Genomic DNA, 57,671 nt, shown 5'->3' with positions numbered 1-57,671 from the left:
AGGTATGGCGATTTTTATGTTTTTCTTCAGAAGAAGATTTGCCAGGAAATTCGATGATCGTAACAAAAAACAGTAAAAAATGGAAATTAGTATTATAATACTATGTTTAATACTATCGGCATTTTTTTCAGGAATGGAAATAGCTTTTGTTTCCTCGAATAAAATTTATCTTGAAATAGAAAAAAAACAAGATAATTTTTTATCACAAATCTTAACGAAACTTACTGAGAATCCTTCAAAGTTTATTGCTGCAATGCTTATTGGCAACAATGTAGCATTGGTAGTTTATGGCTTTTATATGGGGGATTTAATTCTAAAATGTATTGTCAATTTAGGATTTCATTTTTCTGATCTGACCAGTTTGTTAGTTCAGACCGTAATTTCAACTTTTATAGTTTTAATAACAGCAGAGTTTTTTCCAAAAGTCTTTTTTCAGATTTATGCCAATTCATTAATTAAGTTTTTTGCAATTCCGGCCTATCTGTTTTATAGGCTGTTTTATTATATCTCTACTTTTTTTATCTGGATTTCGGATTTTGTCCTGCAGAAATTTTTCAAGACAGAAGGCGATCAGGTACAGTTGTATTTTAGTAAAATAGAACTCGGAAATTATATTACCGAGCAAATGAATTCTGTCGAAGACGATGAAGAAGTCGATTCGGAAATTCAGATCTTTCAGAATGCGTTAGAATTCTCAGGTGTAAAAGCCCGCGATATCATGACGCCGCGTACGGAAATTGTCGATATTGATTTGTTTGACAGTATCACGGATCTTAAAGAATTATTCATCGAAACAGGTTATTCGAAAATCATAGTAAGTCAGAACTCAGTTGATGATATTGTGGGTTATGTGCATTCGTTTGATTTGTTTAAAAAACCAAAAACGATAAAATCAGTTTTAATGACTGTAGAGTTTGTTCCGCAGACTATTTTGATAAAAGATGCGCTTAATTTATTGATTAAGAAAAGAAAAAACGTGGCGGTTGTTTTAGATGAATACGGAGGGACCTCAGGAATCATTACGATAGAAGATATAGTAGAAGAGCTTTTTGGAGAGATTGAAGACGAGCACGATTCTGATGAAGAAGAGCTGATCGAAAAAGAATTGGGTGAAGGCAGGTATTTGTTTTCTGCCAGATTAGATGTCGAATACCTGAATGAAACTTATAAGCTGGATATTCCTGAAGAAGATTCTTACGGAACCTTAGGCGGTTTTATTGTTAATTCTACCAAAGAAATTCCTCAAAAAGGCGACGAAATAGTGATAGACAGCTATCATTTTGTAATTGAAGAAGCTTCAAATAAGAAAATTGAATTGGTTAAATTGACAATAAAAGAGTGATTTTTTAAATTAATGAAAAAAATTGTGTAAAATAAAACCCTAGTTGTATTGTTATTAACTAGATAATTGTATTTTCGCAAACTGAATATAAAATTAACGATAATAAAAATGGCAGTTTTAGCAAAAATTAGACAGCGTTCCGCTTTATTGATAGGAGTTATTGCACTTGCATTATTTGCATTTATAATACAAGATCTTTTCACTAGAGGAAGTTTCGGTCAAAGTTCAAAAGATGTAGGAAGCATCGACGGAAAAGATATTTCATTTGAAGACTTTAGAGTTAAAGTGAGTAATGTTGAAAAAAGTGGTCAAGGAATTACTTCCACTGAAGCTGCAAACAGAGTTTGGGATCAAGAGGTTTCGATCGCATTATTATCTTCTCAGTTTGATAAATTAGGATTAAGAGTAGGTGAAAAACATTTACTTGAAGTTTTAAAATCAGATCCGAATATTGGTAAAAACCCAATGTTTTTAAATGCAGCCGGTGCTTTTGACGTAGCTAAATTTAAAGAATACTTTAAAGCTAATCCTGAGGCAGCACAATATATTTCTGAAAAAGAAAAAGATGCTGAGTTAAATGCAAAATTCCAAATCTACAGCACATTAGTAAAAGCAGGTCTTTATACTACAGCCAGTGAAGGAAAATTGAAATATGAAATGGAAGCGAACAAAGTAAACTTTGCTTATGCTGCTGCATTATATTCTTCTATAAAAGACAGCGATGTAAAAATTTCTGATTCAGAAATTGTAGATTATATGAAGAAAAACGAGAAAAAATTCAAAGCGGATGCAACTCGTGAAATTCAATATGTTTTAGTAGAAGACAAAGCTTCAAAAGAAGACGAAGCTGAAATCAAAGCTAAAATCACTGCTTTATTAAACGGAAGAGTAGAGTACAATGCAAAAACAGGTAAAAATGATACTTTGCCAGGTTTTAGAAACGCAACAAATATTGCTGAATTCGTAAACTCAAATTCTGATGTTCCTTACGATTCAACTTATGTACCTAAAAATGCTTTACCGGCTATCGATGCTGATAAATTATTCAGTTTACCTGCAGGAGCAATATACGGACCGTACGTTTTTGGAAGATACTATGCAATTTCTAAGTCTTTAGGATTTAAAGCCGGTGTTAATGCAAAAGCAAGTCATATCTTAATTGGTTACGAAGGATCTCAGACTCCAAACCAAAAAGAAAAAAGAACGAAAGAAGAAGCTAAAGCCAAAGCAGAAGAAATTTTAGCTCAGGTTCAGGCAAATCCGGATAGTTTCATGATGTTAGCTTTTACAAGCTCTGATGATTCATCTGCACAACAAGGTGGTGATTTAGGTTATTTTGGTCCAAACCAAATGGTAAAACCATTCAATGATTTTGTATTCAATAACGGAATTGGAAAAGTTGGTTTAGTAGAAACTCCTTTTGGATTTCACATTATCAAAATTACAGATAAACAAGACGGAATTCGTTTAGCTACAATTGCTCAGAAAATCGAGCCATCTGAAGCTACTTCTGATAAAGTATTTACATTGGCAACTAAATTTGAAATGGATGCTGAGAAAAAAGATTTCAATGCTACAGCAAAAGAATTAGGTTTAAAAATTGCACCTCCTGTAACTGCAAAAGCTATGGATGAAGCATTTGGTCCTTTAGGAAACCAACGTAACATCATTAGATGGGCTTACGATAAAGAAACTAGCGTTGGAGACGTAAAACGTTTTGAAATCGCTAACATCGGACACGTAATTGCTCAATACAAAAGCGAAAACAAATCAGGTTTAGTTTCTGTTACGGTAGCAAGACCTTATGTTGAGTCAATTTTGAAAAATAAGAAAAAAGCTGAAATGCTAAAAGCTAAAATGACAGGTTCTACAATAGAAGCTGTTGCTAAGAGCGCTGGTGTTGCAGTTCAGCAAGCTGCTGACGTTACTATGGATAACCCGGTTTTACCTGGTGGAGTTGGACAAGAGCCTAAAGTTGTTGGTAATGCATTCGCATTGACTGCAAATAAAATCTCTGCTCCAATTGAAGGAAATACCGGAGTTTATGTAGTAAAAAATATTAGTACAGTAAAAGCGCCTGCTCTTGCAAATCATGCTGAGTATGTTGCTAAAGTAAAAGCTCAAAGCGCAAATGACGCAAGCAGAATTTTACCAGCTTTAAAAAGCAATGCTAAAATCGAAGATAACAGATTACAATTTAATTACTAGTTTTTAGTAAATAAAGGTTTAAATATAAAACCCGAAACGTTCAGATGAATGTTTCGGGTTTTTTTATGGATTACATTTTTTTGACTTAAAGCTTTTCTCGGTTTTGAAAATTTGAAAAGACAGATAATAGTATTGAGTTGTTGAGTGTGTTGTTTTTAAAACAATCTTTCTAAATCAATATCATTTCATTGTAAGTAAGAATCGTTTCGTATCCTTTTGAGGCAAAATAGGCTGTTGGGTTCCCTTTTGAAATTACCATTACAAAATCGCCTCCCCATGCTCCCAGACTTTTTACAACACCATTAAAATCAGGAAAAGCAGCCTCTTTAATAGTTCGTATTTCCAGAATATTGCTCAGATGGATCTCATGTTTTTCTACTGCAAAAGCAAATTCTTTCAGTGTTTTTGCGTTGAGGATGGCAGCTGTGATTTTATTGTTGTCAATAATATTGTGCGCTAAGTTTTGATTTTTGTTGTTGTAATAAGCGCTAATGGCTGTTTTGCTATTCTGTTTTTTATTAAGGTAAACGAAAAAGATACTGGATGTAAAATCCGGATTGAAATTAACCGTTTCTACTACAGGCAAATTTTGTTCCAGTCGATACACAATTGGCGTGTCGTTTTGAGCGCAGGCAATATCATAACCACTGCCTCCGAAACTATTTTTTAAGAGGGTAAACGCATCTATATTCGTCCACTGAGCAATATTGTTCAATAAAGTTGATGATGTGCCTAATCCCCAATTTTTAGGAAATGTAAGTTGTGTGCTGATATTATATCCTTCTGAGTTGTTTATAAAACCAGGATTTAGAAGATATGCTTCGTGCAAAATATTGATTAAAGTCGTTTTTACAGTTTCGATTTTGCTTTCGGTATTATTAATTATTTCAGCAAAAGAAATAGTGTCTTCGTACCAAAGCTGTTCGTCGTAATTATAGCTCTTCCATTGAATTTCCTGGTTTGAGCTGTTTTCGATAACTAAGTCTTGTCCAAATTTTGTGGGTAATGCAAAAGCTCTTGCGCCGTCTAAGACTAAATATTCGCCCGTAATTAAAAGTTTTCCGTTGCTGTAAAAAGTTGTTTTCATGCTGTGTTTTTTAGCCCCGATAGTAGTGAAAATCCTTTTGTTTTTTTCTTTAGAAAAACAAAAGATTGTAACGGATAGCGGGAATAGCTCCTTATCCTTCAACTAGTTTCAGAGCGAATAATTATTTGCGTATAGTTTCGATAAACTCAACAACCGCGCTATGTGAAACGGCATTTTTCTTAAAGTGAGATTTAATCAAATGACGTTCTTCATCTGTTGCTTCAAATTGGTTGATGATGTTGTTCAGGTGCATTTTCATGTGGCCTTCCTGAATTCCGGTTGTGGTTAATGAGCGCAATGCGGCAAAGTTTTGTGCCAAACCGGCAACAGCAACAATTTCCATTAACTCTTTGGCTGAAGGCTTTTCGAGTATTTCAAAACACAATTTTACTAAAGGATGCAAAGATGTTAATCCGCCAACAGTTCCTAATGCTAAAGGAATTTCAAGCCAGAAAGTAAAAATTCCGTTCTCGATTTTTGCATGAGATAAACTGGCATATTGACCATTTTTTGAAGCATAAGCATGAACTCCCGCTTCAACTGCCCTAAAATCATTTCCGGTTGCCAGAATGACAGCGTCAACTCCGTTCATGATGCCTTTATTGTGGGTTACGGCTCTAAAAGGTTCGACTTCGGCAATCTGAACAGCCTGTAGAAAACGTTCTGCAAATTCTTGTGGATTGGGAATGTGTTTCTCTGATAAGTCTTCAATAGGGCACGAAACCTCGGCTCTAACGATGCAATTAGGAACATAATTAGACAAAATACTCATCACTACTTTTAGTGTTTCATCTTCTGAAAATAAATCAGAATGTTGAAATTCATCTTTCAAAGTCGTTGCAAATTGCTCTAAGCAAGAATTGATAAAATTCGCTCCCATACTATCCTTAGTCTTGAAAGTAGCGTGAAGCTGAAAGTAATTTTCCAGTAGGCTTCTTTTGTCTTTTAGCTTAATGTCTACAATTCCGCCACCGCGTTGCTGCATGTTTTTGGTAATGCTTTGTGTGTCAGAGAAAAATTTTGGTTTTATTTGATCAAAGAAAGCCTGTAGTTTTTCTGCATCACCATTAAAAGTAAAATGCACCTGACCAATTTTTTCAGTGTCGATTACCGTTGCTTTAAAACCGCCGCGTGTAGACCAGTATTTTGCTGCTTTTGATGCTGCGGCAACCACTGAGCTCTCCTCAATGGCCATTGGAATGGTTTTGTATTTTCCGTTGATTAAAAAATTAGGCGCAACTCCAAGCGGAATATATAAATTTGAAATCGTGTTTTCTATAAATTCATCATGCAATTGTTGTAGCTTTTCGTCTGAATTCCAGTAATTTCTTATAATATTTAGTGCTTCTTCAGGCTTTGAAAAGTAAGTATTGGCGATCCAGTTTGTTTTTTCTTTTTTGGATAATTTAGAAAATCCGGCAACAGCGTTGTTCATTCTCAGTATTTTAAATAATAAAGTTGCGGCAAAGATACCATTTTAAGAGTTTTGTTTGCAATGTATTTGAAATTTGGAAAATACGCAAACGTTATTTTTTTTAACATTTAACACTTAAAATGTGTATTATGTTCATTTTTTTTACTAAAATTGGGCTCTTTTTTATATTTAAAATAATTCTAATGAAATCAGGTAAAATTACTGTAATACTTTTATTTTTAGTTGCTACCGTTTTTGGTCAACAGAAAATTACTGTCGAGAATATTTATAGTGGTGCATTTAGGGCAAAAGGAATGGATGAGCTGCAATCCCTAAAAAATACAGATCAATATACTGTTCTAAATGTAGATCAGGCCAGTAGAAGTATGCAGATTGATTTATACGACTTTGCAACCCTGAAAAAAGTGTCGAATTTAATTGATACTAAAAACCATAAAGCGCTTGCAGACGGAATCGACAGCTATACTTTTGATGCTTCTGAAAAAAAGATCCTGATTGCCTGCAATTCAAATAAGATTTTTCGTCACTCCTTTACAGCAGATTATTTTTTATACGATATAACTTCTAAATCCCTGACAAAGCTTTTTGATTTTCAGGTTCAGGAGCCAACGTTCTCCCCTGACGGAACTAAGATCGCATATGCAAGAGAAAATAATCTTTATGTATATGATGTAGCTTCTAAAAAATCGGCTGCCGTTACAACTGACGGAAAGAAAAATGCCATTATTAATGGTATTACGGATTGGGTTTATGAAGAAGAATTTGCTTTTGTCCGGGCTTTTGACTGGAGTAAAGACAGTAAAAAACTGGCTTATATTCGTTTTGATGAAAGTCAGGTTCCTGAATTTTCGATGTCAATGTTTCATAAAGATCTATATCCAACAGTTGAGACATTTAAATATCCAAAAGCGGGAGAAAAAAACTCAGCAGTTTCATTACATATATATGATGTAGCGAGCAATGCGGCTAAAAAAGTTAATTTAGGAAACTACAATGATTTTTATATAGCAAGATTACAATGGACAAATGATAATAATGTATTGTCGGCTCAGGTTTTAAACCGCCACCAGGACAATCTGGATTTGTTATTTGTAGACGGAACTACAGCAAATGCTAAAGTAGTTTTGAATGAAAAAGATAAAGCCTATGTCGATGTTACAGACAATTTGACTTTCTTAAAAGATAATAGCTTTATCTGGACAAGCGAAAAAGACGGTTTTAATCATATTTATGTATATGACAAAAACGGAAAGCTTAAAAATCAGGTGACAAAAGGAAACTGGGAAGTAGTGTCTTACTACGGTTTCGATGAAAAAAACAAAACGATTTTCTACCAATCTACAGAAAATGGTTCTATCAACAGAGATATCTACAGAATTGCTTTAGACGGAAAAAATAAAGTACGTTTAACTTCAAAAACCGGAACAAGTGCGGCAACTTTTAGCCCTAACTTCCAATTCTTTATTACTACTTTCTCAAGTGCGTCTCAGCCTACTACTTATACTTTAAATGAGTCTAAAGCAGGTAAAGAGATTCAGGTAATCGAAAACAATCAGGCTCTTGCGGCTAAATTGAAAGATTATAATTTGCCAACAAAAGAATTCTTTGTGTTGAAAACGGCTAAAGGAAACGAATTGAATGCATGGATTTTGAAACCAAAAGATTTCGATCCTTCTAAAAAATATCCTGTTTTTATGTACCAATATTCTGGTCCGGGATCTCAACAGGTAAACAATGACTGGAACAATACTGATGATTACTGGTTTGCTTCGCTAACACAGCAAGGTTATATTGTAGCTTGTGTAGATGGTAGAGGAACAGGTTTTAAAGGAGCTGATTTCAAAAAAGTGACCCAAAAAGAATTAGGAAAATACGAAGTAGAAGATCAAATTGATGCTGCAAAAGTAATTGGGGCTTATCCTTATGTGGATGCATCAAGAATTGGAATCTTTGGATGGAGTTATGGCGGTTTTATGGCTTCGAACTGTATTTTTCAGGGCAACGATGTGTTCAAAATGGCAATTGCAGTTGCTCCGGTAACCAACTGGCGTTTTTATGACAGCGTTTATACAGAAAGATACATGCAGACTCCGCAGGAAAATGCAAGCGGGTATGATCAGAATTCTCCAATAAACCATGTAAGTAAACTAAAAGGTAAATTTTTACTGATTCACGGATCAGGTGATGATAACGTGCATGTGCAGAACTCAATGCAAATGATGGAAGCGTTGATTCAGGCAAACAAACAATTTGATTCTCAGATATATCCGGATAAAAACCACGGTATTTATGGTGGTGCAACCAGAATTCAGCTTTATAATAAAATGACTAACTTTATCAAAGAAAATTTATAATCTAAAACTTTAAACCTTAAACAAATAATGAATAAAATGGGAGAAACTCAAGTAAAAACTGCGCATCCAAAAGGGCTTTGGGTATTGTTTGGAACAGAGATGTGGGAGCGATTCAATTTCTATGGAATGCGAGCTTTATTAACTTTATTTCTTGTGAATTCATTAATGATGAAAGAAGAAGAAGCGTCTTTAATTTATGGAGGTTTCCTTGGACTTTGTTACCTGACACCAATGTTGGGAGGTTTTGTAGCCGATCGTTTTCTTGGTAACAGAAACTGTATTTTATTAGGCGGATTGTTGATGGCAATAGGACAATTGTTATTGTTTACCAGTGGAAGTGTTTTTGAAGCAAATCTGCCTTTGGCAAAAATCATTATGTACTCTGCATTAGGGGTTATTGTTTTTGGTAACGGATTCTTCAAACCAAACATTTCAAGTATGGTGGGGAGTTTGTATCCTAAACAGGAAAAAACAAAATTAGATAGTGCCTTCACTATTTTCTATATGGGAATTAACATCGGAGCTTTTTTAGGTCAGTCAATCTGTCCTTTATTAGGAGATGTAAAAGATGGTGGCGGAATTAGAGATATCCACGCTTTTAGATGGGGATTCATGGCGGCTTCTGCTGCAATGTTTTTAGGAACTATTCTTTTTTACTTCCTGAAAAATAAATATGTGGTTTCTCCTGAAGGAAAACCATTAGGAGGCTTGCCTTCTAAAAACGATGCTTCGGATTTCGAAGAAGGGGAAGCACAAAAAGCAAATTTTTCTAATAAAGCCTTGACGATTGCAGGAATTGCATTTATCGCTTTAGGATTCTTTTTTCATTATGTTGTAGGTCAGAACCTAATTTATACATTGATTTACTCCAGTGGTTTGTCATTAGCAGGATTAATTATTTCTGATACTTCTTTGACTAAAATTGAAAGAGACAGAATTATTGTAATTTACATAGTTTCGTTCTTTATTATTTTCTTCTGGGCAGCCTTTGAACAAGCAGGTTCGTCGTTAACTTTTATAGCAGACAATCAAACTGACAGGAATTTCTTTGGCTGGTTAATGCCGCCGTCAATGGTTCAGATTTTTAATGGATTATTTGTAGTTATTCTTGCTGTGCCTTTCAGTATGCTTTGGGATACTTTGAGAGCGAAAGATAAAGAGCCTATTTCTCCGGTAAAATTAGCCGTGGGTTTAGTAGTGATTTCTATTAGTTTCTTTATGATTGCTACTCAGGTTTCGTATATCGGAACTTCAGGATTGTTATTGGTAAAATGGCTTATTTTATTGTATTTCCTAAATACATGTGCAGAGCTGTGTTTGTCGCCAATTGGTTTGTCATTAGTAGGTAAGCTTTCTCCAAAACGTTTTTCTTCGTTATTATATGGTGTATTCTTCTTGTCGAATGCATCAGGTTATGCTTTAGGAGGAACTTTAGGTTCTATCTTGCCGGCAACTGGTGAAAAATTTGCAAAAGCAAAAGAATTAGGAATAGATCTTCAGGCAGTTTTAGATAATAAAGTGGTGCCAACTGCAGAGCAATTAGCTTTGTTAGACCAACATCAGATTAGTGCTCACAATCACTTTTTTGCCGGATTCGAAATTCACAATTTATATGAGTTTTTTATGGTATTTGTTGTCCTTACAGGTATTGCAGCAATTGTATTATTTGCTTTGACTCCATTCCTGAAAAAAATGATGCACGGTGTTCGATAAATAGTAATAATGATATATCAAAAATTACCTATAGGTTTAGACTTATAGGTAATTTTAATTTTAAAAGAGTTTATAATTATGTGGAAAAAACACCCAAAAGCACTGCCTTATTTGTTTTTATCTGAAATGTGGGAGCGTTTTGGTTACTATTTAATGATCGGAATTTTTACTTTATATCTTAAAGATGTAAAGGATGGTTTTGCAATGACAGAGAAAGAAGCTTCTGATTTATACGGAACTTTTATAGCGCTGGTTTTTCTGACCCCTTTTATTGGCGGACTCGTTGCTGACAGGTATTTGGGCTACAGAAAATCTATTGTTTTTGGCGGAATTTTAATGGGTATTGGTTACTTCTTAATGGGAGTGCACGATATAACGGTACTTTATATCGCCATGACATTGGTGATTATAGGAAATGGTTTTTTTAAACCCAATATTTCTACCTTATTAGGAAGTTTTTATTCTGAAGAAAAGTATAAAGATAAAAAGGACGAAGGCTACAATATTTTCTATATGGGAATTAATGTTGGGGCTTTTATCTGCAATTTCTTTGGTGCCGCACTACAGATTCTTTTAGGATGGCATTGGGCTTTTATGGCCGCGGGTGTCGGTATGTTCATAGGGGTTATTGTGTTTTTGTTAGGTACAAAACACTATGTCGGATTCGATCAGAAAAAAGGAGTGCAGGAAGGCGATATGCCATTTTATAAAATTATCCTGTTTATTTTGCTTCCGTCTTTTATTTTTGGGGCAATTGGCTGGTTGATAAAAGGAGTTGCTTCGGAAACTAATTTAGACAGTTATATCTTTGGTTCTGATAGTACCGATGCCTTTATTTTTGCCTGTATTCCGATAGTGTTCTTTTATGGATCACTTTATTTTAAAGCTAAAACAGAAGATAAGCGGCCAATAGGTGCTTTACTGGCTATTTTTGGAGTAGTAATTTTATTTTGGGCAGTATTTAAACTTAACGGTTCTGCGCTTACGACCTGGGCTGATCGCTATACTGACAGAGAAGTGACCGGAACAGCCGGTCAGATCGTGGGTAAATTGAAATTAGCAAAAGAAGTCGAGTATAAAAAGGTATCTACTGAGGTTTATGATCATCAGTTTCGTTTGCAAAAATCAAACGGAGTTGTAGAGACAGAAGTCAATTATCCTTTGTATTTTAGAAATGTTGCTCCGGAAAAATTACCGGAAGAAGGAGCCAAGGTGCATCTTTGGGCCACCAATTTGAGTCAGTCTATTAACCCGGCCTGGGTAATTATATTAACACCGTTGATTGTTGCTTTTTTCTCATTTTTGCGATCCAGAAAAAAAGAACCGTCAACACCTACGAAAATTGCTTTTGGTTTGTTAATTTCGGCGTTGTCTGTTTTGGTTATGGTAGCCGCTGTACAAATTGGTAACGATGGGGCAGAAAAGGTGAGTGCTTGGTGGCTGGTAGCAAATTATGGTATCATAACAATAGGAGAGTTATTTTTGAGCCCAATGGGATTATCAGTCGTCTCCAAGTTAAGTCCGGTCAATATCACTTCCTTAATGATGGGAGGCTGGTTTTTATCGACTTCGATAGGGAATAAGCTGAGCGGGGTTTTGGCTAGTATGTGGGATACATACGATAATAAGGCTAACTTTTTTTGGGTGAATTTTGCATTGTTGATGTTTGCAACCGTACTGATGTTTGGTTTGGTGAAACAGCTTAACAAAGTGATGAAAGAAAAAGGAATTAATTAATTATTTATACATAAATGGAGCAGAAGATCACTTTAGAGGAGATTCAAAATTTTAAAGGCAATTACCCAAAACAATTGTGGTATTTGTTTTTTGTTGAAATGTGGGAGCGTTTTTGTTTTTATGGAATGCGTGGTGTTCTGGTTATTTTTATGGTAGATCAGCTTTTTCTAAAAGAAGATCATGCCAGCGAGCAATACGGAGCTATTCAGGCTTTTGTATATGCCTTTACTTTTATCGGGGGTATTTTCGCTGATAAGGTTTTGGGATTCAAAAAATCATTGTTTTTTGGTGGGATCGTTATGATTCTGGGGAATCTTTTGATTGCTGTCGCGCCTCATGATTTCTTTTATTACGGAATCGCTTTTTCGATTATCGGAACCGGTTTTTTCAAACCAAATGTTTCTTCTATGGTAGGAGAATTGTATCACGAAAACGACGGGCGCAGAGATGCCGGTTACGGAATGTTCTATGCCGGAATAAACGTGGGGGGACTTTTTGGTGGTGCTTTGTGTGTTTATTTAGGGAAATTCTATTCGTGGCAATTGTGCTTTTTATCAGCAGCAATTGTAATGTTTTTAGGTTTAATTACTTTTTTGTTTACTAAAAAACATTTAGGTCCAATTGGAGATTCTCCATTATTACACTTAGATGCCAACAAAAGAAGAATTCGTGAAATTGCAGTATATGCACTTTCGATTTTGAGTTTGCCTTTTATTTTTATAATGGTTAAGAATACTAAATATACAGATTATTTCATGTATACTATTGGTACAGTTGCCGTTGCGTATTTTGTATATGAATTGTTTAAATTAGGGGATGTCAAAATGCAAAAGAAGCTTTTCGCTGCTTTTCTGTTTGTCTTTTTCTATTTCTTGTTCAATTCTATTTACGAGCAAAGCGGCGGATCATTGTCACTTTTTGCAAAAGACAATCTAAATGACCAGTTGTTGTTTTTTACAATAGATCCAAATGTTGTCAACAACAGTTCGAATACTTTTTTTGTAGTGGTTTTAAGTCCGCTTATTGGTTTATTATGGATATGGTTAGGGAAACGAAAAATTGAGCCTAATACTTTGATAAAATTCGGGATTGGATTTTTATTCCTTGCAGCTTCTTTTTATATCTTCTATCTGACCAAATTCTTTGCAGATTCTAAAGGAATTACCTCATTGAATGTGTTTACTTTTGCTTATTTAATAACCACTATTGGTGAGCTTTGTTTGGGGCCAATCGGAATGTCTATTATTACAAAACTGTCTCCAAAAAGACTCTTTGGTATGATGATGGGATTATGGTTCCTGGCTAGTGCTTTTGGGCAATTGGCTGCGGGTAAACTGGGAGCAGAGATTTCCAGGTCAAATACCGGGGATACTTTAGTTTCTAAATTACAATCGTATACAGAAGGATATTATCAACTGGCAATTTATTCACTTGTTGCGGGAGTAATTTTATTGGCAATTTCTCCCATTATTAGAAAATTAATGCAAGAAGTAAAATAGACGACATTTTGCAATTCTTTTTTTGTTTAAATTTGTCAAAAATTAAAGAGATCATGAAAAAGATATACTTAATACTATTGTTTTTAGTTGGTGCATTTGCAACACAAGCGCAAGAATTAAAATGGTACACAGATGTAAGAGAGGCAATTACTGTAAGCAATAAAGAACAAAAACCAATGTTGATGTTTTTTACCGGAAGTGATTGGTGTGGATGGTGTATTCGTTTGCAAAATGAAGTTTTAAAAACACCGGAATTTACTAAGTGGGCTAAAGACAATGTTATTTTAGTAGAGCTGGATTATCCTCGAAGAACACCGCAAACACCTGAAATTAAAAATCAGAATAACGAATTGCAGCAAGCTTTCGGGATTCAGGGATTTCCTACTGTTTATTTTACCAGTGCTGAGGCAAAAGATGGTAAAGTTAACTTTAAAGGATTAGGGCAGACCGGTTATGTTGCCGGAGGTCCATCTGCCTGGTTAACAGTTGCTGAAGGAATTGTTCATCCAAAAAAATCTTAAAAGAGATAGTATATACAATATTTTGCAAAAGCTCCCTGTGTTCTCACAGGGAGCTTTTTTTGTTTAGTAAGAAAAGTTATTCAATGTTTTTAACAATTTTAGGATTTTAATATTTTATTATATTAAAAAAAACATATAATATATTTTTTGTATTAATAAAAATTGGAAAATTAAAATAATATGTTAATTTCGTCATGCTGTACTAACCAAAAACCAATTATACTATGACTAAAAAATTACTTATCCTACTATTTTTTTTAGGTTCATTTTTGCTGCATTCGCAAAACTTAGTCTGGAGAACAAACATGACTGATGCCATTGCAATAAGTAATGAATTAAGAAGACCAATGTTAATTTTATTCACTGCCTCAGGTGTACCGGAAAACCTTCAAAACGAAATTTTTAAAACCCCCGATTTTGCCGTTTGGTCCCGTGACAATGTAGTGCTTGTTAAGCTGGATCTGTCAGACCCTAATGCAGATCAAAGTGATAAAGACCAGAATGTCAAATTAAAAAATGCATTTGGTGTTCAGGACCTGCCGGAAGTTTGTTTTGCAAGTGCTTCAGTCAGAAAAAATAAAACCACATTTAGTGCCTTAGGAAAAATTGCTTACAAGCCGGGTGGTGCTAAAGCCTGGATAGCAGAATCAAATGCGATTTTACACCCAAGTGAACAGTAAATTTAAATTAAGTTTCTTAGTTTAATTTGTAGATTCCCTTTTTGCTTACGGGCGAAAAGGGATATTTTTTTGTACTTACTTTGTTCTTGTCAATCAGTACTTTGTGATTTTTAATAGTTGTTTTTTCTCGTTTTATTAAATAATGAGCTTTTAATTGTGTAATCTGTATTTGTGTGTTTTATTTGTTGTTTTTGGTTTTAAATAATTATTTTTTAATATCATTTGTGTTAAATTAGTCGAATAAATACAATTCATCCAGGCTTCAATATGATAAGAAAACTACTTGCCCCGCTGTTTTTTTTAGCTTCATTTTTACTTCATTCACAAAATGTGGTTTGGAAAACAAATATGAATGATGCGATTAGAATGAGTGACGAACAAAGAAAGCCCTTGTTGATTTTTTTTACTGCAAATGGTATTTCCAAAAGTATACAGAACGAAGTTTTTGCAACATCAGATTTTATAGACTGGTCAGGCAAGAATGTTGTTCTCTTAAAACTTGATTTGTCAGATTCCTCCATATCTGATGATGAGAAAGAGCAAAATGTTAAACTCAAAGAAGCTTTGGGTATCGAAGATTTGTCGCAAGTTTGTCTTGCTAAGGCTTTTATTCGAAAAAATATACCAAGAATTGATAAACTGGGCCTGCTCAATTATAAAGTTGGAGGTGCGAAACAATGGATCTCAGATGCTAAAATAATATTGGATGGCGAGTAAAATAACAGCTTTTAATTCTTAGTTTAGTTTATAAAAACCCTTTTCATTCGTTGCGTGAAAAGGGATGTTTTTTTTGAGACAGGTCGTTTTCCATATTTTCTGAATGGCGTATGAATTTGAAGCATCAGCAATGATGATTTTCGGATGCAGATCCTCTAAAATACGTTCTAAGTTTAGTTTAGGAGATTGGGTTAAGATCAAAATATCAGGTTGAATTTTGTTTTCGTAAGTTCCCGAGCTATCGATTATAAATATTTTTTTTCCGTTATAAAATAAAGTATTCTTAATTTTTTCAGTTGACTTTATTTTACTGAAATTTCCAACTAAATAAGAATTCAGCGCATTGTTTTTAGAAAGTGTATCTGGTGTAAAAACAGTAATATATTTTCCTTTTCTTTCTGAAATCAAGGTGTTTTTCTTCGTATTGTAGACAATGAGTTCATTTCCATTTTCGATTTCTTTTTTTGTGCAGATCAGAGAAATTTGTAATGAAATTATTGTGACCAATAAGAATACCAGTTTGTTGTAAGTTGGTTTTTTAGTCCAGATTACCGCTGAAATAATTACCAAATAAAAAGTAAGCAGATAGTACGAATTAAAACTGATATCCCGTATAACAAACCATTCGAACGAAGCTACAATATGGATTGTCTTGTTTAATAGGTAAATACTTTTTTCGAAGATTTCGATTAATAATAGTGGCGGAGAACTATAAATTGCAATAAGCATTACGATAATTCCGGCAATCATTATAAACGATAAGAGCGGAATAATTATAATATTGGTAACAAAAAATAAACCGGGAAATTGATGAAAATAATACAGGCATAATGGCAAAGTACCTATTTGTGCTGCAAAAGAAACAGTGAGTGCGTTCCAGACTGATATTTTAATTTTGTTTTTGGGAGTCCATGTTTTTTTTAATACAGGCTGCAGCCAGACAATAAAAAACAAAGCAAGATAGCTGAGCTGAAAACCAACATCAAATAAAAAATAAGGTTCAAAGAGTAATATTAGCAGTACAGAAACTAATAGCGTATGGTAAATACTTCCGCTTCTGCGCAAATGGTTTCCAATAGCCAGAAATGAAAACATTACCACAGAACGTAAAACAGAGGGAGACAATCCTGAAATTATGGCAAAAGTGGATAAAGCCAGTAAAATAGAAAGTAGTTTTATTAAAGAGCCTTTTCGCGTATTTGGAATTGGTTTTAAAATAAAATTAATAAAAATCATAATAAATCCCACGTGTAACCCTGAAACGGATAGTATGTGAGTGGCACCTGAATATTGATAATCCTGAATAATATCTTGCGAAATATCTTGTTGTTGTCCCAGAATGAGAGCCAGTGCCACATTCATTTCTTCCTTATTGAATTTGGCTTTTTCTAGATTGCGGACAATTCGGGAATGAAGCTGGCCAGAGTAATACCAAATATCTTTTTTTAGTTTTTTATTGATGGTAATTTCTGTTTTGTTCACGTAAACCTGCGCATAAATTTGCTTGTCAGCCAGATATTTACCGTAATCAAATTGGTTTGGATTTTTGTTTGAGGCATTTTGCTGTAAAGTAGTTTTTACTTTTATGACGTTTCCTATAATAGGATTTTTAAGACTGTCTTTTTGGATATTAACAATTATTTTGCCGGAATAAGCCTGGTGGTTAATCGTATTTATTAAGGCAGTAAAACGGTCGCTGTAAGAGTTGCTTTTTAGCTTTTCGCGTAAAGTAAATGTTATAAATTGTGGTGTTTCAAATGCTTTTTTGCAATATATGTAATTGGATTTCTGAAGCGAATTTGTGTGCAGTAGTAAGGTGAGAACACCAACGAAAAAAGAAATATAATAAGTGCTGACCCCAAAGAACAGGATCAGATTTTTATTTCTTGTACTGGTAAAATAAGAAAGAGCAAAAACAATCAAGCCAATACTAAATGTTGGCAGGGCAACATAAATAGAGGGCTCACAGTAGTAACAAAATAAAATACCAATAAGAAACCAAATTGTAATTTTGGTTAGAGGGAAATCGAATACTTTCATTCCCTAAAAGTATTAAATATCTTGTAAGAAAAAAATTATATTTTTATTTAAGACAAGCTATTCAATGACGCGGTTGATCTGCACGTATGAGTTTTGATAATAAGCTTCTTTTGTAGAAGAAATGATGACTCCTTTTGAAGTAGAGGAATGCACAAATTTTATTTCGCCTGAATTGACTTCTACAATCAGTCCAACATGATTTATTTGTCTGCTTCTGTTGGTTTTAAAGAATATTAAATCGCCTTTTTGAGCATCGTTGAATTTGATTATTTTTCCAACCTTTGCTTGTTCATAAGACGGTCGCGGCAATTTGATGTTCTCTGACTCAAATGTAGTATAAACCAGACCGGAGCAATCGTAGCCATTTCTTGTTGTGCCGCCGGCTTTGTAGCGAACACCAATATTATCGGTGGCTTTACTGATCAGATTGTTAACCACATATTTGTTCTCCTTCTTCGTCTCTCTTTTGCTTACAGCAGTTGAAGTCGATTTACAAGAAGCAAAAAGAATGGATAAAAGCAGTAAAATGTATATTTTTTTCAAACCAGAAAATCTTTAAACTTGTTTTAAATCAGCTACAATAAGTTTAGCTGTTTTTTTACTTGCACCAACACCGCCTAATTTTTGTTCCAGAATATCATAATTCTTAAGCAGTTTTTCGCGATAGTCCGGCTCTAATAATTTTTGTAATTCCTCTTTAATGCGTTTTGTATTGCAGTCACTCTGAATCAATTCAGTCACAACTTCCTGATCCATGATCAGGTTAACCAGAGAAATGTATTTCAGTGTAATAATACGTTTTGCGATCTGATAAGAGATTGAGCTTCCTTTATAACAAACTACTTCCGGAACTTTAAAAAGAGCAGTTTCTAAAGTTGCCGTTCCTGAAGTTACCAAAGCCGCAGTCGAAGAACGCAATAAATCGTACGTTTTATTCGAAACAAATGCGATATTTTTATTGCTGATAAATTGCTGGTAAAACTCAAAGTCCTGACTAGGGGCTCCTGCAATTACAAATTCATAATCCTGAAAATCATCCACAACACTTAGCATCACACTCAGCATCTTTGTAATTTCCTGTTTTCGGCTTCCCGGTAAAACAGCAATAATGGGTTTTTCGCCTAATTGGTTTTCTTTTCTAAAAGTAGTTTCATCAAAAGGCGGCTGATTCTGAATGGCGTCAATTAACGGATGCCCAACAAAATCTACAGGAAAATGATGTTTGTCTTCGTAAAAGCTTTTTTCAAAAGGCAAAATCACAAACATCTTATCGACATCATGTTTAATTGCTTTAATTCGGTTTTCCTTCCACGCCCAGATTTGAGGAGAAATATAATAATGTGTTTTATAATGTAAAGCCTTTGCCCATTTTGCAATACGCATATTAAAACCCGGATAATCAATAAAAATCAAAACATCAGGTTGGAATTCTAAGATGTCTTTTTTGCAAATCTTAATATTGTTCAAAATGGTTTTCAGATTAAAGATAACCTCAATAAAACCCATAAAGGCCAATTCACGATAGTGTTTTACTAAAGTTCCCCCGGCTTTTTGCATTAAATCACCTCCCCAAAATCTAATGTCTGCCTGAGGATCCTCCTCATACAAAGCTTTCATTAAATTTGAACCATGCAGATCTCCCGAAGCTTCACCAGCTATTATGTAATATTTCATATAAATTTTCTTGAAAGTGTGCCTCAATAATCAAACACAACATTTTTTTTGCAAAGCAAAGATAAGATTTAAATAAATAAAGTAGAAATTGCCAGAACGATCACTGCAAGAACGACACCTCTGGCCATAAGTTCCTCGTTTCTTTTGAGTAAAATTCCAAATACAGCAAGGTCCAATACCGTTCCTATAGTGATTACTTTTCCCAAATATCCTTGTTGTTTTATGGTGTGAATTCCTGAAGAAATATCAAATTTGGTAAAAAAAGCAACGAATAAATAACTGCCAAGCAATGCTGTAAAAATCCCGATGATAAAACCAATAAGTATCTCCTTCTTATTCATTCAGGTTCCAGGTATTAAGTTGTTGCATCGAATGATGGGCTGTCAAGTCAAATTGCACCGGAACTACAGAAATATAGCCGTTTTCTAAAGCCCATTCGTCGGTATCTTCGCCTTGATCTTCGTTGGTAAATTTACCTGTCAGCCAGTAATAATCTTTGCCGTGCGGGGTCTGGCGTTTGTCAAATTTCTGCGCATAATATGCTTTCGCCTGACGACAAATTTTGATTCCCTTAATCTCTTCTTCTTTTAATTTTGGAAAGTTAACGTTCAGAACAACACCCGGTGGAAGTTTATTTTTCAACGTTTCTAAAGTGATTTTTTTTACGAAAGATTTTATTGGTTCAAAATCCGCATTCCAGTCAAAGTCCAAAAGAGAAAATCCAATGGCCTGAATTCCTTCTATTCCTGCCTCGACAGCAGCACTCATTGTTCCGGAATAAATGACATTTATAGATGAATTTGTACCATGATTAATTCCTGAAACACATAAGTCAGGTTTTCTTTTTAAAATTTCATTTACTGCCAGTTTCACACAATCAACAGGAGTTCCTGAGCAGCTGTATTCAGTGATGAGATCTTCTTCTTTCGAAATTTTGTCAAGGAATAAAGTATTGTTTATGGTAATGGCATGTCCCATTGCGCTTTGAGGTTTGTCCGGGGCTACTACGACTACTTCTCCAATAGTTTCCATGACACTGATTAAGGCTCTTATTCCGGGGGCTAAAATACCGTCATCATTGGTTACTAATATTAGGGGTTTTTCATTTTTCATGCTGTGATATTTATTCTGATTTGTCAAAATTAAGACTTATAAAAACAAATGTAACAACAGATTTTAGTAGAATACTAACAAATAAGTAAAAATTGTAAACTAAATTCAAGAAGACTTTTGAGCATCAAACATTTTTATATCTTTAACAAAAAATTATAGCGAACTTGGCAAGTTGGCACAATTTTTACCGTTAACTTAGATTAAAAAATTTGATGAATGCTATTATTAAGTTTATGAAAAGAAATTATAAAATACTTATAGCCGTATTATGCTTGTCTTTAACCTTATTTGCTTTTAAAATTAATGCAGATAAGTCAGTTGATCCGGACCCGAACAGAGATAAAACACTTTTAGAATTACTGGCATTTGTTATTGAAAAAGGGCATTACAGCCCGGCAGAAATAAATGACGAATTTTCTAAAGGAATTTTTAAAGATTATGTGAACGCATTAGATCCTTCAAAAAGATTCTTTTTGCAGTCTGATATTGATGAATTCAAACAATATGAGCTGCAGTTAGACGATCAGTTTTTGAATAAGGATTTAACTTTTTTCAATCTTACTTACACAAGATTGATGAAACGTATGGAAGAAAGCAAAAAACGCTATAAGACTATTTTAGCACAGCCTTTCAACTATGATGTTGACGAAACTTTCAATGCGGATTATGATAAATTGCCTTATGCAAAAAATGCAACAGAAATCAACGAAAGATGGAGAAAACAAATCAAATTATCGACACTTTCTTCGCTTGTAACCAAGCAAAAAATAGAAGAAGATAAAAAGAAAACGGATCCTAATTATAAAGTGAAATCTTTTGAAACTTTAGAAAAAGAAACACGCGATAGTTCCCTGAAATCTTTAGATGATAACTTTAGCCTGATTAAAGATCTGAATAAAGAAGATTGGTTTTCTGTATATGTAAACTCAATTATGAGTCGTTTTGATCCTCATACAAGTTATTTTGCACCGGAAGAAAAAGACCGTTTTGATGTAAATATCAGTGGAAAACTAGAAGGTATCGGAGCGAGATTGACTAAGAAAAATGATTTTACGCAAATCGATGAGTTAATTTCCGGCGGACCAGCATGGAAAGGAAAACAGTTGGAATCAGGAGATTTGATTTTGAAAGTAGGGCAGGGAAACGATGAACCTGTAGATGTTGTAGGGATGCGTTTAGACGATGTTGTGAAAAAAATTAAAGGTCACAAAGGAACTGAAGTAAAACTTACAGTTAAAAAAGTAGACGGAACGATCAAAGTAATTTCGATTATCAGAGATGTAGTTGAAATTGAAGAGACTTATGCTAAATCTAGTATTGTAGAAAGAAACGGATTGAAATACGGGGTGATTTATTTGCCTAAATTTTATATCGATTTTGAAAATAAAGACGGTCGTGATGCCGGAAAAGATATCGCTCTTGAAGTTGAAAGACTGAAAAAAGAAGATATTAGCGGTATTGTACTTGATGTTCGTGATGATGGTGGTGGATCTTTGTCTACAGTCGTTGATATTGCCGGTTTGTTTATTGAAGACGGACCAATTGTTCAGGTGAAATCTGCAGGTAAAAAGAAAGAAGTTTTATACGATAAAGATAAAAAAATCGAGTGGGACGGACCATTAGTAATTATGGTAAACAGTTTCTCAGCTTCGGCATCAGAGATTTTGGCTGCTGCAATTCAGGATTACAAACGTGGGGTTATCATTGGCAGTAAACAAACCTACGGAAAAGGAACAGTGCAAAACGTTCTTGATTTGAATCAATTTGTTCGTAACGCAAACTACGGTGATCTTGGTGCTTTGAAAATTACAGGACAGAAGTTTTACAGAATCAACGGAGGTTCTACTCAGCTAGAAGGTGTTCATAGTGATGTTGTGATGCCAGATCGTTATGCTTACCTGAAAATGGGAGAGCGTGACAATGATAATGCTATGCCGTGGGATAAAATTGATCCGGCAGATTACAGCACCTGGAAATCAAACGAGAATTTTGCTAAAGCAATCAGTAACAGTAAAAATAGAATCGCTCAAAATGCTCAATTTAAATTAATTGAAGACAATGCAAAATGGATCGATGTTAAAAACAAAGAAAACACCTACAGCTTAAATATTAATAGTTTTAAAGCAACACAGGAACAAGTAGAAAACGAGGGTAAAAAATACAAACCAATTTCAGATTATAAAAATGATTTGGTTTTTAAATCTTTACCATACGAAGAACTTGAAATGAAAGGTGACGCGAGCCTAAAAGAAAAAAGAGATGCCTGGCATCAGGCACTGTCTAAAGATGTTTATGTGGAAGAAGCATTGAATGTTTTAGATGATTTGCAATCTAAAGGCGGTGTAGTAAAAGGATCAGTTTCTCCTAAAATGAAAAAGGATAAATTAGTAAAATCCTAATTCTTTAAAGAATTAATTTGTTAGAAAACGCTTCAAAAAGTACTGCTTTTTGGAGCGTTTTTTTTGTAAGTTTAACTCAAAATTAAATACGGATAAATGAAGTTTTATATTGTTTTAGGTATAATGGTTTTTGCATTATTGTCATGCAAAAAAGAAACAGTTGATGAAGCTGTGGTTCAGGATCAGGAATCTGGTTTTGTTTCCGGCCAGAATAGTACAGATTCATTATATACCTACGCTTATCTGCCAACTTCGACAACCAGGCAAATTGTAAAACATCAATATTATACGCTTTCGTATCATGAAAAATTTGAGCAGGCAGAATGGGTTGCTTATGAATTAAAAAAAGAATATCTAAAAGGCGCGAACTATAAACGTCCGTATTTTATTGAAGATCCAAAGGTAACAACACGTTCTGCAGACTGGAGAAATTATAAAAAATCAGGCTACGATAAAGGCCATCTTTGTCCTGCCGGTGATATGGAATTTGATCAAAATGCCTATAATGATACATTTTATACCTCAAATATTTCGCCGCAAGACCATAATTTTAATAGCGGAATCTGGAACAGACTAGAGCAAAAAACACGCTATTGGGCAGAAAAATACAATGATATTTATGTCGTAACAGGCGGGATTCTGAAAGATTCAGATAAAACAATAGGAACAGAAAAAGTAACTGTTCCTAAATATTTTTATAAAATCATCCTGACTAAAACCGGAAAAGAGCATAAAGCAATCGCTTTTTTGATTCCAAACGAAGACAGTAAGAAGTCGCTCTATGATTTTGTAGTTCCTATTGAAACCTTAGAAAAAATGACCGGAATTGATTTCTTTCCCAATTTAAAAAACTTAAAAAGCAATAAGGATTTTTAGAATAGCGCTGCTTTTATTTGAGTGAACTTTTTTGTGCTGTTGCAGGGTTAAATAATATAAAACTCAGCAAGGCTAAAATCCAGACGCCAATACCGCCATACAATAATACCATTTCAAAACCATTGGCGAGAGCGGCATGTAAAATCGATCCGGACGAGTCTATGGCATTGAGTTCAGGAAAATCCTGATTCATGGACGTAAAATTTCCTGCTGCCACTTTTTCTGCAATACTTTGTAAAACAGTTGTATTAATAGCCCCTGCAAAAGCAGCATTCAGATAAGAATAAATTCCTTCGACCAGAATAAAGCCCATTAACGCAATATTAATAGAGAGCGTAATCATTCTTGCACTCATATCGATACCGGACGCCATACCTGCGCGATTACTCGAAACAGAACCTGTGGTAGTGTTGGTAACCGGAGTATTTGTAAAACCAAGTCCGATACCTGCCAAAAGAGAACCGGGAAGTATTGTGATCCAGCTGGGATTTTCTGCAACCATACCGTATCTCATCACAATAAATCCTAATCCTAATATAAAAAGACCAAAAGGAATTACAATTCCGGAACGATATCTGACTGAGAAATATTCAGCAAATGGAGGAATAATCAAAGTAGGTAAAGTATACGCAAGCAAAGAAAGTCCTACTGAAACTACATCATATCCTAAATAAGACTGAAAATAAATCGGTAAATAAATGATAAAAGGCCAAAAGCTGAAATTCATTCCAATAGAACCGAGAACAGCACCTGAAAAATTGCGTATTTTAAATACTGAAAAATCAAACATCGGATATTGATTTGTTTTTTCGACCCATACAAATAAAATAAAACTTATTATTGAAATAATGATGCTGCCCAAAGCTATCGGATTTGTAAAGCCCAGATCCGGTCCCTGTGTTATAAAATAAATCAGGCCAAAAATTGCTGCCGATAATGTGATCATGCCCCAAATATCAATTTTTTTAACATTGGGATCTTTAGATTCGTCTACATAACCGTACACAAGAGCTGCAGCAAGAATAGCGATTGGAAAATGGATTAGAAATACCCATTCCCAGGATAATAAGGCGACTATCGAACCGCCAATAATAGGTCCGAAACCCAATCCGACTCCAAGAATAATTCCCCAGATGCTAAACGCTCTACTGCGTTCCTTGCCTTCCTGAAACTGATGTGATAAAGTAGCGACCTGACAAATTAACATCGCTCCGCCACTTACTCCCTGAAAAAATCGGCTGATAACCAATAGCGTTACATTTTGAGCCAAACCGCAGATTAAAGATGATACACCAAATAAAATTAAAGTGATCATGAGAATGCGTTTTCTTCCGTATCGATCGGCAAGAGTTCCGGCGGCCATTAAAATTGTGGTACAGCCAATAGTATAAATATTCATAATCCATTGCATGTCTCGTAGATTTGCGTTTAAAACCTTTTCCAGTGTGGGAAGTATTACGGGAACACTGGAGATTTCGAGAGAAAACATTAATGTGGCCAGACAAATGGCAATTAAGGCAATCGTGTTTTTGGCCGGGGAAATTTTTTGATTCATTGGTATGTTATTTTATGTTTGGCAAAATTAAACTGACATAAAGGTATTGTTTCAGTATAATTTTGTTATAAAAAGGTATCTTTGCTGGATGAGAAAAGAAAATATGCACCAATCTGTAGAAGTACTTTATAAAAAAGTAGACGAATGTCCAATTGTAAATTCGCAGTTTAGCTTTTTTCAGTTGGTGTATGTTATTTCAGGAAATGGATTTCTTCATATTAATGGTAACTGTATTTCTTATCAAACGGGAAACCTGATGCTGCTGACGCCAAATGATTATCACACCTTTGATATTTCAAATACAACAGAGTTTTTACTGGTCAAGCTTAATAGTGAATATGTAAAAGAATACCGGTCTAAAAGTATTGATCATATTGAATGTTTATTGCATTATGCAACACATTTGTCGGGTTGTATTCTCAAGCGCAAAGAAGATGAATTTCTTGTCAGCTCGATATCAGAATCATTAATTCGTATTATAGACAGCAAGGATATTTATGATGAGGATTTAATAATTCATTATGTAAATGCGTTAATTGTAATTGCTGCAAGAAACATAGCAAAAATAAAACCACCGGGAATAAAAGAAAGTGCGGATAAAAGAGTTCTCGAAATCATTAATTATATTCAGGCTAATATTTTCTGTCCTCAAAGATTAAAAGTGTCTGTTATAGCAGAACAATTTGATATTTCAGATTCTTATTTGGGAAGCTATTTTAAAAATCATTGTGGCGAAACGATTCAGTCTTTTGTCTCTAATTATAAAATACGATTAATAGAGCATCGCTTAAATTTCAGTGATATGAGAATCAATGAAATTGTAGATGAATTTGGTTTTTCTGACGAAAGCCATCTCAATAAATTTTTTAAAAAGCACAGAAATATTAGCTTGACCGGATATAGAAAAGCTAAGGTTTTTCAGAATTGATTAAAGGATTGTAAAGGTCTTTTTTCGAGCAGATCTTGCAGATTAGAGCAAATTTAATTTTGGATTTTTATTAAATTAATTCTGCCCTTATCTGTATTAATCTTTTTAAATCTGCGTGAAAAAATAATTCATGAATTGCTTCGCTTTTTTGCTATCGCCCGGTCCGTGGCAAAAAAAAAAATCTACTTAAAAGATTTAGATAGAGTTAACCATGATTTTGCTGATTTTCTTACGAAGATAGGATAGGTTTAATTTAATAAAAAAGCCGAAGATTTCTCTCCGGCTTAGTTTTTATGTCTTTTGAAACTTAGAAAGTTGTCAATGCTTTTAATTCTGCAATCGTCTGAGTTGGATTCTCTGCCTTGAAAACAAAGCTTCCTGCAACTAAAACATCAGCTCCGGCTTCTACTAATTGTTTTGCATTTTTACTGGTAACGCCACCGTCAATTTCGATAATCGTTGAAGCGTTTTTGCGAGTGATTAAAGCTTTTAGTTTTTTTACTTTATCATAGGTGTTTTCTATAAAGGATTGTCCTCCAAAACCAGGATTCACACTCATGATACAAACTAAGTCAATATCGTTTATAACATCTTCTAGTAAGTCGATGTTAGTATGGGGATTGATCGCAACTCCGGCTTTCATTCCTTCAGCTTTAATGGCCTGAAGAGTTCTGTGAAGGTGTGTGCAAGCTTCGTAATGAACACTCAGAATATTGGCGCCCAAATCTGCAAAAGTTTTGATGTATCTGTCCGGATCAACGATCATTAAATGTACATCGATTGTTTTTTTAGCATGTCTTGAAATTGCTTCTAAAACCGGCATTCCAAAAGAAATATTCGGAACGAAAACACCATCCATAATATCTATATGAAACCAATCAGCCTGACTGTTATTGATCATTTCGATATCACGTTGTAAATTGGCAAAATCAGCTGCAAGAACAGAAGGAGCAATAAGTGTATTCTTCATTGTGTAGTTGTGTGTTGTGTTATTTTTTGCAAAGATAGATTTTTTATGACTTACATTGAAATTTAACCGCAAAGTCCGCAAAGATTTACGCAAAGTTCACAAAGTTTTATGCTGAAGGTTTTGGTGAATTTACAAAGTTCGCAAAGTTGGATCAACGCAAAGCTTTGCGAGCTTTATGTTTTTACAAGACCCAAAAGATAAAAAACCTTTGCTGACTTTGCGGTTAAATGAATTTTCAATTAAGGCCAATAAAAAACTCCGGTAATCAGCCGGAGTTTCAATCATCAATCAAAAAACGAACAGTCAATCAAACTGTTGTTTGCTTTAAAGTCCAATATAAGCACTTTCGTAATAAATTCCAAATCCCAATACAATAATTGGAATTTGGAATTTAAAAATATTGGATTTATTTTTTTAATTATCCTAAGTAAGTTTTAAGGATTTTACTTCTTGAAGTATGTTTTAATCTGCGGATTGCTTTTTCTTTAATCTGACGAACACGCTCACGAGTTAAGTCGAAAGTTTCTCCAATTTCTTCTAAAGTCATTGGGTGCTGATCGCCAAGACCAAAATACAAACGAACAACATCTGCCTCTCTAGGAGTTAATGTTTCTAATGAACGTTCGATTTCAGTACGTAATGATTCGTGAATCAACTCTCTGTCCGGGTTTGGAGATTCTCCAGAACGTAAAACGTCATAAAGGTTAGAATCTTCTCCCTCAACAAGTGGAGCATCCATAGATAAGTGACGGCCAGAGTTTTTCATAGACTCTTTTACATCATTTACTGTCATGTCAAGTTCTTTTGCAATTTCTTCAGCTGAAGGCGGACGTTCGTTAGATTGCTCTAATAAAGCGTACATCTTGTTGATTTTATTGATAGAACCAATTTTGTTTAATGGTAAACGAACAATACGGGATTGTTCAGCCAAAGCCTGAAGGATCGATTGACGAATCCACCATACAGCGTAAGAGATGAATTTGAAACCACGAGTTTCATCAAAACGTTGAGCCGCTTTAATTAAACCTAAGTTTCCTTCATTAATTAAATCCGGAAGAGTTAATCCTTGATTTTGATATTGTTTAGCAACCGATACAACGAAACGTAGGTTGGCTTTTGTTAATTTTTCTAAAGCTCTTTGATCACCCGCTTTAATTCTTTGTGCTAATTCTACCTCTTCATCAGCGGTAATTAGGTCAACTTTTCCAATTTCTTGTAGGTATTTGTCTAACGATGCAGTTTCACGATTGGTTACCTGCTTGGTGATTTTAAGTTGTCTCATGTTTTTTGTCTCCTCAATTTTTAAGTGTACAAATGATTATACGTATGAAGTATCAAAAAAGTTACAACTAAATGAAAAATATTTTTTAAAATTTATATGTTACGCCAGATTGTATCGATACACTGTAAGGTTTTGCCGTATTATCTTCATTGTATGTGGTAAGATAATATTTGAAAATTGGATTAAAATCAAGCTGAAATTTTTCTGTTAGCCTATAATTAAAGCCTAATCCCAGATTAAAAGACAAATTGGTTTCTGAAAGATTTTTTAGTTCTCCAATTTTTTGATTTTTAAAGTTTTCCGAAGAAAAGGATAGTTCATTCTTATCCAAAATTAAAATGCTAAAACCTGTAAAAGCTGCTGCACCAAAACGGCTTTCGTCTTTTTTTAAGGCATAATTAAATTCTAAAGGCATTTCATAATAAGAAATTTTTTGTTCAAATTTTCCTTCGCCATCATTTTTAATAAAATTATCAATATCTACGCTGTTATAATTATTCATTGTTATGTTTTCATATCTTAGAGCAGATGGATCATTGACGGTGGTAGCAGTTTTTAAATTTATTTTGGAAACACCCACTTTAAAGCCAATTTTACCATACATCGATTTAAAGTAAAATCCGTAATGAGATGTTATTGGGTGGCTTTTGGAGAAATCATTAAAACCTTTGTTAATCATAGATTCCTTTGCTAATGATCCGGAAATCGCCGGCCCATAATAAACAGAAACAGAATATTCAGGATCTGTTTCACTCTTTTGCTTTGGATAATCCCTTTTTACGTATTCACGTTTTGGAGTTGATTTTCTTTCTGGTTTCTTTAGTAAAGTGTCTTTTTTGACAGTATCTGTTTTTGCAATACTTAATAAAGGTTCATTTATAGTTTCTTCCTTCAATTGAATTGTATTGTTAATTGAGTCTATTGGTTTGGATATAATTGTTTTAGATTTTTTAGGCACCTTATTAATTGTTTTCTTTTTTGAATTTGAAGCTTTCTTTTTATTACTGCTAATCAACTTCTTCGTAGGTAATTTTTTAGTAATTTTTGTGTTTGACGCTTTTTGAGTAGTAGTAATTGTTTTGTTCTTTTTTACAATTACTTTATATTTTTTCACTACTTCATATTCTTCATAATCTTCTGTAGATGTTATTAGTTTTGAAGATTGTTTTATTAATTTCTCAGATCTACTTTTTTTAATGGTAGTTTTTGTTTCAGTAGATGGACCTATTGTTGTTTTTGTTGTTGGTTTAGATTGAGATACGATTAAATTTGTTTTAGTATCCCGAACTTTTATTGTTTTTGAATTGACAGATTTCCCAGGTTGAGATACTGTAGTTTGTTTTGTTTTAGAGGCTTTATCTTTATCCTGAGAAAAATTGGGCTTAGAAACAATTCTGTCTTTTTTCTGAACATTTTCAGTATTAGTTTTACTTTGCTGAGTTTGTTCAAAAAATAAGATTGAAGTTGTAATAGCGGTACATAATAAGATTGGTAAAAGCCAGAATAAAATTTTTCTTTTTCTTTTTTTATTTAAATCAGTTTCAATTGATGCCCATAGATTATCACTTGGTTTCTTGTCCAGAAGTGCCAATTTATCTTTGAATATTTTTCCTATTTCGTTTCTATTTTCCATGATTTGATTTGTAGTTATGGAATGGCTTTTTTGAAGTGATTTTTTCTTTTAAAATTATTTTGGCTCTGTGTAAATTAGATTTCGAAGTGCTTTCGCTTATCGAGAGCATTACTGCAATTTCTTTATGAGAGTATTCGTCTAATTCATATAAATTAAAAACTAATCTATATTGATGGGGGAGTTCTTGTATAAGTGATAACATATAATCCAATGAAAGATCTATTTCGTTTTCTTCTATAAAAACATCTTGAGAAATGTCGTCTTTAATAGGTGTTAAAAAGGAGGAATCACGATATCGGCTAATGGCTTTATTGATCGTAATTCTTTTCATCCAGCCTTCAAAACTTCCCGAACCCTTATAATTTTTGATATTGGTGAATATCTCAATAAAAGCGTCATGAAGATTATCTTCAGCTTCAGAATCATTTGTACAGTACTTTAAACTCGTTACAAAGAGAATTTTGTAATATAAGTTATAGAGTTCTTCCTGTGATTTCCGGTTTTGCTTAATGCACCCTTTTATGAGTTGATCTAAATTCAAAAATGAAAATGTTTAATGGTTTTTAAATATAGGAATTAGAATTACCTTTCGGCAATTAAATTAAAAGTATCTTATTGCTCTGGCTTTGACCGTACCTTTTTCCGGAATTTTTGATGTAACGGTTTTTTCTCCGGTTTTAAAATCAACTGTAGACACCGTATTTGCATCAATTTCTGTAGAGCTCCAGTAAACTGAATCCTGGAAATTTCCTAAATTGTTTAAATATAGGTTTTTGTATACCAAATCAAGTTCATCTGCAGAAGGCAGAAACCAATCGATAAAAACATCCTGAATTTGTTTTATGGCATCTTTTGCTAGTAAAGTTCCGTTATTAGCATTATTGCAAATAGATGGATTTGCGTAGTAATTTGCAAGGTTATCATGATAGTTAATAATCTGGGCGGTATTATAGAATCCGGTTCCTAATTCAGTATTTCTTGCGTTCGGTATCGCCGAAGCAGCGCATCCCCATTCATTATCCTTTAGATCTTTTGTTGCGACTTCCATGTACCTCCATCCAAATGTATATTCGCCTTTGTCGTAAAAAACGATTCCTTTTGCGGGTCCAGTATCTCCAACTTTATACTCTTTTCTCGATTCGTATATGAGTTCCAGTTTAATGTCTTTAGGATCTGTTTTTATAGTGATATTAATCCCGTCTACTTCTACTTCGCGATCAATGTTCCAGTATTTTGCTACTTCGGAATCTCCTTCTAAATTGATGTTAATATGTAGTTTGTCATCAACAAATAAAAAGAAAAACGTTCCGTAATATTTTTGGGTGTTATAATAAAAAAGCAAATAGCCTCCCGAATTTACTAAAAAGCTTCCGCTAAAGTAAGTATTGTCTCCTGTTTCAGAATATTTAATTCTCCAGAAATATTGTAAAGGATTTTGAGTTGGAGGAACCAACAAGTCATTATAATATCTTATAATGTCTTCTCTACTGCAGTTTTTTAGAGCGATAGCCAATTCGGTATTATTATTAACGGTATACTTTGTACCATCTTCTAAAGTTGTTGCTATAGGATAGCTTATGCTTAAAGATTGCCCGTTTGGAAGGTTTTCCAGAATTTTACTAAATTCGACATCGCTGTGTATATTGGTGGAGCCTATACCGTTTAAATTATTGTCATATATTCTTAAACTCAAAGGATAAACAAATTCTACACAAGGAGGAACTTCTCCGCCTTCAAGAGCTTTGCTGGTTGTTGCTTTTTGCAAAGTAATATACAGCTCAGAACTTTTTTCGATTATTTTGCCAGGTGTTCCTGTATCGATACTTGCTGTTTCGCGCCAGTTGTCTTCGAAATTAGAGCATCCGAATATTAAAGCGATTACTAATAAAGAAATTACTACTGTGGTTGTTTTTATAAAGTTTATCATTTTGATTATTTTTAGCCTGGTTCTAATTAATAGTAGCTTAAAATCAAAAAGGTTGCGTGGTAAATAATAAAAAATAAAAAGTTCCAATTCAAGAATGAAGAATTGGAACTCTGGATATAAAGAAGAACGGGGCAAACGGGATTCTAAATTATTTTGTATATGTTTTATTCGGATAAGTCATCATAGGCATCCAGCATATCGTCGAATATCTTTTTCAGGGATTTGATATAAATGGGAAATGCGATGAATAATAATATATATTCCTTTCTGAAAACCGTAATGTCATCCAGGATTTCGTATAAACTGGGGATAATTAAGGTTAATGAAACAGCAACACCAACCCACGGATTGTTTTTTATTTTTCTTAAAATGTCTAAAATTTTCATGTCCGGTTGTTTGGTTAGTGCAATTTTCATTTTAGGCTTTTTTGATTTTGGGGTTTCGTAGGGTAAAAGTAATTTTGATTTCTTCCGTTGGGGTGAAAAATGTCACGAAAGCCTTTTTTCATGTCATGAAATCTTTAGAAATGCTTGTGTATTGGGATATTTCTTTCAAAACAAAAAATCCTCCCGGAATGGAGAGGATTTGTAAAAATGTCTTTGGAATTTTTCTAGGATAAGATATTCATTTTTTTTAAAAAATCTTTATACGTATCGCTTAGGTTTATTTTATGTTCTCCTTTCAGGATGATCAGATTGTCTGCCAGAATAATTTCTTCGATTTTGTCTGTGTTTACAATAGTGTTGCGGTGTGTTTTTACGAATTTATTTTTATCCAGTAAAGTGCTTATTTTGGTTAGGGAGATCTGAATGACAAATTTTTCTTTTTCGGTAATAATATTGCAATAGCGTTCTTCGACTTCGATATATAAAATGTCGTTTATGGCGACTTTTTTTAGTGAGTTTTTCTTCTTGATAAACAAGTAATCATTGCTAATTACGGTGTCTTGTTCTTCGCTCATAAAAACATTCGTTTGAGCATAGAATTTTTCGACGGCCATTTCTATGGCATATAGAATTTCAAGTTCATTAAAAGGTTTCATCAAAAAACTAAAAGGCTTGGTAAGTTTTGCTCTTTCAAAAATTTGACGATCCTGCGAACTGGTCAAAAACACAAATGGTTTCGAAGCGTTAGGAATAATGTTAATAGATTCTGCAAAAGTGATTCCATCTGGTTTTCCGTCCAGAAAAACATCTATAATAATGATATCTACCGTATTCTCGTAAAAAAGTTTTAATGCATCGGTAAAGTTGGCAGCAACGCCTGTAATGTTGTAATTGTTCTCTACCAGGACTTTAACAAGTGCATCGCTTTGTTCTGGAGTATCTTCTATAATTAAAACATTAATATTATCCATTTGTTTTTGTTTTTGGAAAACTTAATATCATTTTAGTTCCCTTGTTAATTTCACTTTCTATAACTAAAGTACCACTATTTTTTTTGATCATTTGTTTGCACAATTGCAATCCTAAACCGGTTCCTATAATTTCGGAGTTGCTTTTTTTGGCTAAAAGTTCTCCTTCCTGCAGTAATTCTTTAATCGTGTTTTCGCTCATACCAATTCCGTTGTCTTCGATTATAAGATCGCAAAAATCAGGATTATTTTCTTGTGTATAAAAACTTATTTTGCCATCTTTATTAGAAAATTTAATGGCATTGTCGAGTAAATTTCGAAGCACAATCTTTGAAGAATCAAGATCGACAAAAATAAAGATATTTTTCGAAACCAAATTTTCAAAAGTAATGGCTTTGTCCAGAAGCAAAGGTTTATAGTTGTATTCGATTTGCTGTACAATAGAATATAAGTGAATTGATTCTTTATGAAAATACAATTGTTTCGTTTGCAGCATCGCCCAATGCAGTAAATTGTCTAATAAACTGTAAGCGCCATTGGCAATCGTGCTATTCTGGATAATAAGCTGGTGGAGCTCATCATAATTTTTAGTTTCGAGTGTGGCAGATAATTTAGCATTACTCGTTTTTAATGCGTTTACAGATGATCGCAAATCATGGCTTACAATAGAAAACAACTGATCTTTAGTGGCATTAAGTTCGTCGAGTTTGTTTTTTTGCAGTAATATAGTTTTCGCATTTTTCACTTTTTGACCGTACAAATAAACTCCTCCGGTTAAAATTAGTAGTAAGCCTATTGAGGCAAAAAACAAACTGTTACGTTGGGTGTCTTTTAGCTTGTTCTCGACTTCTAGTACTTTAATCTGTTTTTGTTTTTGCGCTACAGCAAACTTTTTTTCGTAATCAGCGACTGCCCATATTTTGTTTTGATTGTATATGGAATCTTTCCAATCCTCTGATTCTTTTCGATAGACCAAAGCTTTTTTGTAATTACTTCTATTTTCTTCTACAACGGCCATGTTGAATGCTGTATTTTCTTTTAATTTGAAATCTTTTATATCTTTTGATAATATATAAGCTTTTTGAAAATAGTATATCGCTTGTTGGTCCTTGTATTGTTTGTAATAAAAATTTGCTATATTAATGTTAGCACGAATTACACTTTTTGTAACCTGTTTAGGATTTAATAGAGCATCTTTTCTTAGGTAAGATTCTGCTTTAGTAAATTGATTTAAGTGTAGGTAGCATATTCCAATACATGTGTATATGTCGGCTATCTCGCTTTCATCTCTATGATTTAATATTTCGGTTTCAGCCCTTAAAAAATAAATAATTGCTTTTTTGAAATTTTCTTCAAAATAAAACAATTTTCCAATATTATAATCTACTAAATAATAATATTGGAATGATTTGTTTACTGAGTTAAATTCAACGCTTGCTTGTTCATAAAGGTCCTTCTTTTTTAGAGAATAGCCTCTAAAATAGTGGCAGTAATCTTTTGTTTCTAAATTAGGACTAGAATTCAATTGCTTCATCGAGTAGACTAGGGTTGAATCCCATTCTTCTTTTATGAAAAAAGATTGTGCTTTGTCAAAGTTAATTTCATTTTTTAATGAACTTGCTTTTTTTTGAATAGCAACTTCAAAATAATTCAAATCATTTTCTTTTTGTGAAAAAACTATTAAAGGAAAAAAGAGAAATAGTAAAAGAAAATTATGTGTTTTTTGAATCATTATCAAGTATTTATTACAATTCGGTAATCATCAATAAAGTTATGTAAATCTATCAATGCCTAAAGAAGCAGTTATTCTTAAATTAATCAGGTATACTTGTTTTTGTACCTCTTGATATTTTTGGATCATCTCCTAATCCACCTCCTACATGAGTTTGTGAATTTAAATTTTTCAAATAAGAAATAACTTCAGTGATGTTCTTAACGGTTTTAGAAGTATAATCGATTTCTACATACCAAACATCATAAGTTTCAGGTGATTCATCATCCCAGTCGTAGTCAAAGAAAATTTCGAAAGTATTGCCTTCTTCTGAGAGGCTTCCAACAACCGGAGTCTTAGATTCTCTGGAATTAAGGTAGATAGTAGCACAGATTTTTAATGTGTCAACATTGCCATTTAAGAAATGGGTTGCTGAAGCTAAAGGAGGGACCGGTAAAGTAAGGTTTTCGGTGTCTGTAAACTTGAAATCGTCTCTGTTGATTTTTGTAATCTGGATAACGTTAAATTCCATAATAGGGTTTTTAGGGTTAATATGTTTGTTTTTGGTAGGTTAAAGATATTTTTTTTCTTTGAATAAAGGGCAATTTTTGGCATGTTATTTTAGTTTTATTCGAGTTAGAAATAAAAGGTAATATATTTTTACTGTTATTGTTTTAGAGTAAAAACGAAAAACCCCAATTCAACTAAATGAACTGGGGTTTTCTATGAATAAACCTTTAGTAAACTAAGATCTGATTACTCTTTTTTCTCCTCACGTGGAGGTCTTGGAAGAAGTGCTTTTCTTGACACTTTTTCTTTTCTTGTTTTAGGATCAAGTCCTAAGTATTTCACCTGGAATACATCTCCCATGTTTACTACATCAGTAACATTTTCAGTACGTTCCCAAGCTAGTTCAGATACGTGAAGCAATACTTCGTTTCCTGGTGCAGCAGTATATTCTACTACAGCTCCAAAATCAAGCATTTTGATTACTTTAACTTCGTAAGCTTCTCCCATTTGAGGTTTGAAAGTGATAGATTGAATTTTTGCCAATACCGCTTCAATTCCTGCAGGATCTGTACCTAAGATTTCGATAACACCTTCTTCGTTTACTTCGTTGATCACGATAGTTGTTCCTGTAGCTTTTTGTAATTCCTGAATTACTTTTCCGCCAGGTCCAATTAATGCTCCAATAAAGTTTCCAGGAATAGTTCTGGTGATGATTTTAGGAGAGTGCGCTTTAACATCTGCATTTGGTTTAGCAAGAGTTTCAAGTAACTTTCCTAAGATATGTAAACGTCCGTCACGAGCCTGAGCCAAAGCCTGCTCCATGATTTCGTATTTCAATCCGTCAATTTTGATGTCCATTTGACAAGCTGTAATACCTTCTGAAGTTCCAGTTACCTTGAAATCCATATCTCCTAAGTGATCTTCATCACCTAAAATATCAGATAAAACTGCAAAACGATCACCATCAGTAATCAATCCCATTGCAATTCCGGAAACCGGACGAATCATTTGAATACCGGCATCCATTAAAGCTAATGTTCCGGCACAAACTGTAGCCATAGAAGATGAACCATTAGATTCCAATACTTCAGAAACAACTCTAATCGTGTATGGATTTTCAGCAGGAATCATGTTTTTCAATGCTCTTTGTGCTAAGTTTCCGTGACCAACTTCTCTTCTTGAAGTTCCTCTTAACGGACGAGCTTCTCCTGTAGAAAATGGAGGGAAGTTATAGTGCAAATAGAATTTTTCTTCTCCTTGTTCAGATGGTGAGTCAATTTGGTTTGCTTCTCTTGATGTTCCTAAAGTTGCAGTTGCCAAAGCCTGAGTTTCTCCACGTGTAAACAATGCAGAACCGTGTACAGATGGTAAATAATCTACTTCACACCAGATAGGTCTGATTTCTGTAGTTTTTCTTCCGTCAAGACGAGTTCCTAAATCTAAAGTTACATTACGAACAGCTTCTTTATTGGTTTTGTAGAAATACTTAGAAACCAGGTCTCCGTTTTCTGCCAATTCTTCTTCTGTAAACAACGCTTTTACTTCTTCTTTTACAGCATCAAATGCTGCAGAACGTTCGTGTTTAGCCGAACCTTTACTTGCAATAGCGTAAATTTTATCATAAGCCGCTGCTTTTACTTTTGCGTAAATAGCATCGTCAGTTTTTTCAGTTTCATAAGTACGAACTTCTTTTTTACCAAAAGCAATTGCTAATCTTTCCTGAGCAGCAATTTGTACTTTAATATGTTCGTGAGCAAATTTAATTGCTTCTAACATTTCAGCTTCTGAGATTTCTTTCATTTCTCCTTCTACCATTGCGATAGAATCAGTCGAAGCTCCAATCATCATATCTATATCAGATAATTCTAATTGTGCACGAGATGGATTGATGATAAATTTACCGTCAATTCTTCCAACTCTGGCTTCAGAAATCAAAGTTTCAAAAGGAATGTCAGACAAAGCAAGTGCTGCCGAAGCGGCTAGTCCTGCTAATGCATCCGGCATTACTTCTTCATCATGAGACATTAACTGAATCATAACCTGAACTTCTGCGTGATAATCACTTGGGAAAAGCGGACGTAAAACACGGTCAACTAATCTCATTGTTAATACTTCGCTGTCGCTTGGGCGAGCTTCTCTTTTGAAGAAACCTCCCGGGAAACGGCCAGCTGCTGCAAATTTTTCACGATAATCTACCGTCAACGGTAAAAAGTCGATACCCGGACTTGCTTTTCTTGATGATACAACTGTACCTAAAATAACAGTTTTACCAATTCTTACTACTACAGAACCATCAGCTTGTTTGGCTAAACGTCCTGTCTCGATTGTGATGCTTCTGCCATCACCTAAATCGATACTTTCTACAAATAATTGTGGAATCATAAATTTTTTCCTTATTGGTTATACAATGGGTTTTAGTTGTGTTGTAGTTGTTGTGTGTAGTTGTTGTTTATTCTAAAACCCAATGAAAAACCAAACTTTTTAGCCCCCCAACCCCCAAAGGGGGAGCTTATAAATCATAAAAATATCTTTTGATATTTCCCCCTTTGGGGGGTTGGGGGCTAAAAACAAAAAGAGGCACTTTCGCACCTCTTTTCTATATTGATTATTTTCTGATATTCAATACTTTGATAATCTCACGATATCTGTTGATCTCTTTCTTTTTCAAGTAATCAAGCAACGATCTTCTTTTACCTACTAATAGTACTAATGAACGCTCAGTGTTGTAATCATGACGATTTTTTTTCAAGTGCTCAGTCAGGTGACTAATTCTGTAAGTAAACAATGCGATTTGAGCTTCTGCTTTTCCAGTGTTTGTTGCTTCACCGTGCTGTGCGAAAATCTCTTCTTTTTTCTCTTTAGTTAAATACATTCCAATATTATTTAATGATTTTTATGTATGTCATACATCTATTGTAAGACGGGTGCAAAATTAGTACTTTTTTTTGAAAAAAAGAATTTTATTGCCCATTTTTTGTAATTGTGATAGGTAAGGAGTAAAGAACTCGTACCGGAATGCCTCTTTTTGTACCCGGATTCCAGCTTTTGGCATTTTTTATAGCCTTCATTGCAATTTCGTCTATTCCGTAGCCCACTCCTTTTAGGATCTTTGGTTCAACTAGGCTTCCGTCTTTATCTACAATAAAAGTCATGTATATTTTTCCGTATGCTTTATTTCTTGCCTCTACCGGGATATACATCGATTTACCAATATAACTATAAAATGACTTTATGCCTTTTTTAGGAACGGGCCGCTGTTCAGCAACAGTATAGGGGTGTTCAATATGCAAAGAATCTATGGATATCCCTGAAACCAGTTTGCCATTTTGATGATTTTCTGTAAAACTGCATTTTGATTTTACATACTTACCTTTCCAGATTCCATCTCTTAAACCATTTTTTACTTTTCCGGCTTCTTCTATATACTCGTCTTTATAGTCAAGATCTCCGTTGCCTGAAATGATTTGTTGTTCCTTTTGAGCGTTCCAGTAATTGTTTAATTTATAATCTGTCTCATCATCTTTAGTGGCGAAATATTCAAATTCAGATTTTATGTTGCCGTTTTCATACCAGTTAAATTCCTTTCCGGTTTTTTTGTTGTTCTGATAATTAACGGTTGATTTTTTGTTTCCGTTTTCATAATAGTAAACAAATTGGCCTTCACGTTTGATAACATCTTTGTCTGTGGTAGTGCCAATCATCTTTAAAGCCTTGGATTTGTAGTATTCTTTTAAAACGTAAGCCTTTTTGTCTGAAAAATATTCTTCAACAATTCTGATGTATTTATAGTTGTCTTCTGTGCTTTCGACCCAGGAAGAGTCCAGATAAGTGATCTTATCTGCAGGAGTTGCAGTTTGGGAAAATAGCTTTGTTGAAATTGCGAAGAAAATAAAAAAGCGTAAAATTAGTTTCATAAAGAGTTAAAATTAAAGTTACACGAATGTATTATTTTTAGTACAATGTAGCAACTTCCTGATTTACAAATTCTAAAAATCTTTCGTCAGCTTCTGTAAAAGGATCGATTACATGGCTGTCAATATCGATTTGACCAATATTTTGTCCGTTAACAAATAAAGGGACTACAATTTCAGATTTAACTGTAAAGCTGCAGGCGATATAGTTGTCTTGTGCGGCAACATCCGGCACTACAAAATTAGCGTTGCTTTCGGCTACTTGTCCGCAAATTCCTTTTCCAAATGGAATCACCGTATGGTCTGTTTCAGCGCCAACATACGGGCCTAAGTGTAATGTTTTGGTCTCGTGATTGGCAAAATAAAAGCCTACCCAGTTATAGTATTCTATATTCGCGTTTAGAAGTTGGCAGACCGATAATAATTTTTCGTCTCTGGTAGCTTTATCGTCAGCAACAATAGCGCTTATTTTTGGTTGTAATTCTTGAAATGTCATGATGTAAAAATTTTATACAAAAGTATTTAAAGCTAATCTCAAAAAATGCATAAAGATGAAAAAAATTTCTGTTAAGAAAGACAGGATACCATTTAGGTTTTTTCGATCCTATATATTAAGGAGTAATAAAAATATATTATCCGGATTAATGAGTGTTGTAATGCGGTAAGTATTGTTGGTTTATTGTCGGTAATACAGATTTAAAAAAATAACATTTTATTTAATCTTTTTTTAAGTCTTTTTAGGTAATTTTGCGGCATGAATTTAAAAAAGTGCACAGGACTATTTTTAGCGGTACTCTTGTTGGTTTCCAACATTGGGTTTGCTTTTGATGTGCATTATTGCGGAGGTAAAATTGCTTCTGTTTCATTAAATACTTCCGTTGCTGCTTCTTCTGAAAAGAAATGTTGTGGTGTCTCTGAGAAAGAATCTTCTTGTTGTAAAGACAAAGTAGTTCACTTTGAGAAAAAATCAGATAACGCCACCCTTAAATTTTTCTTTTTTCAATTTGCTTTTGCGCCTGTAGTACAGGAGTTTAAATCGGTTGTTTTTATAGCAATGCCAAGCTTTAAAAGCAGTCAGGTCATTTCGTATTATTCTCATGCGAATGCGCCTCCTTTATTTAAGTTGTATAGTCAATATATTTTTTATTCCTGATTTTAATGTTTTAGAATCAAGCCTTCTTTTGGCTTGTACTATGCTGTTTGTTTCTCAGATTGAGATCCGCTCTAACAGCCTTTCTAATTACTATTAAAATCTTTTTTTATGAAAAAAAATATTATGCTTTTGAGTGTAATTTTACTTTCTGCTGCTGCTTTTTCGCAAGAGAATTTAGAGGAAGTCAAAATTTCAAAAAAGCAAAAAGGAATAAAAAAATCCTATACGCTTACCGCAAATACAACTGTTATTACGAGCAAAGAATTGCTTAAGGCGGCTTGCTGTAATCTGGCCGAAAGCTTCGAAACAAATCCGTCAATAGATGTGAATTTTTCTGATGCCTTAACGGGAACGAAGCAAATAAAAATGCTGGGTCTGACAAGTCCTTATTTAATGATCACCGAGGAGAATATTCCTTCTGTCCGTGGAGCTTCTCAGGCTTATGGTTTGTCATTTACACCCGGAACATGGATTGAAAGTGTTCAGATTACCAAAGGTGCCGGAAGTGTGGTGAATGGTTACGAGAGTATTTCAGGACAAATAAATACCGAGCTTTTAAAGCCTTTAAATGATGTGCCGTTCTTTTTGAATGTTTACGGTTCTACCGATGCCCGTTTTGAAGTCAATACTCATTTTAATAAAAAACTGTCTGATAAATGGGCGACAAGCCTGTTTGTTCACGGAAATGCCCGTGTTGCAAAAAATGACATGAATGATGATGGGTTTCTTGATAATCCCTTGGGTAAACAAATCAATGTCCTGAACCGTTATCAATATTATAATCCTGAAAGTGGTTTGGTGAGTTTTATCAATTTCAGGTATATGAATGATAAAAAACAAACAGGAGAAGTTGATTTTGATAAAGACAGGGATCGCGGAACCACAAATCACTGGGGATCAGAAATCAATACAGAACGTTTTGACGTGTCTACAAAAATAGGCTATGTTTTTAAAGACATGCCGTATCAGAGTATTGGTTTTCAGAATGCTTTTAACAGCCATAATCAAAACTCTTATTTTGGATTGAATTTATACGATATCAGACAGAATAGTTTTTATTCTAATTTAATTTTCAATTCGATTATCAATAATACAAAACACAAGTTCTCGACCGGTTTAAATTTTAGTTACGATCAGTATCAGGAATTTGTTAATGTAACAGATTACAGTAGAATTGATAATTCTGTTGGTGCATTCTTTGAATACACGTATGATAACAATGATAATTTTAGTTTGATTTTAGGAGGAAGAGTAGACAATCATAATCGTCTTGGTTTCTTCGCAACACCTCGTTTGCATATGAGATACAATCCCTGGAAAGATGGAGTGCTTCGTTTTTCTGCGGGAAGAGGAAAACGTTCCGCGAATATTTTTGCTGAGAACCAACAGCTCTTCGCAAGTTCAAGAACGTTCTCGATTTTAGATACCAGTGGAAAAATTTACGGATTGAATCCTGAGATTGCATGGAACTATGGTGTGAGTTTTTCTCAGAGATTTAAGCTTTTCAGTAAAAATGCTGAAGTTGCATTTGATTTCTATCGTACCGATTTTCAAAATCAGGCCGTTGTAGATTTGATGCAGAGTCCGCAGGATGTTTCGTTCTATAATTTAAGAGGAAGCTCTTTTGCAAATAGTTTTCAATTTGAGTTTAATTATGAGTTGGCGAATCATTTGAATTTAAGAACGGCATATAAATATTATGACATTCAAACAGATTATTTGACTGGAACTTTTCAGCGTCCGCTGCAGGCAAAACATCGTTTTTTAGCCAATCTTGAATACGAGACGCATTTGAGGGATGGAAAACAATGGAAGTTTGATTATACTTTTAACTGGTCCGGAAAACAACAGTTGCCTTATACGGCATCAAACCCGATAGAGGATCAGTTTCCTGATTTTTCACCGTCTTATGCTGTTATGAATGTTCAGGTTACGAGAGTAATTTCTCCGGTTTTAGAAGTATATGTTGGGGGAGAGAATATAGGAAACTACAAACAGCAAAAAGCAATTTTAGGCGCCGGAGATCCTTTTGGTCCTAACTTTGATGCTTCTATTGCGTATGCTCCAATTTTTGGACAAATGTATTACGCCGGATTACGATTTAAAATAAAATAAAGAATTCAATTTCAAAAATCAATTTCACTAACAATAAAAAGGATTAACATGAAAAATTTAATTTTAATTGCAATGATAGCTTTTTTAGGATTTTCAGCTCAGGCTCAAACTAAAAAAAATAAGAATTTAAAATACACAACCGAAGTAAATGGCAATTGTGAGCAATGTAAAAAGCGAATCGAAAAAGCGGCTTTTAGTGTTCCGGGAGTAAAGTCTGCTTCATGGGATATTAGTTCACATCAATTGGCGGTAATTTTAAACGAAGAAAAATCATCTCCGGAAGATTTGAATAAGGCTGTTGCCAAAGTAGGGCATGATACTAAGGACGTTAAAGCAACAGAAGCTGATTACGAAAATTTACATTCTTGCTGCAAGTATGTAAGAGAATAATGATCTTGAGGGCCCAAGTGTAAACTTGGGCTTTTAAATAGTTAATTTATCTTTAAAATATCTCAATTTATTGGTGTTGAACCAAATTATTGTTAATTTCACGAACTTATAAATATAACCAAACGCATTTATGAATAATTTTGATTGGAGTCAATTAATTAACCCTGAATTTTATATTACGTTAAGCATCGGAGGTGTTCAAATTGGTTTATTTATTGTCTTGTTTATAGTTTTTGCAGAGACAGGACTTTTTGCAGGTTTCTTCCTTCCGGGAGATAGTTTACTTTTTTTGGCAGGTATTTACAGCCGTGATCTGATGTTGAATGTTGTTGATATTCCGGCAGATTTTATAAACGTTTTTGTGCTTTCGACTCTGGTTGCCATAATGGGAGTTTTAGGTAATATGACGGGATATTGGTTTGGTGCCAAAAGCGGATATTATTTGTTTAAAAAAGAAGATTCTTTCTGGTTCAAGAAAAAGTATTTATTACAATCTAAAGATTTCTTCGAAAAATATGGTGGTAAAGCGATTATCTATGCGCGTTTTCTTCCAATCTTCAGAACATTTGCCCCAATCATAGCGGGTATCGTTTCTATGGATAAAAAGAAATTTATGTTCTATAATATTTTGAGCTCTTTCTTATGGTCATTTGTCTTAATTTTTGCAGGACATTATTTATATGGAGTGTTCTTAAAACAAGGAATTGATCTGAAACACCATATCGAATATATCATTATCATAATTGTTATCATATCTACATTCCCGGTTTTGGTAAAGCTTTTAAAGAAAAGACCAAGCGAAAAGATATAATTAAAATATATAATACAAAAAAGTCCGAAGTTCAGAACTTCGGACTTTTTTTATGCCTGAATATGATTTTTTTGCCTTGCCAACATCGAAATATTGAGCGGCCATATATTGTTTTATTATTATACCTAACCCAGGGTTGAAGCCTTGATCTATGTTTGAAATTGATTCTTGTATTTGAAGTTTTGTGCCTTGTTGAACTAGAAGTATATGAAGTTCGAAAATAGCGCTTAAGACCTACAAATTCAATGGATTTTGTTTCGTACTCTGGCGATTAATTGAGTTTAGAATTGGAATTTGGAATTTTTTTATTGGATTTTTTCGGGAAAGCAGACTACCATTCATTTACTTTATTGGCATCCATTTTTAAGAAGATAAACAATAAAATAGTGAATCCCCAAAGTCCGGAACCTCCATACGAAAAGAACGGCAACGGAACCCCAATTGTTGGAAAAATCCCGATAACCATCGCGATGTTTACAAAAAAGTGAGTGAATAAAATTCCGGCAACACAATAACCATAAACTCTGCTGAATTTTGTTTTTTGTCTTTCGGCCAGATAGATTACTCTGAGCAATAAACCCACAAAAAGCGCGATTACAACTATTGATCCTGCAAAACCCCATTCTTCACCAACGGTTGTAAAAATGTAATCTGTGTGCTGTTCAGGAACGAATCCTCCTTTGGTTTGGGTTCCTTCAAGAAAACCTTTTCCAATCCATCCTCCTGATCCAATAGCGATTTCAGATTGGTTGGTGTTGTATCCGATACCTTTCATATCTACAGTTTTACCCAGTAATATGTTGAAACGGTCACGGTGGTGCTGTTTGAAAATATGGTCAAAAACATAGTCTACGGATAAAACAAAAGCTGAAATAATGGCTAATAAAATACCGCTTAAAATTATATTTCGATCAACAGCCCTGCCTTTAAAGTGTATGATAATTAATACTCCCAAAGCAATTAGAATAACAGCGTAAGGTTCTAAAACAAGCGTTAAAACGAATAGTAATATGGTGATAAAACCAGTCCAGACATACCATGAAGGCAATCCTTCTCTGTATAAAACAACAATAAAAATACTGTAGATTAAAGCACTCCCGGGATCGGGTTGTGGTAAAATCAATAATACAGGCAGAAATACAATAGCCAGAGCCTGAACTTGCCTGTTTACATCTTTCAGATTGATTTGTGTGTCGCTTAGATATTTTGCCAATGCCAATGATGTAGCGGCTTTTGCAAACTCAGAGGGTTGTATGGTAAAACTCCCTATAGCGTACCAGCATCTTTGTCCGGCAATGGTTTTTCCAAAAAGGAATAAACCGGCTAAAGACAATAGTGAAACTCCAAAAATAATGCTGGCATATTTTTCGTAGAATTTACCATCAACAAAAAGTACTATAAAAATCAAAGGGATTGTACAGCCAATAAAGATTAACTGTTTTTGATAAGTTCCGTCCGTAGATAATAATGATGAGGAATAAATGTTTAGCCACCCCAGTATTACCAACGCAGTGTAAATAAAAACACTTATCCAGTCAATGTTATTTTTTATACTTTGGTTTTTCATTTGAAATAATAATATTAATTTTCTTGGGTGGTGTCTAAAGGTACTTTTTTAACTTCTACTTTTGGCTGTTTTAGCATTTTAGCTTTCATGACAGAGTCTTTTGGAGTAGATTCAATCGCGCTCGCCGCAGTCATTCCTCCTAATTTTGCATATTCGCTTACAAGACTTTTGTTTAATACCCTAATTTCTAAATCAGTTCTTGAGATTTTCTTTCTCAGGTATTTTTCGATCATCAAACTTGCGATTGGTCCGGCAACTGTAGCACCGAATCCTCCGTTTTCAATCATAATTGCGATTGCAATTTTAGGATTGTCTTTTGGGGCAAAGGCTACGAATATCGAGTGATCTTTAAGCTGTGTTCTTTTTCCGTTGATTTTAGCAAAATTCTCTGCTGTACCTGTTTTTCCGCAAATATCAATACCTTCAACTCTTAATGCGCGTGCAGTACCAAGGTTGTAAACATCAAATAAACCGCTGATAACCGGAGGAAAATATTTCTGATCTATCGTTGTAACATGTTTTTCAGTGAACTTAGGATCTATTTTTTTACCTTCTATCTTTTTAATGATATGAGGCGTATAATAATAACCTTGATTCGCTACTGTTGCCATCATGTTAGCAAGTTGAATCGGGGTCATTAAAACCTCTCCCTGACCAATAGAATTCGATACAATTGTGGTGCTTCTCCAGCCTCCGTTAGGGTATATTTTTTTGTACGTTTTAGATGTTGGTACATTTCCTCTTTTACCAATTGGTAAATCATAACCCATAAACTGACCCAGTCCAAAACTTTTTATGTGATTGCTCCAAACATCTACGGCTTTTGCGGGATTGGCATATTTGTTAATCGTGAGCATATAAGCCTGAGCAAAATAAGTATTACATGAATTGTAGATACCGTTATGCAATTGGTGTGGGCCAAAACCGTGACATTTCATAAAACGGCCTCTACCGTAACTAAATCCGTGGTGACACATGAATGTAGTTTGTTCGTTGATTACGCCTTCTTGCAAAGCAACTAATCCGGTAAGGATTTTAAATGGCGAACCTGGAGGGTATTCTGCCAGAAGTCCTCTGTCGTATAAAGGTTTTGCTATAGAATCGTGATATAAAAGCGTATAGTTTTTAGATCTTTGTCTTCCTACTAAGATACCCGGATCGTAAGAAGGTGCAGTAACTAATGCTAAGATTTCTCCTGATTTAGGTTCGATAGCAACAATTCCCCCTCTTTTATTAATCATTAATTCTTCTCCGTACTTTTGAAGTTCAGAATCAATCGTCAAGTTGATGTCTTCTCCGGCAACAGCGATAGTGTCGTATTTACCATCCTTATAAGAGCCAATTTCTCTATTGTATTTGTCCTTCTGGATGTATTTTACACCTTTTATTCCGCGTAAAACTTCTTCATAGTTTTGTTCGACACCTTGTTGTCCAATTAAATCTCCACTATTATAATACGGGTTTTTGGCTATTAAACGTTCGTTTACCTGTGTAATGAATCCAAAAATATTAGCGCCATAATCTACTTCGTAATCACGAAGTGATCTTTTTTGGAAATAGAAACCTTCGTATTTTCTGATTTTTTCCTGAAAAGCGGCAAATTCAGATTTGTTTAATTGCGGTAAAAATACAGACGGTAATCTTGGGCTGTATACTTTGGCCTTTGCTATGCGCTTATCATAATCTTCTTTGGTAATATTTAATAACGTGCAGAACTCGCTAACATTTAAGTCCTCCTTGATTTCTCTCGGAATAACCATGATGTCGTAAGAAGCCTGATTGGCCACTAATAATTTTCCGTACCTGTCATAGATGTATCCTCTTTCAGGGTAGTCGTACTGTTTCTTTATTGCGTTATTATCTGATTTTAATTTGAAAGAATCGTCTATAATTTGCAAATAAAATACCCTCATCACAAGCAAGGATGCTGCGATAATAATTAAAGAGGGCAGCAGAACTTTTCTCATCGTTTATTGGGCTTAATAAGGTAAATTATTATAATTGAAGTGATTATTGTAAATATAGAACTAAATAAAGTGCGGAGCAAAATGTCCCAGATAAATCTAAACTGAAATGCTTCTAGTATAAACAGTACAATATGATGTAATACAACAGAAACCAGGATAAATGAAAATCTCTCGGGAGTTAATGAATCATTCAGCTTTATGGTTTGATATTCGTAACTAAGTCCAAATGAGAACTTAAAAATATAAGGTCTGTAATAGGCGAGAATAACACAGGCTGTAGCGTGAATTCCTCCCGAATTGCAAAACATATCCATTGTTAGTCCAAGTAAAAAGCTCGAGAAAATTAGTCCCGCCTTGTTGCCGTTTACCGGATACAAAATAATGTATAGGATGTATGGGAAGGGACTTATATACCCTAAAAAATTCATATTATTGAAAATAACAACTTGAATTGTTAGTAACATAATAAAACGAAGAATATTGACTAACAAAGCGCTATTCATTTTTTTTCTTGTTTTCTAAATTAATAAGTTCCTCTCTGTCCCTGCTTTTAATAATATAAACGTGTCCTAAGTTGGTCATATCGTTAAATAGTTTAACGTTTATGACATAGGAGCTAGTGTTGGCTTTTGTTGAAATCTTATCGACGGTACCAATGTTAATTCCTTCAGGAAAAATCACAGATTGACCACCTGTAACGATTGTATCTCCTTTTCTGATAGAAGCTAATCTTGGAACATCTTCTAACTGAACAAATCCGGTACTTTTTCCGTCCCAGGTTAAAGAGCCAAAATGATTTGATTTCTTTAATTTTGCATTAATATGCGATTTCATATTCAAAATACTGACTACCGTAGCGTATCTTGGCGAAGTATTATCAATTATACCAATAATTCCTAAGCTGTTGATTACTCCCATATCCGGCTTGATTCCGTCATTTGCTCCGGAATTTAGCGTGATAAAGTTCTCGTGCGTATTGTAGGAGTTGTGAATTACTTTTGAAACAATAATATCTGCAGGTTTTACACCTTTGATAGTATCCGGCGGCGGAAGTTTTGTAGTATCTTCTTTATTGAATAACAGGCTTTTTAATCTTGCATTTTCAAGTACAAGTTCTTCGTTTTCAGTTCTTAAATTCAAATATTCGTTTACACGGTTGATTTTTTCATAAACACCACCGCTTAAAAAGTTAGCGGAGCTGATTACTCTGCTTCTGTGGTAAGAATGGGATTGAATTGTGAGCGCCAACGAAATGCCTAAAAGCAGCAAAAACAGCAATCGATTACTGTTTCTTATAATAAAATTAAAAATTTGCTGCATTTCTTGTTCGATTATTTTGTTTCAGGATATGCTTTTGGGTTCAAGTTTTACAAGAGTCAAATAAATAAAATTTGACTCTTGCAAGAATATGTTTATTTGTTTAGTGTCTTATTTGATTAAGATACTTTTGAATTTTGCAATGTTTTTAAGTGCCATTCCGGTTCCACGAACTACAGCTCTTAACGGATCTTCGGCAATATAAACCGGTAGATCTGTTTTTAGCGAAATACGTTTGTCAAGACCTCTTAACATAGATCCGCCACCAGCTAAATAAATACCAGTGTTATAGATATCTGCAGCTAATTCCGGAGGAGTTTGAGATAACGTTTCCATTACAGCATCTTCAATACGCTGAATCGATTTGTCTAATGCTTTAGCAATTTCACGGTATGAAACATCTACTTGTTTAGGCTTACCGGTAAGTAAATCTCTACCCTGAACTGACATATCTTCTGGAGGGCTCTCTAAATCTTCGATAGCAGCTCCAATCTGAATTTTTATTTTTTCAGCAGTACTTTCTCCAACAAAAAGGTTGTGTTGAGTACGCATATAGTAAACGATATCATTTGTAAAAACGTCACCTGCAATTTTTACAGATTTGTCACATACAATTCCACCTAAAGCAATAACTGCAATTTCTGTAGTACCACCTCCAATATCAACGATCATGTTTCCTTTTGGCTGCATAATGTCGATACCAATACCAATTGCTGCTGCCATTGGCTCATGAATCAGGTAAACTTCTTTACCGTTTACTCTTTCACAAGATTCTTTTACAGCTCGCATCTCTACTTCAGTAATACCGGAAGGAATACATACTACCATTCTTAAAGCTGGAGTAAACATTCTTTTTTTCAATGCAGGAATACTTTTAATGAACATATTGATCATTTTTTCCGAAGCATCAAAATCAGCAATTACACCATCTTTCAACGGCCTTATGGTTTTGATATTTTCATGCGTTTTACCTTGCATCATATTGGCTTCCTTACCAACAGCAATGATTTTGCCTGATATTCTATCACGTGCAACGATTGACGGACTATCAATAACAACTTTATCATTATGAATGATTAAAGTGTTTGCGGTACCAAGGTCTATCGCAATATCCTCGGTCATGAAATCAAAAAATCCCATAAGTTTTTTAGGGGTTTAAAATGTTATAAATTATTTTGAACAAAGTTAAACAAATTAATGTTTAAAATGACGCGTTCCTGTAAATACCATTGCAAGATTATTTTCGTTGCAATAATTTATGCTTAATTCGTCTTTTATTGAACCTCCCGGCTGAATTACAGCTGTTATTCCTGCTTTTTTAGCTAATTCTACACAATCCGGAAACGGGAAAAATGCATCACTTGCCATAGAAGCGCCGGTTAAATCAAATCCAAAAGCTTTAGCTTTATCTACAGCTTGTACCAAAGCATCAACTCTTGATGTCTGGCCTGTTCCTGAAGAAATTAATGTTCCGTTTTTTGCAAAAACAATCGTGTTTGATTTTGTGTTTTTACAAATTTTTGAAGCAAATATCAAGTCTTCTATTTCCTGAGCAGTAGGCTCTGTAATGGTAACGGTTTTTAGATGCTCTTTAGTATCTGTAATATTATTTCTGTCCTGAATTAACAAACCATTAAGACATGTTCTTACTTGTCTTGAAGGCAATTCAACTTCATTCTGAACTAATATAATTCTGTTTTTCTTTTCTTGTAAAACTGCAATTGCATCATCATCATAACTTGGTGCGATTACTACTTCACAAAACAATTTGTTGATCTCCTGAGCAGTAGCTAAGTCAATTTTAGTGTTTGCAATCAAAACGCCGCCAAAAGCAGATGTAGGATCACAAGCCAAAGCGGCTAAATAAGCCTCGCTAATCGTTTTTCTTGAAGCTAAACCACAAGCATTGTTATGTTTTAAAATAGCAAAAGTTGGTCCGTCAGTTTTAAACTCGTTGATTAAGTTTACTGCAGCATCAACATCTAATAAATTATTATAAGACAATTCTTTTCCGTGAACTTTTTTGAACATCGCGTCAAAATCGCCAAAGAAGAAACCTTTTTGATGAGGATTTTCTCCGTATCTTAAAACCTGACCGCCTTCGATACTTTCTTTGTAGATCGTTTCGTCAGTGTTGAAATAATTAAAAATAGCACCATCATAATGAGACGAAACATGGAATGCTTTTGTAGCCAGCAATCTTCTGTTCTCAAGAGTTGTTGCTCCGTTTTGTTCTGTAATTAAATCCAGAAGCAAACTGTATTCGTTTACCGAAGCTACAATTACGGTGTCTTTGAAGTTTTTTGCACCGGCACGAATCAATGAAATTCCGCCAATATCAATTTTTTCAATAATATCCTGCTCACTTGCACCTGAAGCAACCGTTTTTTCAAACGGATACAAATCAACAATCACCAAATCAATCTGAGGAATATCAAATTCCTTCATTTGTTGAACGTCACCTTCGTTATCCTGACGGTTTAAGATTCCACCAAAAATTTTTGGGTGTAAAGTTTTTACTCTTCCACCAAGAATTTCAGGAAATGAAGTGATATCTTCAACCGGAACTACAGGAATTCCAAGGTTTTTAATAAAATCTTCTGTTCCCCCAGTCGAATAAAGTGTTACGTTTTGTTCGTGTAATTTTCTAACTATTGGCTCCAGTCCGTCTTTTGAAAAAACAGAAATTAATGCCGATTGTATTGTTTTAGTTGTGCTCATTGTGTAGTTATGATTTTCAGACTGCAAAAGTAGTTTTTTTATATATTATTTTAAAGAAAATTAATGTAACATTATGCTAAAAAAATCTACTGATGAGTAAGTTAACTTTTATTAGGTTTTTGTTTTTAATTTATTGAATTTTACTTTAATGAAAAATACACATACATGCTTGTTTATCTAAGGTTATTAAAAGAAAGTTTCCGCTTTGCCATAAACGCTTTGCGAAATAATAAATTACGTACCTTATTGTCACTGTTGGGAGTTACGATTGGTATTTTTTCGATTATAGCAGTATTGGCTGCGGTAGATTCCTTAGATCGGAAAATTTCAAAAGATCTGAGCAGCTTAGACAAAAACACAATTTATTTAATGAAATATTGTTTCGGACCTTCAGATATTCCACAATGGAAAAGAGAGCAGTTTCCGAATGTAAAATATGATGAGTATATTAATTTAAAAAATTCACTCAACAATACAGAGCAGGTAGCGTACCAGCTTTTTGTAAATCATGAAACTTTAAAATACGATTCGAAAACCGTTAGTGATGTAAATGTCGTTCCTTCGTCTAACGAAATGGTCGATATCGAAGGACTGAGTTTTGATAAAGGAAGATTTTATAATGAATCAGAATCAAACTCAGGAAGTCCGGTAATTGTTTTAGGGTATGATATTGCCGAAGGACTTTTTGGTACAAGTGATCCCATTGGTAAAAATATTCGTTTATACGGGCAGCGCTTTACGGTAATTGGGGTAATTGCCAAGCAAGGCGCCGGTTTTTTCGGGAATAGCAATGATACATCTGTTTATTTGCCAACCAATTTTTTACGCAGAATGTATGGCGACAGCGATTCGATGACTCCTGTGATTGTTCTGAAGCCTGTAAAAGGAGTAGACATGGAAGCGTATAAAGCTGAAGTTGCTCAGAAACTAAGAGCAATTCGTGGAATGAAAGCGGGCGAAGCTGATAATTTTTTTATAAATGTACTTTCTGGTTTTACTGACTTTGTAGACGGAATTTTAGGAAGTTTGAGATTTGGAGGGATTTTTATAAGTTTCTTCTCGTTCCTGGTTGGTGGTTTTGGAGTAGCCAATATTATGTTTGTTTCTGTAAAAGAACGTACGAACTTAATTGGGATTCAGAAATCTTTGGGAGCAAAAAACAGGTTTATATTGTTTCAGTTTTTATTCGAAGCAGTTATACTTTGTTTAATTGGCGGAATAATCGGGTTGCTGATTGTTTGGTTAATGTCTGTTCTTTTGACCAATTTATTAGATTTTGAATTCGTATTAAGTTTCTGGAATGTGATCATCGGAGCTGGATTGTCAATTCTAGTTGGCGTGATTTCAGGAATTTTACCGGCAATTTCAGCTTCAAAATTAGATCCGGTTGAAGCGATCAGAACCGGAATGTAAAATACAATTCTGAAAATTTCATCTTTTTACAACTTCGTATTTTACTTTCTTGTTGAATTTTATTGTAATTTTAATAGCTTAAATTAAAAAACAATAATATGATACCAGTAAAAGCTTACGCAGCCTATGATGCTGAAAATCCGTTAAAACCTTATACGTTTGAAAGAAAAGAAGTTGGCGCTCATCAGGTTCAGATAGAAATTTTATATAGTGGTGTTTGCCATTCAGATATCCATACTGCAAAAGGAGATTGGGGACCTGTAGCTTATCCTTTGGTTCCGGGACATGAAATTGTAGGCCGAATCGTTGCTGTTGGCAGCGAAGTTTCCAAGTTTAAAGTTGGGGAATTAGCCGGAGTAGGATGTTTTGTAGATTCCTGCAGAGTTTGTCCGAGTTGTCAGTCAGGCGAAGAGCAATTTTGTGACGAAGGAATGACCGGAACGTACAACAGTGTCGAAAGAGGAACGAATATCCCGACTCGCGGAGGATATTCAACCAGTATCATTGTCGATGAAAGTTACACACTTCATGTTTCTGAAAAATTAGATATAAAAGGAGTTGCGCCATTATTATGTGCCGGAATTACAACTTATTCGCCATTGCGTTACCTAAAAGTAGGTAAGGGGCATAAAGTTGGAGTTTTGGGTCTTGGTGGTTTAGGGCATATGGCAGTAAAATTTGCTGTTTCGTTTGGTGCCGAAGTTACCATGTTAAGTCATTCTCCGTCTAAAGAAGCAGATGCTAAAAAATTAGGAGCTCATAAATTTGCCCTTACTTCAGATCCTGCAACAATGGAATCTTTAGCTAATAGTTTCGATTTTATATTAAATACGGTTTCGGCAAAACACGATCACAACGCTTACTTAAATTTATTGACAACAAACGGAACCATGATTGTGGTTGGTGCTCCGCCGGCTCCGGCAGAAATTCCTGTTTTTACTTTGATCATGAAACGAAGAAGCATAATAGGAAGTTTGATTGGCGGAATCAAAGAAACTCAGGAAATGCTTGACTATTGTGCAGAACACAACATTACATCAGATGTCGAGATTATCGATATGTCGTATATTAATGAAGCGTACGATCGTATGAACAGAAGTGATGTAAAGTATCGTTTTGTAATTGATATGGCTTCGCTTAAATAGGTTCAAAGGTTCAGAGTTGCAAAGGTTCAAAGGATTTGTATTGTGCTTAAAACTTTGTGTTTTAGGAGTTCTTTGTCCACAGATTAAACTGCTTTAAACTGATTTTCGTAGAGAGTTTGGTCTTTGCGGGGAACGAAGCAATCTCATTTAAATAGCATGAAGGTCTAAAATTTGGCGTCTTTATGAGGTGAAACTTTTAGAGTTATAGATATAAAAAAATCCTGAGAAATATTTTCTCAGGATTTTTTTATTGCAATCAATATGTTCTCGAAAAAACTTATTTTTCTTTTAATAATTTTTCTAAATACTCCACTTTTTCTTTTTCTGCCTGAAGCATACGCTCATAAAGTTCAATTACTTTATCTAGTGGATTGAAATTGCAATGACTCGGATTGAATATTCCGTTTGTGCCATTACTAATACTATTATCGTAAAAATTGTTGAAATAACTAATCATGTTTTCTTCAGTAAAGTTTTTTATAGCCTCAACACTTACACCAAGTGCTTTTGCAACTTGTGCAAGTTTTTCATCTTCTATAGTTTCGCTATTTTCCATGGCAGAAATAGCTTGATGGTTTGTTCCTAAAGCTTGTGCTAATGCTTCTTGCTTCATGTCTTTCAGTTCGCGAATACGGCTAATTTTTCGCCCTATATGGTTTGGTTTTGTTGCTGCGCTCATAATTCAAAGATATTTATATTACTTTAAAAAAAATAGGTTCTGGTAAAAAACAAACCCATTTATGTGTGATACATTTTTTACTATTTTGCTTGGGTACAAAACTATTATTTAGTGATAAATAAGAAACAAAAATACAATTTTTCAGACAAGTATTAATTAGTTGAGATTAAAATCACACATCTAGAAAATTCCGTAGGAATGTAATATTGGTAGCAACGGAATTTATTCCGTTGAGATTGAAACCGCAAGTCTTCAGAAGTTCCGTAGGAACGACATATTTATAGAATAAAAAAATCCCATTTGCCGTAGCGAATGGGATTTTATATGTTTTAGAAGTTCGAAAACTATCTAATTGTATTGTTCTGAATCAAATCGATATATAAGTTGATCTTATCTTTCAATTCTTTTCTTGGCGTGATAAAGTCTAAGAAACCGTGCTCTAAAAGAAATTCAGCAGTCTGGAAACCTTCCGGTAAATCTTTTCCTGTAGTGTCGCGAACAACGCGAGGACCGGCAAAACCAATTAAAGCTCCAGGCTCAGAGATGTTGATGTCTCCTAACATTGCATATGATGCAGTTGTTCCTCCAGTGGTTGGATCTGTACATAACGAGATGTACGGTAATCCTGCTTCTGCAAGCTGGGCTAGTTTTACAGATGTTTTGGCTAATTGCATTAATGAATAAGCTGCTTCCATCATGCGGGCACCACCTGACTTAGAAATCATTAAAAATGGCAGTTTGTTTTTGATCGCGTGATCAATACCTCTTGCAATTTTTTCTCCAACAACCGCTCCCATAGATCCACCAATAAAGGCAAAATCCATACAGCAGATAACAAGTTCTTTTCCTTTAGATTTTCCCACTCCGGTACGCACAGCGTCCTTAAGGTGAGTTTTCTCCATTACATCTTTAAGACGATCGGCATATTTTTTTGTATCAACAAAATGCAATGGATCTTTTGATGTCATGTTTTTATCTAATTCAACAAATTCGTTATTGTCAAATAAGATTTCAAAATAGGTTGCGCTTCCAATTCGAACGTGAAAATCATCTTCAGGGCTCACAAATAAGTTTCTGGCTAATTCGTCAGCATCAATAATTTTTCCCGTAGGAGATTTGTACCACAATCCTTTCGGAACGTCCATCTTATCTTCAGTCGCGGTAGTAATTCCTTTTTCTTGTCTTTTAAACCAAGCCATATTTAATGTTTTTTTTGTTCCAGGTTTAAAGTTTAAAGTTGTTGAAACTTGAAACCTGAAACTTTAAACTTTTAGATTATAGTGTATTCACGTTGTTCAAGTCAGCAAAAGCTTGCTCAAGTCTTGTGTTGAATGTTACTTCGCTTTCACGTACCCATCTTCTTGGGTCATAATATTTTTTGTTAGGAACATCAGCACCTTCAGGGTTACCAATTTGAGTTTTTAAATAGTCAATGTTTTTAACCATATAATCACGAATTCCTTCAGTATATGCAAATTGTAAATCGGTATCAATATTCATTTTGATCACTCCGTATCCAATAGCTTCTCTGATTTCTTCAAGTGTAGAACCTGAACCTCCGTGAAAAACGAAATCTACCGGGTTAGCACCAGTGTTGAATTTGTTTTGAACGAAATCCTGAGAATTTTTTAAGATTTTTGGAGTCAATTTTACGTTTCCTGGTTTGTAAACACCGTGAACGTTTCCAAAAGCAGCTGCAATTGTAAATTTTGGGCTTATTTTAGATAATTCTTCATAAGCATAAGCTACTTCTTCTGGCTGAGTGTATAATTTAGAGCTATCAACGTCAGAGTTGTCAACACCATCTTCTTCACCACCTGTAATACCAAGTTCGATTTCTAATGTCATTCCCATTTTACTCATTCTGGCCAAATACTCTTTACAGATTTCAATGTTCTCTTCGATTGGCTCCTCAGACAAATCGATCATATGAGAGCTGAATAATGGTTTTCCTGTTTCTGCAAAATGTTTTTCAGAAGCATCTAATAGACCATCGATCCAAGGTAATAATTTTTTTGCACAGTGGTCAGTATGTAAGATTACAGTTGCGCCGTAAGCTTCTGCCAAAGTATGAATGTGTTTTGCTCCGGCGATTCCACCAGCGATTGCTGATTTTTCACCTGCATTAGATAATCCTTTTCCAGCGTTAAATTGTGCTCCTCCGTTTGAAAATTGAATGATAACCGGTGCATTAAGTTTTGCTGCAGTCTCAAGAACTCCATTGATTGTGCTTGATCCCGTAACGTTTACTGCAGGTAAAGCAAATCCTTTTTCCTTTGCATAATTAAAAATCTCCTGTACTTGATCTCCTGTAGCTACTCCGGGTTTAATATTGTGTGCCATTGTAATTTTTTTTAGTTGTTTTTAGTTTTTAGGTTGCAAAAATAAGAATTAATTAGCATTAGAACGGATAATTTATTCCAAAATTTAAAACCGAGTGCCCAAAATTGTATTCTTTGAACCAGCGATCTCCTTTCTCATGTGCTGGGTTATAGGTCTTAAAGCCTAAATCTAAACGAATAACAAAAAAGCTTAAATCGTAACGTAAACCGAATCCTGAACCTAAAGCAATTTCAGCTAAATCGTTTAAGTTGTTGAATCTTGCCTTCTCATCTATCACATTATCGAGCACATTCCAGATATTTCCGGCATCTGCAAAGACAGCTCCTTTGACGTCGCCGAAAAGTTTAAACCGGAATTCTGCGCTCATTGCAATTTTCATGTTGGCCTCATTAAAATCGTTCGCCGCATTTGTACTTCCCGGACCCAAAGAATAGGGCTGCCATGCACGGTTATCGTTTGATCCTCCGGCATAATAACTTCGTGAAAACGGAATGTAATTTGAGTTTCCAAACGGAATTGCTATACCAAAAAAGCTTCTTACAGCCAATACCTTTTCTTTTCCAAAATCCCAGTGTTTGATATAATCAAATTCGGTTTTTACATATTCAGAATATTCTAAATTGAATATTTCGTAGTTGCCATTTCCGTTTTTAGGTAAACTTGCAATCCCCGATATAGCTGTCAATAAGGTTCCTGCAGATTCTATTTTGGTTTTGAACTGATAGAAAGTATTATCGGCAAGATCTTTCTTGGTGGTTTTACTAAAAGTATAACTTGTAGCTAATATAAAATCATTTTCAGTCAAACGTCTTCTTCTTTCTTCGATACTTTGCACATCTTTATACTGTGGGTCTCCCGGAAGTAAAGCAGTTTG

50 protein-coding genes (2 of these 50 running past the window's edge) are annotated in these 57,671 nt (G+C 34.2%); 19 read left to right on the top strand and 31 right to left on the bottom strand.

Features of this window, described 5'->3' with window-relative positions; all coding sequences use genetic code 11:
- The 3 genes from B0A67_RS17290 to B0A67_RS17280 all read left to right on the top strand — a co-directional run.
- Nucleotides 1-76 carry the 3' portion of a hypothetical protein gene (locus B0A67_RS17290; RefSeq protein ID WP_072954950.1) on the top strand. Its footprint begins 119 nt before the window's first position, so 76 of the gene's 195 nt are visible here — the last part of the coding sequence; its start codon lies beyond the left edge, outside the window; the stop codon is at nt 74-76.
- Nucleotides 77-79: 3 nt separating this feature from the next.
- Entirely contained in the window at nt 80-1,342 is a 1,263-nt protein-coding gene (locus B0A67_RS17285; RefSeq protein ID WP_072954947.1) for a hemolysin family protein, read from the top strand.
- 108 nt (nt 1,343-1,450) lie between these two features.
- On the top strand, nt 1,451-3,550 hold the full coding sequence (locus B0A67_RS17280; protein ID WP_072954944.1) for a peptidylprolyl isomerase: 2,100 nt from the start codon (nt 1,451-1,453) through the stop codon (nt 3,548-3,550).
- Between the two features lie 169 nt (nt 3,551-3,719).
- Here the strand turns inward: B0A67_RS17280 and B0A67_RS17275 are convergent, their stop codons facing one another.
- Both B0A67_RS17275 and B0A67_RS17270 read right to left on the bottom strand, forming a co-directional pair.
- Complete coding sequence (locus B0A67_RS17275) at nt 3,720-4,637, bottom strand: GYDIA family GHMP kinase (protein WP_072954941.1); 918 nt, start codon at nt 4,635-4,637, stop codon at nt 3,720-3,722.
- Nucleotides 4,638-4,758: 121 nt separating this feature from the next.
- Nucleotides 4,759-6,072 (bottom strand): hydroxymethylglutaryl-CoA reductase, degradative, encoded by a 1,314-nt coding sequence (locus tag B0A67_RS17270; RefSeq protein ID WP_072954938.1) that lies wholly within the window; start codon nt 6,070-6,072, stop codon nt 4,759-4,761.
- Between the two features lie 182 nt (nt 6,073-6,254).
- On the opposite strand from B0A67_RS17270, the gene B0A67_RS17265 reads away from it, so the two are divergent.
- The 7 genes from B0A67_RS17265 to B0A67_RS17235 all read left to right on the top strand — a co-directional run bounded on the left by B0A67_RS17265 (nt 6,255) and on the right by B0A67_RS17235 (nt 15,293).
- Entirely contained in the window at nt 6,255-8,426 is a 2,172-nt protein-coding gene (locus B0A67_RS17265) for a S9 family peptidase (protein ID WP_072954935.1), read from the top strand.
- A 36-nt stretch (nt 8,427-8,462) separates the two neighbouring features.
- Nucleotides 8,463-10,139: a peptide MFS transporter gene (locus tag B0A67_RS17260; protein ID WP_072955568.1), complete on the top strand. Its 1,677-nt coding sequence runs from the start codon at nt 8,463-8,465 to the stop codon at nt 10,137-10,139.
- Nucleotides 10,140-10,217: 78 nt separating this feature from the next.
- On the top strand, nt 10,218-11,876 hold the full coding sequence (locus B0A67_RS17255) for a peptide MFS transporter (protein WP_072954933.1): 1,659 nt from the start codon (nt 10,218-10,220) through the stop codon (nt 11,874-11,876).
- 14 nt (nt 11,877-11,890) lie between these two features.
- The gene (locus tag B0A67_RS17250; protein ID WP_072954930.1) at nt 11,891-13,375 is read left to right on the top strand and encodes a peptide MFS transporter; all 1,485 of its coding nucleotides are present in this window, start codon (nt 11,891-11,893) and stop codon (nt 13,373-13,375) included.
- A gap of 53 nt (nt 13,376-13,428) precedes the next feature.
- Nucleotides 13,429-13,896: a thioredoxin family protein gene (locus B0A67_RS17245; RefSeq protein WP_072955564.1), complete on the top strand. Its 468-nt coding sequence runs from the start codon at nt 13,429-13,431 to the stop codon at nt 13,894-13,896.
- Between the two features lie 224 nt (nt 13,897-14,120).
- Complete coding sequence (locus B0A67_RS17240) at nt 14,121-14,576, top strand: hypothetical protein (RefSeq protein WP_072954927.1); 456 nt, start codon at nt 14,121-14,123, stop codon at nt 14,574-14,576.
- Between the two features lie 267 nt (nt 14,577-14,843).
- On the top strand, nt 14,844-15,293 hold the full coding sequence (locus B0A67_RS17235; RefSeq protein WP_072954923.1) for a hypothetical protein: 450 nt from the start codon (nt 14,844-14,846) through the stop codon (nt 15,291-15,293).
- Between the two features lie 18 nt (nt 15,294-15,311).
- On the opposite strand, the gene B0A67_RS17230 is transcribed toward B0A67_RS17235, so the two are convergent.
- The 5 genes from B0A67_RS17230 to surE all read right to left on the bottom strand — a co-directional run bounded on the left by B0A67_RS17230 (nt 15,312) and on the right by surE (nt 20,120).
- A complete protein-coding gene (locus B0A67_RS17230; RefSeq protein WP_072954920.1) occupies nt 15,312-17,333 on the bottom strand; it encodes a ComEC/Rec2 family competence protein in 2,022 nt (673 codons plus the stop codon).
- Nucleotides 17,334-17,390: 57 nt separating this feature from the next.
- Nucleotides 17,391-17,876: a C40 family peptidase gene (locus B0A67_RS17225; RefSeq protein ID WP_072954917.1), complete on the bottom strand. Its 486-nt coding sequence runs from the start codon at nt 17,874-17,876 to the stop codon at nt 17,391-17,393.
- A 12-nt stretch (nt 17,877-17,888) separates the two neighbouring features.
- The gene (gene lpxB, locus B0A67_RS17220) at nt 17,889-19,007 is read right to left on the bottom strand and encodes a lipid-A-disaccharide synthase (protein WP_072954914.1); all 1,119 of its coding nucleotides are present in this window, start codon (nt 19,005-19,007) and stop codon (nt 17,889-17,891) included.
- A 68-nt stretch (nt 19,008-19,075) separates the two neighbouring features.
- Nucleotides 19,076-19,348 (bottom strand): hypothetical protein, encoded by a 273-nt coding sequence (locus B0A67_RS17215; protein WP_072954910.1) that lies wholly within the window; start codon nt 19,346-19,348, stop codon nt 19,076-19,078.
- On the bottom strand, nt 19,341-20,120 hold the full coding sequence (gene surE / locus B0A67_RS17210; protein WP_072954906.1) for a 5'/3'-nucleotidase SurE: 780 nt from the start codon (nt 20,118-20,120) through the stop codon (nt 19,341-19,343). Before surE ends, B0A67_RS17215 begins: the two co-directional genes overlap by 8 nt.
- 212 nt (nt 20,121-20,332) lie before the next feature.
- On the opposite strand from surE, the gene B0A67_RS17205 reads away from it, so the two are divergent.
- On the top strand, nt 20,333-22,519 hold the full coding sequence (locus B0A67_RS17205; RefSeq protein ID WP_072954902.1) for a carboxy terminal-processing peptidase: 2,187 nt from the start codon (nt 20,333-20,335) through the stop codon (nt 22,517-22,519).
- Nucleotides 22,520-22,615: 96 nt separating this feature from the next.
- Nucleotides 22,616-23,395: a DNA/RNA non-specific endonuclease gene (locus tag B0A67_RS17200; RefSeq protein WP_072954900.1), complete on the top strand. Its 780-nt coding sequence runs from the start codon at nt 22,616-22,618 to the stop codon at nt 23,393-23,395.
- A gap of 13 nt (nt 23,396-23,408) precedes the next feature.
- On the opposite strand, the gene B0A67_RS17195 is transcribed toward B0A67_RS17200, so the two are convergent.
- Entirely contained in the window at nt 23,409-24,950 is a 1,542-nt protein-coding gene (locus B0A67_RS17195) for an MFS transporter (protein WP_072954896.1), read from the bottom strand.
- An 88-nt stretch (nt 24,951-25,038) separates the two neighbouring features.
- Between B0A67_RS17195 and B0A67_RS17190 the strand changes: the two genes are divergently transcribed.
- A complete protein-coding gene (locus B0A67_RS17190) occupies nt 25,039-25,878 on the top strand; it encodes an AraC family transcriptional regulator (protein ID WP_072954894.1) in 840 nt (279 codons plus the stop codon).
- A gap of 307 nt (nt 25,879-26,185) precedes the next feature.
- On the opposite strand, the gene rpe is transcribed toward B0A67_RS17190, so the two are convergent.
- The 13 genes from rpe to B0A67_RS17125 all read right to left on the bottom strand — a co-directional run bounded on the left by rpe (nt 26,186) and on the right by B0A67_RS17125 (nt 39,672).
- Nucleotides 26,186-26,848: a ribulose-phosphate 3-epimerase gene (gene rpe, locus B0A67_RS17185; protein ID WP_072954891.1), complete on the bottom strand. Its 663-nt coding sequence runs from the start codon at nt 26,846-26,848 to the stop codon at nt 26,186-26,188.
- 418 nt (nt 26,849-27,266) lie between these two features.
- On the bottom strand, nt 27,267-28,130 hold the full coding sequence (locus tag B0A67_RS17180) for a sigma-70 family RNA polymerase sigma factor (RefSeq protein WP_007804760.1): 864 nt from the start codon (nt 28,128-28,130) through the stop codon (nt 27,267-27,269).
- A gap of 85 nt (nt 28,131-28,215) precedes the next feature.
- Nucleotides 28,216-29,763, bottom strand: a complete 1,548-nt coding sequence (locus B0A67_RS17175; RefSeq protein ID WP_072954887.1) for a porin family protein — start codon at nt 29,761-29,763, stop codon at nt 28,216-28,218.
- Nucleotides 29,753-30,304: an RNA polymerase sigma factor gene (locus B0A67_RS17170; protein WP_072954884.1), complete on the bottom strand. Its 552-nt coding sequence runs from the start codon at nt 30,302-30,304 to the stop codon at nt 29,753-29,755. Before B0A67_RS17170 ends, B0A67_RS17175 begins: the two co-directional genes overlap by 11 nt.
- Before the next feature lie 60 nt (nt 30,305-30,364).
- Nucleotides 30,365-31,690: a hypothetical protein gene (locus B0A67_RS17165; RefSeq protein ID WP_072954880.1), complete on the bottom strand. Its 1,326-nt coding sequence runs from the start codon at nt 31,688-31,690 to the stop codon at nt 30,365-30,367.
- A 164-nt stretch (nt 31,691-31,854) separates the two neighbouring features.
- On the bottom strand, nt 31,855-32,106 hold the full coding sequence (locus B0A67_RS17160) for a hypothetical protein (RefSeq protein ID WP_072954877.1): 252 nt from the start codon (nt 32,104-32,106) through the stop codon (nt 31,855-31,857).
- 194 nt (nt 32,107-32,300) lie between these two features.
- Nucleotides 32,301-33,047 carry a LytR/AlgR family response regulator transcription factor gene (locus B0A67_RS17155; protein WP_072954873.1) on the bottom strand — a complete coding sequence of 249 codons (747 nt, stop codon included), beginning with the start codon at nt 33,045-33,047 and terminating at the stop codon, nt 32,301-32,303.
- On the bottom strand, nt 33,040-34,698 hold the full coding sequence (locus B0A67_RS17150) for a tetratricopeptide repeat-containing sensor histidine kinase (protein ID WP_242670981.1): 1,659 nt from the start codon (nt 34,696-34,698) through the stop codon (nt 33,040-33,042). Before B0A67_RS17150 ends, B0A67_RS17155 begins: the two co-directional genes overlap by 8 nt.
- 160 nt (nt 34,699-34,858) lie before the next feature.
- Nucleotides 34,859-35,287, bottom strand: a complete 429-nt coding sequence (locus B0A67_RS17145; RefSeq protein WP_072954866.1) for a hypothetical protein — start codon at nt 35,285-35,287, stop codon at nt 34,859-34,861.
- Nucleotides 35,288-35,511: 224 nt separating this feature from the next.
- Nucleotides 35,512-37,647, bottom strand: a complete 2,136-nt coding sequence (locus B0A67_RS17140; protein ID WP_072954862.1) for a polyribonucleotide nucleotidyltransferase — start codon at nt 37,645-37,647, stop codon at nt 35,512-35,514.
- A 223-nt stretch (nt 37,648-37,870) separates the two neighbouring features.
- On the bottom strand, nt 37,871-38,137 hold the full coding sequence (gene rpsO, locus B0A67_RS17135) for a 30S ribosomal protein S15 (protein ID WP_041516556.1): 267 nt from the start codon (nt 38,135-38,137) through the stop codon (nt 37,871-37,873).
- 88 nt (nt 38,138-38,225) lie between these two features.
- On the bottom strand, nt 38,226-39,179 hold the full coding sequence (locus B0A67_RS17130) for an energy transducer TonB (protein WP_072954859.1): 954 nt from the start codon (nt 39,177-39,179) through the stop codon (nt 38,226-38,228).
- A gap of 37 nt (nt 39,180-39,216) precedes the next feature.
- Nucleotides 39,217-39,672 carry a GAF domain-containing protein gene (locus B0A67_RS17125; RefSeq protein ID WP_072954856.1) on the bottom strand — a complete coding sequence of 152 codons (456 nt, stop codon included), beginning with the start codon at nt 39,670-39,672 and terminating at the stop codon, nt 39,217-39,219.
- Between the two features lie 258 nt (nt 39,673-39,930).
- On the opposite strand from B0A67_RS17125, the gene B0A67_RS17120 reads away from it, so the two are divergent.
- From B0A67_RS17120 to B0A67_RS17105, 4 genes are all read left to right on the top strand, one after another.
- A complete protein-coding gene (locus B0A67_RS17120; protein WP_072954853.1) occupies nt 39,931-40,329 on the top strand; it encodes an HYC_CC_PP family protein in 399 nt (132 codons plus the stop codon).
- Between the two features lie 108 nt (nt 40,330-40,437).
- Nucleotides 40,438-42,444 carry a TonB-dependent receptor plug domain-containing protein gene (locus tag B0A67_RS17115; protein ID WP_072954851.1) on the top strand — a complete coding sequence of 669 codons (2,007 nt, stop codon included), beginning with the start codon at nt 40,438-40,440 and terminating at the stop codon, nt 42,442-42,444.
- Between the two features lie 48 nt (nt 42,445-42,492).
- Complete coding sequence (locus B0A67_RS17110; protein WP_072954846.1) at nt 42,493-42,834, top strand: heavy-metal-associated domain-containing protein; 342 nt, start codon at nt 42,493-42,495, stop codon at nt 42,832-42,834.
- Nucleotides 42,835-42,964: 130 nt separating this feature from the next.
- Nucleotides 42,965-43,645, top strand: coding sequence for a DedA family protein (locus tag B0A67_RS17105; protein WP_072954842.1), 681 nt, complete (start codon nt 42,965-42,967; stop codon nt 43,643-43,645).
- 331 nt (nt 43,646-43,976) lie between these two features.
- Here B0A67_RS17105 and rodA read toward each other — a convergent pair whose 3' ends face one another.
- From rodA to purH, 6 genes are all read right to left on the bottom strand, one after another.
- A complete protein-coding gene (gene rodA / locus B0A67_RS17100; RefSeq protein WP_072954839.1) occupies nt 43,977-45,212 on the bottom strand; it encodes a rod shape-determining protein RodA in 1,236 nt (411 codons plus the stop codon).
- Nucleotides 45,213-45,226: 14 nt separating this feature from the next.
- Complete coding sequence (gene mrdA / locus B0A67_RS17095; RefSeq protein WP_072954836.1) at nt 45,227-47,179, bottom strand: penicillin-binding protein 2; 1,953 nt, start codon at nt 47,177-47,179, stop codon at nt 45,227-45,229.
- Nucleotides 47,176-47,682 (bottom strand): rod shape-determining protein MreD, encoded by a 507-nt coding sequence (locus B0A67_RS17090; protein ID WP_072954833.1) that lies wholly within the window; start codon nt 47,680-47,682, stop codon nt 47,176-47,178. Before B0A67_RS17090 ends, mrdA begins: the two co-directional genes overlap by 4 nt.
- A complete protein-coding gene (gene mreC, locus B0A67_RS17085; RefSeq protein ID WP_072954829.1) occupies nt 47,675-48,499 on the bottom strand; it encodes a rod shape-determining protein MreC in 825 nt (274 codons plus the stop codon). Before mreC ends, B0A67_RS17090 begins: the two co-directional genes overlap by 8 nt.
- Nucleotides 48,500-48,607: 108 nt before the next feature.
- Nucleotides 48,608-49,636, bottom strand: coding sequence for a rod shape-determining protein (locus B0A67_RS17080; protein ID WP_072954825.1), 1,029 nt, complete (start codon nt 49,634-49,636; stop codon nt 48,608-48,610).
- Between the two features lie 54 nt (nt 49,637-49,690).
- Nucleotides 49,691-51,217 (bottom strand): bifunctional phosphoribosylaminoimidazolecarboxamide formyltransferase/IMP cyclohydrolase, encoded by a 1,527-nt coding sequence (purH, locus tag B0A67_RS17075; protein ID WP_072954821.1) that lies wholly within the window; start codon nt 51,215-51,217, stop codon nt 49,691-49,693.
- 165 nt (nt 51,218-51,382) lie between these two features.
- On the opposite strand from purH, the gene B0A67_RS17070 reads away from it, so the two are divergent.
- Together B0A67_RS17070 and B0A67_RS17065 are read left to right on the top strand one after the other, a co-directional pair.
- Nucleotides 51,383-52,630, top strand: coding sequence for an ABC transporter permease (locus B0A67_RS17070; RefSeq protein ID WP_072954818.1), 1,248 nt, complete (start codon nt 51,383-51,385; stop codon nt 52,628-52,630).
- A 98-nt stretch (nt 52,631-52,728) separates the two neighbouring features.
- Nucleotides 52,729-53,775, top strand: a complete 1,047-nt coding sequence (locus tag B0A67_RS17065) for an NAD(P)-dependent alcohol dehydrogenase (RefSeq protein ID WP_072954815.1) — start codon at nt 52,729-52,731, stop codon at nt 53,773-53,775.
- Nucleotides 53,776-54,052: 277 nt separating this feature from the next.
- On the opposite strand, the gene B0A67_RS17060 is transcribed toward B0A67_RS17065, so the two are convergent.
- The 4 genes from B0A67_RS17060 to tamL form a co-directional block, all read right to left on the bottom strand.
- Nucleotides 54,053-54,454: a helix-turn-helix domain-containing protein gene (locus tag B0A67_RS17060; protein WP_072954811.1), complete on the bottom strand. Its 402-nt coding sequence runs from the start codon at nt 54,452-54,454 to the stop codon at nt 54,053-54,055.
- 344 nt (nt 54,455-54,798) lie between these two features.
- The gene (gene accD, locus B0A67_RS17055; protein WP_072954808.1) at nt 54,799-55,653 is read right to left on the bottom strand and encodes an acetyl-CoA carboxylase, carboxyltransferase subunit beta; all 855 of its coding nucleotides are present in this window, start codon (nt 55,651-55,653) and stop codon (nt 54,799-54,801) included.
- Nucleotides 55,654-55,729: 76 nt separating this feature from the next.
- Nucleotides 55,730-56,797, bottom strand: coding sequence for a class II fructose-bisphosphate aldolase (gene fbaA, locus B0A67_RS17050; protein ID WP_072954804.1), 1,068 nt, complete (start codon nt 56,795-56,797; stop codon nt 55,730-55,732).
- Between the two features lie 58 nt (nt 56,798-56,855).
- Nucleotides 56,856-57,671, bottom strand: the final stretch of a protein-coding gene (gene tamL, locus B0A67_RS17045; RefSeq protein WP_072954801.1) for a translocation and assembly module lipoprotein TamL. Its footprint extends 1,758 nt past the window's final position; only the last 816 of its 2,574 coding nucleotides appear in the window; the start codon falls outside the window, past its right edge — the gene reads right to left on this strand; the stop codon is at nt 56,856-56,858.

Source organism: Flavobacterium aquidurense (assembly GCF_002217195.1).
In the GTDB taxonomy this organism is placed as follows: domain Bacteria; phylum Bacteroidota; class Bacteroidia; order Flavobacteriales; family Flavobacteriaceae; genus Flavobacterium; species Flavobacterium frigidimaris.
The sequence above is the reverse complement of the archived record's forward strand: the minus strand, read 5'-3'. Positions and strand labels throughout refer to the sequence as shown.

What these genes read in the sequence shown, in the direction of transcription:
- B0A67_RS17130 (WP_072954859.1), bottom strand. Translation starts at nt 39,179, where the DNA reads ATGAAACTAATTTTACGCTTTTTTATTTTCTTCGCAATTTCAACAAAG.
- B0A67_RS17280 (WP_072954944.1), top strand. Translation starts at nt 1,451, where the DNA reads ATGGCAGTTTTAGCAAAAATTAGACAGCGTTCCGCTTTATTGATAGGA.
- B0A67_RS17125 (WP_072954856.1), bottom strand. Translation starts at nt 39,672, where the DNA reads ATGACATTTCAAGAATTACAACCAAAAATAAGCGCTATTGTTGCTGAC.
- purH (WP_072954821.1), bottom strand. Translation starts at nt 51,217, where the DNA reads ATGAGCACAACTAAAACAATACAATCGGCATTAATTTCTGTTTTTTCA.
- B0A67_RS17190 (WP_072954894.1), top strand. Translation starts at nt 25,039, where the DNA reads ATGAGAAAAGAAAATATGCACCAATCTGTAGAAGTACTTTATAAAAAA.
- B0A67_RS17260 (WP_072955568.1), top strand. Translation starts at nt 8,463, where the DNA reads ATGGGAGAAACTCAAGTAAAAACTGCGCATCCAAAAGGGCTTTGGGTA.
- B0A67_RS17240 (WP_072954927.1), top strand. Translation starts at nt 14,121, where the DNA reads ATGACTAAAAAATTACTTATCCTACTATTTTTTTTAGGTTCATTTTTG.
- B0A67_RS17195 (WP_072954896.1), bottom strand. Translation starts at nt 24,950, where the DNA reads ATGAATCAAAAAATTTCCCCGGCCAAAAACACGATTGCCTTAATTGCC.
- B0A67_RS17165 (WP_072954880.1), bottom strand. Translation starts at nt 31,690, where the DNA reads ATGATAAACTTTATAAAAACAACCACAGTAGTAATTTCTTTATTAGTA.
- B0A67_RS17065 (WP_072954815.1), top strand. Translation starts at nt 52,729, where the DNA reads ATGATACCAGTAAAAGCTTACGCAGCCTATGATGCTGAAAATCCGTTA.
- rodA (WP_072954839.1), bottom strand. Translation starts at nt 45,212, where the DNA reads ATGAAAAACCAAAGTATAAAAAATAACATTGACTGGATAAGTGTTTTT.
- B0A67_RS17255 (WP_072954933.1), top strand. Translation starts at nt 10,218, where the DNA reads ATGTGGAAAAAACACCCAAAAGCACTGCCTTATTTGTTTTTATCTGAA.
- B0A67_RS17115 (WP_072954851.1), top strand. Translation starts at nt 40,438, where the DNA reads ATGAAAAAAAATATTATGCTTTTGAGTGTAATTTTACTTTCTGCTGCT.
- B0A67_RS17270 (WP_072954938.1), bottom strand. Translation starts at nt 6,072, where the DNA reads ATGAACAACGCTGTTGCCGGATTTTCTAAATTATCCAAAAAAGAAAAA.
- B0A67_RS17180 (WP_007804760.1), bottom strand. Translation starts at nt 28,130, where the DNA reads ATGAGACAACTTAAAATCACCAAGCAGGTAACCAATCGTGAAACTGCA.
- B0A67_RS17160 (WP_072954877.1), bottom strand. Translation starts at nt 32,106, where the DNA reads ATGAAAATTGCACTAACCAAACAACCGGACATGAAAATTTTAGACATT.
- B0A67_RS17060 (WP_072954811.1), bottom strand. Translation starts at nt 54,454, where the DNA reads ATGAGCGCAGCAACAAAACCAAACCATATAGGGCGAAAAATTAGCCGT.
- B0A67_RS17070 (WP_072954818.1), top strand. Translation starts at nt 51,383, where the DNA reads ATGCTTGTTTATCTAAGGTTATTAAAAGAAAGTTTCCGCTTTGCCATA.
- B0A67_RS17215 (WP_072954910.1), bottom strand. Translation starts at nt 19,348, where the DNA reads ATGAATAAGAAGGAGATACTTATTGGTTTTATCATCGGGATTTTTACA.
- B0A67_RS17080 (WP_072954825.1), bottom strand. Translation starts at nt 49,636, where the DNA reads ATGGGATTTTTTGATTTCATGACCGAGGATATTGCGATAGACCTTGGT.
- B0A67_RS17200 (WP_072954900.1), top strand. Translation starts at nt 22,616, where the DNA reads ATGAAGTTTTATATTGTTTTAGGTATAATGGTTTTTGCATTATTGTCA.
- accD (WP_072954808.1), bottom strand. Translation starts at nt 55,653, where the DNA reads ATGGCTTGGTTTAAAAGACAAGAAAAAGGAATTACTACCGCGACTGAA.
- B0A67_RS17120 (WP_072954853.1), top strand. Translation starts at nt 39,931, where the DNA reads ATGAATTTAAAAAAGTGCACAGGACTATTTTTAGCGGTACTCTTGTTG.
- mreC (WP_072954829.1), bottom strand. Translation starts at nt 48,499, where the DNA reads ATGCAGCAAATTTTTAATTTTATTATAAGAAACAGTAATCGATTGCTG.
- rpe (WP_072954891.1), bottom strand. Translation starts at nt 26,848, where the DNA reads ATGAAGAATACACTTATTGCTCCTTCTGTTCTTGCAGCTGATTTTGCC.
- lpxB (WP_072954914.1), bottom strand. Translation starts at nt 19,007, where the DNA reads ATGAAATATTACATAATAGCTGGTGAAGCTTCGGGAGATCTGCATGGT.
- B0A67_RS17205 (WP_072954902.1), top strand. Translation starts at nt 20,333, where the DNA reads ATGAATGCTATTATTAAGTTTATGAAAAGAAATTATAAAATACTTATA.
- B0A67_RS17110 (WP_072954846.1), top strand. Translation starts at nt 42,493, where the DNA reads ATGAAAAATTTAATTTTAATTGCAATGATAGCTTTTTTAGGATTTTCA.
- B0A67_RS17285 (WP_072954947.1), top strand. Translation starts at nt 80, where the DNA reads ATGGAAATTAGTATTATAATACTATGTTTAATACTATCGGCATTTTTT.
- rpsO (WP_041516556.1), bottom strand. Translation starts at nt 38,137, where the DNA reads ATGTATTTAACTAAAGAGAAAAAAGAAGAGATTTTCGCACAGCACGGT.
- B0A67_RS17230 (WP_072954920.1), bottom strand. Translation starts at nt 17,333, where the DNA reads ATGAAAGTATTCGATTTCCCTCTAACCAAAATTACAATTTGGTTTCTT.
- B0A67_RS17275 (WP_072954941.1), bottom strand. Translation starts at nt 4,637, where the DNA reads ATGAAAACAACTTTTTACAGCAACGGAAAACTTTTAATTACGGGCGAA.
- surE (WP_072954906.1), bottom strand. Translation starts at nt 20,120, where the DNA reads ATGAAAAATGAAAAACCCCTAATATTAGTAACCAATGATGACGGTATT.
- B0A67_RS17250 (WP_072954930.1), top strand. Translation starts at nt 11,891, where the DNA reads ATGGAGCAGAAGATCACTTTAGAGGAGATTCAAAATTTTAAAGGCAAT.
- fbaA (WP_072954804.1), bottom strand. Translation starts at nt 56,797, where the DNA reads ATGGCACACAATATTAAACCCGGAGTAGCTACAGGAGATCAAGTACAG.
- B0A67_RS17175 (WP_072954887.1), bottom strand. Translation starts at nt 29,763, where the DNA reads ATGGAAAATAGAAACGAAATAGGAAAAATATTCAAAGATAAATTGGCA.
- B0A67_RS17245 (WP_072955564.1), top strand. Translation starts at nt 13,429, where the DNA reads ATGAAAAAGATATACTTAATACTATTGTTTTTAGTTGGTGCATTTGCA.
- B0A67_RS17235 (WP_072954923.1), top strand. Translation starts at nt 14,844, where the DNA reads ATGATAAGAAAACTACTTGCCCCGCTGTTTTTTTTAGCTTCATTTTTA.
- B0A67_RS17105 (WP_072954842.1), top strand. Translation starts at nt 42,965, where the DNA reads ATGAATAATTTTGATTGGAGTCAATTAATTAACCCTGAATTTTATATT.
- B0A67_RS17140 (WP_072954862.1), bottom strand. Translation starts at nt 37,647, where the DNA reads ATGATTCCACAATTATTTGTAGAAAGTATCGATTTAGGTGATGGCAGA.
- B0A67_RS17155 (WP_072954873.1), bottom strand. Translation starts at nt 33,047, where the DNA reads ATGGATAATATTAATGTTTTAATTATAGAAGATACTCCAGAACAAAGC.
- B0A67_RS17145 (WP_072954866.1), bottom strand. Translation starts at nt 35,287, where the DNA reads ATGGAATTTAACGTTATCCAGATTACAAAAATCAACAGAGACGATTTC.
- B0A67_RS17090 (WP_072954833.1), bottom strand. Translation starts at nt 47,682, where the DNA reads ATGAATAGCGCTTTGTTAGTCAATATTCTTCGTTTTATTATGTTACTA.
- B0A67_RS17265 (WP_072954935.1), top strand. Translation starts at nt 6,255, where the DNA reads ATGAAATCAGGTAAAATTACTGTAATACTTTTATTTTTAGTTGCTACC.
- mrdA (WP_072954836.1), bottom strand. Translation starts at nt 47,179, where the DNA reads ATGAGAAAAGTTCTGCTGCCCTCTTTAATTATTATCGCAGCATCCTTG.